A 56,262-nucleotide genomic window follows, 5' to 3' on the forward strand; every position below is an offset into this window, starting at 1 on the left:
AGGTGCCTCTGAGTGGAGTTCAGACTGTTCCGCGGGCGCTGGCGCTACGGGGCCTGCTGCCAGTCCGGTGCGGCCGGGCGCTCCGGGGCCTGCTGCCAGTCCGGTGCGGCCGGGCGCTCCGGGGCCTGCTGCCAGTCGGGCATGGCCGGGCGGCCAGCGTCCTGCTGCCAGTCGGGCGGGCCCTGGCGGCCGGCGTCCTGCTGCCAGTCGGGCATGCCCGGACGCTCGGGAGCCGGGTCGGCCTGGAACGCCTCCGGGGCTGCCTGCTCCGGCTCGTTGTCCGACTCGGGTCGGGCCGGGCGGCCGTACACCCGGGGTTGTGGCGTGGCGGCGCTGGTCGGCCGCATGGCCTGGTCGGCCGGGGGCATCACCCGGCTGGCCAGCGGCACCGAGGCGCTCGCCGACGCGCGGCTCGCCGCGCTGGCGGCCGACTCGGCGTCCGAGACCGGTACGACGGCGCGGCCCGCCCCCGACTCCGGGGAGGTTCGCGGAGCAGGCACCGCGGCGGCGCTCGCCGAGGCATCCTCGGCCCGGCCCCAGCCGGCCGGCTCGGCCTCGTACTGTGCGGCGGCTTCCGGGGCGTCCCGCTCGGCATACGCCGGCTGCTCGGGGATCGGGGGGTACTGCGTCGACGGCGCGTAGTCGGCCGGCGGGGCGGCGGCGAGGCTGGCGCCCGGCACGCGCTGCTCCTGCGGCGGTAGCGGCACCGCGTTGGCGGGTGAGATGCCGGGCGCGGGCGCCGGCTGGTAGGCCGGCGGCTCGTCGGCCCGGTCGGCGTCCCAGCCGCCTCGCGACTGGGCTTCCGCCTCGGCGCGGCCCCACACCTCGCCCGGCGCCCACGGCTGAACCTCCGCGACGCCGGGGTTGGCCTGCACCGGGTTGTCCGGGCCGGCGGCGGCCCAGCCGGGCGTCGCGTCGCTGCCGGGGACGCTGACGCTGGCCCGGGCGGCCGCAGGGCCGGCCTGCTCGGCCTGGGGCCAGGCGGTCGGTTCCGGACGTTCGGCCGGCTGGTCCTGGGGTGCGAGCACCCAGTCCGGCTGCTGCGGGCGGCCCTCGGCGGCACCCCAGGCGGCGGGCTGCGGGGCCTCTTCCTGCGCGGGCCAGTTCGCCGCCGGGACCTGGGCCGCGCCACGGGAGCCGGCCGACTCGGCCTGCCCCCAGCCGGGGGACGGCTGCTCGGCCTGCCCGGCGGGCTGGCCCCAGGTCTGCGGGGCCTGCTCGGCTGGCGTCCAGACGGGCTGGTCATCGCGCGCGGCGGCGGCGCCGACGGCCCAGCCACCGGACCCGGACGGGTCGTCCTGCGGGCCGGCTGCGCCGGCTCGGCCGGCGGGCTGCGCCGGATCGGCGTGCCACTCACCGGCGGGCGGGTTGGTCTGCCCCGCGCCAGCCCATCCGCCGGAGCGGGACGGGTCGTCCTGGGCGGCGGGCCACGCGGCGGTCGCCGGGGGCACCTGCGCGGCGCCCCGGGCGGCCGGCTGGGCCGGTGCCCAGTCGGGCTGCTCGGCGGAACCGGCGGCCCAGGCGGGCGCGGCCGGCTCGGGCGGCGTCCAGCCCTGCTGCGGGGGAGTCCATGCGGCGGGCTGCCCCTGCTCCGGCGCGGCACCGCCGGAGGCCCACGCGGGCTGCGCCGGGTCGCCGGACTGCGGTGCGGCGGCGGCACCCCAGGCGGGGTTCGGCTGCTGCTCGGACTGGGTCGCCCAGGCCGGGGCGGACTGGTTCGGCCGCGCGGGTGGCGGGGGCGCCCAGCCCATTTCGGGGCCGGTGGCGTTGTAGCCGTTGTCCGGCTGCGCCGGGCGGTCGCCGTACGGCGCCGGTCCGCCGGCGCCCGGTGACACCTCGTCCGGCTCCTGGCCGGGGCGGTGCGGGCCCTCGGACGTCATGGGTGCGCCTCCTCCATCACATGTCGGCCGCCGGTGCCGATCGGTCTCCTCGGCATGGCTGCCGGCGTCACCGGCGTACCGCCGTGCCGGCTCCCCGCACCGTATCCGGTGGCCGCACGAGGCGTCCAAGGAGCACCGGTCGTCACTCCCCGTCGCCGGGTGGTGTCGAGCAGCTTCTATCGGCTCGGCGTCGGCCGGGCCGGCGGGCGGCGACCGAAGCCCACCGTACCGGGCGCTGCGGCAGCACGGAATCCCGGTGTCAGGTGCTGGCGCAACGCCGATGGCCCATCCGGTGAGCCGGATGGGCCATCGATCTGGAGGAGGTGAGGAATGTCGTGGAGCGTCAGCTCATGTGACGCTGGGCGATGACGAGGAGTTCCTCGCGAACGGCCGGCGAGTTGGCCGAGCGCAGCGCGTGCTCGATGGCACGGGCGCGGCGGTTGGCGTCGCGGTGGTTGCGGATTCGCTCGATCATGCTCATTTGGTGGGTCCTCCTGGCTATTCGGTTGTCGGCCCCTGATGCATCTATTCAACCGCAGAACTCGGCCAACTTCCATCGATTATTAGGTGAGCTGGGACACCTGCCTAACAATCAAAGGTCAAGGGGGCTTGTGGCCGACGGTTTCGTCGCTCAACGGACACGGCCGGTGTGCCGGGCGTTAACCCGTGGCACACCGGCCGTGGCTGGCGTTTCGGACCGGTCAGGTCCAGGCGAGCAACGCCGCCTCGGGGTCGGCGAGGAAGTCGCCGATGTCGCGCAGGAACTTCGAGCCCAGCTCACCGTCGATGATCCGGTGGTCGAAACTCAGACCAAGCGTGGTGACCTGCCGCGCCTTGACCTTGCCCTTGTGCACCCACGGCATCTCCCGCACCGCGCCGAAGGCGAGGATCGCCGACTCGCCCGGCGGCAGGATCGGCGTGCCGGTGTCCACCCCGAACACCCCGACGTTGGTGATGGTCAGGGTGCCGCCGGACATGTCCGCGGGCGAGGTGCGGCCGGACTTCGCCGTCTGCACCAGGCCGTTCAGCGCGTCGGCCAACTCCCGCAGCGAGAGCCGGCCGGCGTCCTTCACGTTCGGCACGATCAGGCCGCGCTCGGTGGCCGCCGCGATGCCGAGGTTGACGTACTCCTTGACCACGATCTCGTCGCCGGCCCAGGTCGAGTTGACCATCGGGTGCCGCTTGACCGCCAGCAGCACGGCCTTCGCCACCAGCAGCAGCGGCGAGACCCGGACGTCGCGCCACTCCCGCCGGCCCCGCAGGCGCTCCAGCGCCTTCATCGCCCGGGTCACGTCGACGGTCAGGAACTCCGTCACGTGCGGAGCGGTGAACGCCGAGCGGGACATGTTCTCGGCGGTGAGCTTGCGGACGCCCTTGACCGGGATGCGCTGCTCACGGTCGGCGCCGAAGCTCGCGGCGCTCGTCGCGGCCCGGGTGACCGCGACCGGCTCGGCCGCCGCCACGGAACCGCTCACCGCCTGCTGTACGTCCTCCCGGGTGATCGAGCCCAGCGGCCCCGACCCGGTCAGCGTGCTCAGGTCGACGCCGAGGTCCTTGGCGAGCTTGCGTACCGGCGGCTTGGCCAACACGAGCCCGCCCGGCACCGGACCGCCGTTCCCGTTGCGGACCGGCTCCGGCGTGACCGGCTGCGGTGCGACCGGTGCCGGCGCGACCGGCGCCTCGGCCTGCGCCGGTACGGCACCCTTGCGGGGCCGGCGCTTCGCGGCGGTGGTACGCGGGCCGTAGCCGACGAGCACCGCCGTCCGCCCGCCCGGAGCGGCACCGCCGATCAGGCCCGGCTCGATCATGCCCTCGGCCGGGGCCAGCTCCACGGCCGCCAGCGAGGCCGCCGACGGGGTGGGCAGGTCGCCGGTGGGCGTGGCCGTGGTCGACGCGGTGGTGTCCAGCGGGCCCGCGCCCGGGTCGGTGTCGATCGCGATGATCGGCGTACCGACCTCGACAGTGGTGCCCTCCGGGTGGTGGATCGCCTGCACCTGCCCGGCCCACTTCGCCGGGATCTCCACCGCCGCCTTGGCCGTCTCGACCTCGACGATCGGTTGGTTCAGCTCGATGGTGTCGCCGACCTTGACCAGCCAGGCCAGGATCTCGCCCTCGGTCAGCCCCTCGCCCAGGTCGGGCAGGTTGAACGTCTTGATCCGGGACATGCCGCTCACCAGCCGAAGGTGCGGTCGACGGCGTCGAGCACCCGGTCGAGGTCGGGCAGGTACTCCTCCTCCACCCGGGCGGCCGGGTAGGGGGTGTCGAAGCCCGTGACCCGCAGCACCGGCGACTCCAGGGAGTAGAAGCACTCCTCGGTGATCCGGGCGGCCAGTTCGGCGCCGAGGCCGATGTTGGACGGCGCCTCGTGCACCACGACCGCGCGGCCGGTGCGCTTCACCGACTCGTAGGCGGCGGCGAGGTCCAGCGGGGACAGCGAGCGCAGGTCGATGACCTCCAGCTCCCGGCCGTCCTCGGCGGCGGCCGTCGCGGCCTCCAGGCAGGTCCGCACCATCGGCCCGTACGCCAGCAGGGTCACGTCGGTGCCGGGCCGCACCACCCGCGCCGAGTGCAGGGGGTACGCGCCGGACAGCGGCGCGTCCAGGTCGACCTGGCCCTTCTCCCAGTACCGCCGCTTGGGCTCCAGGAAGACGATCGGGTCGTCCGAGGCGATGGCCTGCTGGATCATCACGTAGGCGTCCTGCGGGTTGGCGCAGGTCACCACCTTCAGGCCGGCGGTGTGGGCGAAGTACGCCTCCGGCGATTCGGAGTGGTGCTCGACCGCGCCGATGCCACCGCCGTACGGGATCCGGATGACCATGGGGATGCTGAGTCGGCCGCCCGAGCGGTAGTGCATCTTCGCCACCTGCGACACGATCTGGTCGTACGCGGGGTAGACGAAGCCGTCGAACTGGATCTCGCAGACCGGCCGGTAGCCACGGATGGCCAGGCCGACGGCGGTGCCGATGATGCCGGACTCGGCCAGCGGGGTGTCGATCACCCGCTGGTCGCCGAAGTCTTTCTGGAGCCCGTCGGTGATCCGGAAGACGCCGCCGAGCTTGCCGACGTCCTCGCCCATGATGATGACCTTGGGGTCGGTCTCCAGGGCGCGGCGCAGGCCGGTGTTGAGGGCCTTGCCGAGGGTGAGCGTCTCCGTGGCCATCAGTGGGCGCTCCCCTCGAACGACTCCATGTAGCGGTTGAACTGCGCACGCTGCTCGTCGAGCAGCGGCGACCCGTTGGGGTAGACGTGGTCGAACATCGTCACCGGCTCCGGGTCGGGCATGGTGAGCACCCGCTCGCGCAGGTGCACCGCCTCGCGGCGGGCCTGCTCGTCGACCTCGGCGAAGAAGGCCGCGTCGGCGATCTGCTGCTTCTCCAGGAAGGCCTTGACCCGGATGATCGGGTCCTTGGCCTGCCACGACTCCACCTCGCTGGCGATCCGGTAACGGGTCGGATCGTCGGAGGTGGTGTGCGCGCCCATCCGGTAGGTGTACGCCTCGATCAGGCTCGGGCCCTGCCCGTGCCGGGCGTTGTCCAGCGCCGTGCGGGTGACCGCGTACGACGCCAGCACGTCGTTGCCGTCCACCCGTACGCCGGGGAAACCGAAGCCGGCGGCCCGCTGGTAGAGCGGGACGCGGGTCTGCCGCTCCAGCGGCTCGGAGATCGCGTACTGGTTGTTCTGGCAGAAGAAGACCAGCGGCGCGTTGAACACGCTGGCCCAGACGAACGCCTCGTTCACGTCGCCCTGGCTGGTCGCCCCGTCGCCGAAGTAGGCGATCGCGGCCTCGCCGTCATCGGTGCCGACCTTGCCGTCCATGGTGATGCCCATGGCGTACCCGGTCGCGTGCAGGGTCTGCGCGCCGATGACGATCGTGTACATGTTGAACTTGAACTCGTTCGGGTCCCAGCCGCCCTGGTCGACGCCGCGGAACAGACCGAGCGGCATGATCGGGTCGATGCCCCGGCAGTAGAGGACGCCGTGCTCCCGGTAGGTCGGGAAGGCCATGTCCTGCGTCCGCAGCGCGCGCCCGGAGCCGACCTGGGCGGCCTCCTGGCCGAGCAGGCTGGCCCAGAGGCCCAGCTCGCCCTGCCGCTGGAGCGCGGTCGCCTCGGCGTCCAGCTTGCGGACCAGCACCAGGTCGCGGTAGAGCCCGCGGTACTCCTCGTCGGTGAAGTCGACACGGTACTCGGTGCCGTCCGGCCCGGTGGCGCTGTCGATCCGCTCGCCTTCGGGGGTGAGCAGCTGCACCAGCTCGGGGTCGCCGGTCGCGCCCTTCTTGGAGCGGGGAGCTGCCCGCCTGCTGCGGGTGGTGCCCCCGGGGTCGCCCTTTGCCATCGGTCTCTCCCTGTCGTGTCTGCGTCGGCACCGGGGGATCACCCGGCCACGCAACTCGTGCGCCTGCCCGGCTGCTGCCGGACCGGTTCCTGGCGGCCGCGCCTAGCCCCGGTGGGGGTTGCCGCGCGGCGTGAGCCGGGTTCTGGCCGAACCCGGTTCGGGAGCGCCGGCGCCGGGCCGCGCCTGCCGCGAGGGTGCGCGGAGGTCACGGCTGCGTTGCCGTCGTGCTCCATATTCGCAGAGCAGGTGAGCGCGCCCACAGTACGCCCGCCTTGCATTCCGACCGCCTACGGTTTGATGTTCTTTGTCGCCATCGTGCCGCCCTGCGTCTACCAGGCAATCCGGTGATGATTCGTCACCGTTCGGGCAGTGCCGCGTGTCGACACGCGGTGGATGTTGGCTGACGGAGGGTGACTGGGTGAGGCTGATTACCGCAAGAACATGCCGATCGGGTGATTAGCCGGATTCCCACCGGTGAACGCCCCCGGCGTGCCTCGGACGGCGACGACAAGGGGTGTGCGGTGGACGAGCCAGGTGACGGTCCCGGCACACCCATGCTCGGACGCCACCGGTCGCCAGGCGGCTACCGCCGGGTGATCGGGTCACACCGGGCACCCGGCGCGGGCGGCCCCTCCCGGGGTTACCTGCTCACCGTCGCACTGTTGGCCGGCACCGCGTCGATGCCCGTCCTCGCCGCGGTCAGCGCGGGCTCGGCCACCCCGGGCAGCAGCGCGCTACCGGACACCAGCACCCCGTTCATCCCGACCCCGTCGGTCGGGCCGGTGGTCATCCCGATGCCGGTGACCAGTCAACCGCCGCCGGTCGCGCTGCCGGCACCGGGCACACCCAGCGCCGGCCCGACCGCGACCGCCGACTGGGTGCCCGCCGCTCCCTGGCGTCTCCCGGACGAGTCGTGGTCCGGCCCGACGGCCGACGACCGGCTGCCCGCCCGTCGGATGGTGCCCGCGCCACCGGCGCCGCGACCCACCCGGAGCGCCCCGCCGGCCGCGCCCCCGCCCCCGCACCCGACCAGCCCGTCGCCGTCGCCGGCGCCGACCGGGTCACCGGACCCGGACCCGACCGAAACGCCCACGCCGAGCCCGACACCGACCGACGCGGCGACACCCAGCGCGACCGATCCGTCGACGGCCACGGCCGTCCCCACCAGCACCCTCCCCGCACCCGCCAGCACATCCCCGCCGTCGGCCACGCCCGGCCCGTCGGCCACGCCCGGCCCGTCGGCCACGCCCGGCCCGTCGGCCACGCCCGACCCGTCGGCCACCCCTGGCCCGTCGACCATGCCCGGCCCGCCGACCACCCGGCCCGAGCCGACCACCCCGCCGTCGCCGCACGCGCCGACCTCCCGGATGCCGTCGTCGGTCACCGCGCGACCACCGGTCACGCCGCCCACGTCGGCCGACCCGGCGACGCCAACCGGGCGTCCGTCGCCGGCCGGACCCACGCGTCCCACCCAGTCCCCGGCGGTACGGTGACGAGCAGGCGTCGCCGAGACGGCGGTGGTCAGCGGTAGGCGCGTACCGGAGGGGGTGGCGTGGGCGGCGGTGTGGAACCCCGCCCGGTCGCCGCCCGGCCCGGTCCAGGGCTGCGGGTCGCCCGACTGGTCACCGAGCTGACCGCCCCGGCCGTGCTGGTGTCGCTGCTGATGGTCGCCGTGAGCTGGCACAGCACCCGGGGCAGTGCCCGCGGCCTGCTCTGGGGTCTGCTCGCGACGCTCTTCGTCACCGGCATCCCGTTCGCCTTCATCGTCGGCGGGGTCCGCCGCGGTCGGCTCACCGACCACCACATCGGCCGTCGGGAGCAGCGCCGGGTGCCGCTGCTGGTCGGCCTCGGCTCGGTCGCCGCCGGGCTCGCCCTGCTCGTCGTCCTCGGCGCGCCCCGGCCGTTGCTGGCGCTGGCGGTGGCCGGGCTGGTCGGACTGGTGGTCGCCGTGTCGGTGAGCCACTGGTGGAAGATGTCGATCCACTCGGCGGTCTCCGCCGGCACCCTGGTCATCCTGGCGCTGACCTTCGGGCGCGGGTTCCTCGTCGCCGCGCCGCTGTTGGCCGTGGTCGGCTGGTCCCGCGTACGCCTGCGGGATCACACCGTCTCGCAGGTGCTCGCCGGCGGTGTGCTCGGCGCGCTCATCGCCGCGGTCGTCTTCGGTCTGCTGCGCTGAGCGACCGTCGCCGGGCGGGCGGCGTGGTGCCGCCCGCCCGGCGGCCGTCAGGCGCCGTCGTCGGCGAGGCGGTGCCGGTTCGCCTCGATCCAGGCGTCCAGCGCGGCCGGGTCGTCCGGGTCCACGCCGTCGGCCATCAGTTGCGCGACCGCGGCCGTGGCCGGGCTGCGCCGCTCGCCGGTGGAGTAGAGCCGGGCGAACTCCGGCACCATCTCCTCGATCGCCTCGTCGGTGCGTGTCGCGGCCGCCTCGGGCAGCCCGCGCTGGCGCGACGCGTACCGGGCCCAGGCGCGCAGCACCCGGGGCAGCATCGCCGCGTCGTCCATGTCCAGCACGGCGCGGCGGTGCACCCAGTCGAGCAGGAAGAGCCCGGCCACGGCCGGGCTCCACCGCATCGGGTCAGCGTCCGGGAAGCTCGCCGAGTGGTCCAGCAGCAGGCTCAGGCAGAAGTGCAGCGAGGCGAGTTCCGGGCCGTCGACGCTGTCGAGCCCGAACCGGGCGGCCTCCGGCGCCGCCAGGAACCGCCGGACCAGGTCGGTGCGCTCGGCGGCGGACAGCGGCTCGACCTCCGCCGGGCCGGTCGGGTCGGCTGCCGTGGGGAGTAGCGCCAGCCGGGCGCCGACCAGCGCGCGGTCGGTGGAGAGCGAACCCTCGCCGGGCAGCTCGGTCAGGTCGTCGGTGACCGAGAGGTGCCGGGCCACCTCGCCCCGCAGCCGGGACGGGTCCTCGGTGCGGAACCAGGTCAGCTCGTCGTCGGCGCACATCTGCCGGACCTGGTCCAGGATCCGCTCCGCCGGCCCGCCGACGAAGATGTCCTTGGTGATCCCGATGTTGTGGTCGACCAGGGCCACCAGGGCGTGCTCCGGGCCACCGGCCGCGTCGTCGTACGCGAAGGTGGCGAGGTAGGAGGTCTGGTCGCCGTACACGTCGCCGTACGCCCAGCTGCCGGTCAGGTGCACCCGGCCGAGCTGCCCGGACCAGGCGGGCGCCTGGCTGCCCGGACGCACCCGCTCGGTGCCCTCGGCGGTCGGGACGAGCGTGGCGAAGACCTGCCGGATGGTGGTCGCCGCCGCGATCCGGCGGCGGGCGGTGGCGGCGAGGAACCCGGTGACGAACTCCCGCACGGCGGTGTCGCGGTCGGTCTCCGCGATCGCGTAGACACTGCCCAGCAGCGCGCTGCCGAGCATCTCGGCGTCGAGGGCGGACTCCAGCTTGGTCACGTCGCGTGCGGCGTGCAGCACCGCGTCGTAAGGGGTCTGAGGCGTGGCCATGCTCCGACCCTACGCCGGTCGGGGCGTACCAAGCGGCGTCAGCGGCGGGCGGCGTCCCGCAGCGCGTCGCGTGCCTGCGCGTAGGAGGCCAGCACGATCCGCACCGGGGCGAGCACGTACTCCGCGCCGACGTCGGCGACCTTGGCCGTCAGGCGCTGCTCGGCGCGGGCGCGGGCCCGCCGGGCGGCCCAGCGCACCACCGGGCGGGTCACCGCCGCCACCAGCAGCCCGGCCAGCAGGCCGCCGAGCAGCAGCAGGGTGGGCAGCGGCACCTGGCCGACCATCGGGTTGTCCAGCGCGGGCAGGCCGAGCGCCCGCAGCGCGTAGCCGAGCACCAGCCAGCCCAACCCGACCACGGCGGCCAGGGTGACCAGCCACTGCACACCGCCGACGACCCGCCACCAGAGCGGTCGCCGGCCCAGGCCGAGGTCGGTGCCGGCGATCGTCCGGTCCAGCGCGTCCGGCAGGTCGCCCAGGCGGGACCGGGCGGCGGAGGTGACCGCCGCCGGCCAGGCGGCGGGCAGGTCGGCGGCGGCCCGGTCGGCCACCGCGCGGATCGCCAGGCCGAGCGCCGAGCGTTGGGTGGCGGTCGGATCGGGCACCGAGGTCGCCGCGACCAGGCTCTCCGCCGGGTCGGCCGCGCCGCCGGTCGGGCCGGGCAGGTGCAGCCGGCGCAGCGGGTCGGGTCGGAGCCGGCGCCAGCCCCGCACCACCGGCCAGCCGGTGGCCGCGCCGGCCCGATGCCGGTACGCCTGCTCCACCGCCTCGGTCACCGCCGGCACACCGGCCGTGCCGGCCAGCGCCCGGTTCAGCGCGGCGACGGCCGTTCCGTCCGGGCCACCGGCCGGTCGGGCCGAGCCGACCAGCTCGTCCAGGCCGGCGACGACCGAGTCGACGTCGCCGGCCAGCCGACGCAGGGCGGCCTGCCGCTCGGCGACCGTACGCTCCAGCGCGGTGCGCAGCCCGACCATCCCGGCCGGGTCGATGGCGGTGGTGGCGAGCAGTGGCACGCCGGTCAGCCCGTCGGAGTCGAGCAGCCGGCGCAGGTCGTCCAGGACGCGGGGTAGCTCGGTCGGTGGCAGCCGGTCGGCCTGGTTGAGCACGACCAGGGTGACGTCGCGGTGCCGGTGGAACTCGCGCAGGTAGCTGTCGTGGATGACCCGGTCGGCGTACTTCTGCGGATCGACCACCCAGACCACCTGGTCGACCAGGCCGAGCAGCCGGTCCACCTCCAGCCGGTGGGACCGCTGCACCGAGTCGAAGTCGGGCAGGTCGAGCAGGATCAGCCCGTGCAGCGCCGTCTCGTCGTCCGCGTCGAGCGCGCTCTCCCGGACGAAGCGGTGCCGGGGCAGCACCCCGGTCCAGTCGAGCAGCCGGTTGGCGCCCTCCAGCGGCCCCCACACGCACGCGTGCGTCACGCCGGTGGTCGGCCGGCGGACCCCGACCGGGGAGAGTTCCAGCTGGGCCAGCGCGTTGAACAGGCTGGACTTGCCGCTGCCGGTGGCGCCGGCGAGGGCCACCACGGTGTGATCGCGGGACAGGGCGAGCCGGGTGCCGGCCCGTTCGACCAGGGTGTGCGCGGGCACCAACTCGGAGTCCGGCAGCAGGCCGTCGACGGCGGTCAGGAATCGGCGTACGGCCTCCAGGCGGGCGATCAGCGCGTCCGGGTCGACCCGCTGGTCGCCGCGGAACGCCTCGCGTACCCGGCCGGCGATGTTGGTCACCGCGAACCCTCCTCGTCGCCGACCGGCAGGGTGCCGTCGCCGGTGGCCAGGCCGCTGCGGTGCCGGGCCAGCTCGACCCGTCCGGCGGCCCGCCGCAGCGCGTCACCGGCCGCCTCGGCGGGTCGGGCTTCGGCGGTGCGGGTCAGGAAGCGGTCCGCCTCCGCGTCCAGCAGCGTCCGGACCCGCGCCACCAGGTCGACCCGGGCCTTCGCGGCGAGGGTACGCACCGCCTGGTCGCCGAAGATCGCCTGGAGGACAGCCTGCGCGGCGACCGTCGTACCGGCCCCGGTGGCCAACTCCAGCCCGGTGGGGATGAACGCGGTCGAGGCGAACACGGCGATCATCACGGCCAACCCGGTGGCGTTCACCGCGTACGCGGCGGTGCGGGCCACGAACCGCTTGTCGCCGCCCTCGACCCGGACCAGCTCCAGCACGCCGCGTTGCCAGTCCCGGACCATCCGTTCGGCGCGTTCGGGCAGGTCGTCGCTCGGGTGGGCGAGCCCCGGCTCGAGCAGGTCCGCTCCCGCCGGGTGTGCCTTCCACCCGGTGTACGCGGATTCGGCGGCCTCGGACGCGACGCCCCGCAGCAGGGTGACGAGCTGCGACTCGATGGCGTTGCGCAGCTCGGCGGCCGGCGCGGGCCGGCCGGTGACGGCGGCCACCACCCGGTCGCGGAGTCGCCCGATGCGGGCCTCCAGCGTGCGGAAGAACTCGCCGGTGCCGACGAACTCCTGCCAGCGGGCCAGCACCTCACCGCGGAGCAGTCGGCCGTCCTGCAGGCCCTGCTCGACGGTCCGCTCGGCACCCCGGTACGCGGCCCGGACCCGTTCGTCCAGCCCGTCGGCGGCGGTGACCTGCTCGTCGGCCGCGTCGGCCAGCTCCTCGACGGCGGGGTGCAGGGCGGCCAGCGCGCCGTCCAGGGTCTGCCGGACCACCGCCGCGCGGGCGTCCGCGTCGGCGGCCAGCCGGGCGAACCAGTCGGCCAGCGGCGCCGTGACCCCCTCGGGCAGCAGCCCTTGACCGTCGACCCAGGTCTCCGGGAGGACGAACAGCGGCGCCCGGCCCAGATCCTGCGCGGCGAGCATCTCGGCCAGGTGCGCGGCGATCTCGTCGCTGGCCTCGGCGGGCACCCGGTCGAGCACCATGGCGATCACGGCGCCCCGGGCCCGCGCGCTGCGCAGCAGCTCCCACGGCACCGCGTCGGCGTACCGGGCGGCAGTGGTGACGAAGAGCCAGAGGTCGGCGGCGGCGAGCAGTTGGCTCGCGAGCGCCCGGTTGGCGTCGACGACGGAGTCGATGTCCGGTGCGTCGAGGAAGGCCAGACCCGGCGGCAGAGCGGGGGCGGTGACCAGGTGCAGGGAGCGTGGATCGTCGCTCGGCTCGGTGGTGCGGGTCAGCCCGGGCAGCAGGTCGCCCTGCCGGAACCAGGACGCGTCGGCCGGGTTGCAGACAAGCACCGGGGAGCGGGTGGTGGGCCGCAGCACACCGGCGGCGCTGACCCGGGCCTTGACCAGGCTGTTGACCAGGGTCGACTTGCCCGCGCCGGTGGAACCGCCGACCACCACGAGCAGCGGGGCGTCCAGTCGGGCGAGCCGGGGCAGCAGGTAGTCGTCGAGCTGGTCGGTGAGGGCGCTCGCGGTCTGCCGGGCGGCCTTGGCGGAGGGCAGGGCGAGCGGATAGCGGGTCGCGCCGATCGCGGCCTTCAGGCCCGACAGCGCGCCGGGGAGGCTGTCGTCCCCGGTGGTGGCGGGCGGCTCCTCCGCGGCGTCCGGCGGGCCGGTGCGGGCTGCGACGGCGGGCGCGCCGGAACGGGTGGCGGAATCGCCGTGCGTCGTCACCGCTAAAGCGTGCCCGACCGATGCAAGGGAAGACAACCGGACGGTAATAACGGCTGGGTTGCGTCGGGTCGGCTCAACTCAACTTGACGATTCGCCAGCGCGTGGCACTATTGAGTCCAGTTCACTCAACTTGTGGTGGGGTCCGCTGCGGGCGGTGCCCGCCGAGCAGTCGCGGGCGATGCCCGCCACCTGCACAACCTTACGAAGTGAGGAAGCGAAGATGGCACGTGCGGTCGGTATCGACCTCGGCACGACGAACTCCTGCGTCAGCGTTCTCGAGGGCGGTGAGCCCGCCGTCATCGCCAACGCTGAGGGCTCGCGGACGACCCCGTCGATCGTCGCGTTCGCCCGCAACGGCGAGGTGCTCGTCGGTGAGGTCGCCAAGCGCCAGGCGGTGACCAACCCGGACCGGACGATCCGCTCGGTCAAGCGCGAGGTCGGCACGAACTGGTCCGTCGACATCGACGGCAAGAAGTACACCCCGCAGGAGATCTCGGCCCGGACGCTGATGAAGCTCAAGCGGGACGCCGAGGCGTACCTGGGCGAGCAGATCACCGACGCGGTGATCACCGTCCCGGCCTACTTCAACGACAGCCAGCGCCAGGCCACCAAGGAGGCCGGTGAGATCGCCGGCTTCAACGTGCTGCGGATCGTCAACGAGCCGACCGCGGCCGCCCTGGCGTACGGGCTGGACAAGGGCTCCAAGGAGCAGACCGTCCTGGTCTTCGACCTCGGCGGCGGCACCTTCGACGTGTCGCTGCTGGAGCTCGCCGAGGGCGTCATCGAGGTCAAGTCGACCAGCGGTGACAACCACCTCGGTGGCGACGACTGGGACCAGCGGATCATCGACCACCTGGTCAAGACGTTCCGCGGCGAGCACGGCATCGACCTCAGCCAGGACAAGATGGCCCTCCAGCGCCTCCGTGAGGCCGCCGAGAAGGCCAAGATCGAGCTGTCCGCCGCCACCACGACCAACATCAACCTGCCGTACATCACCGCCGGCGCGGCCGGCCCGCTGCACCTCGACGTGACGCTCAGCCGCGCCGAGTTCCAGCGGATGACGCAGGACCTGCTGGACCGCTGCAAGGGCCCGTTCGAGCAGGCCGTGAAGGACGCCGGGATCAAGATCTCCGACGTCGAGCACGTCATCCTCGTCGGTGGTTCGACCCGGATGCCCGCCGTGACCGACCTGGTCAAGCAGCTCACCGGCCGCGACCCCAACAAGGGCGTCAACCCGGACGAGGTCGTCGCCGTCGGCGCCGCCCTGCAGGCCGGTGTGCTCAAGGGTGAGGTCAAGGACGTCCTGCTGCTCGACGTGACCCCGCTGAGCCTGGGCATCGAGACCAAGGGCGGCATCTTCACCAAGCTCATCGAGCGCAACACCACCATCCCGACCAAGCGCTCCGAGGTCTTCACCACGGCGGACGACAACCAGCCGTCGGTGCTGATCCAGGTGTTCCAGGGTGAGCGGGAGATCGCGGCGTACAACAAGAAGCTCGGCACCTTCGAGCTGACCGGCCTCCCGCCGGCGCCGCGCGGCGTGCCGCAGATCGAGGTCGCCTTCGACATCGACGCCAACGGCATCGTCAACGTGCACGCCAAGGACCTGGGCACCGGCAAGGAACAGAAGATGACGATCACCGGCGGCTCGTCGCTGCCGAAGGACGACATCGAGCGGATGCGCCGGGACGCCGAGGAGCACGCGGAGGAGGACAAGCGCCGCCGCGACGACGCCGAGACCCGCAACGTGGCCGAGGCGCTCCAGTGGCAGACCGAGAAGTTCCTCGCCGAGAGCGGCGACAAGCTGCCCAGCGAGAACCGGGAGCAGCTCAACGAGGCGCTCGGTGAGCTCCGGGGTGCCCTGGGCGGTCAGGACATCGAGAAGATCAAGTCCGCCCACGAGAAGCTGGCGCAGGTCTCCCAGCAGGCTGGTTCGCTGCTCTACTCCCAGCAGGCCGAGCAGGGCCAGCAGCCGGGCGGCGAGGCCGGCCCGGGTGCGACCGGTGCGACCGGTCCGCAGGCCGGCGCCGCCGGTGGCGCCGACGACGTGGTCGACGCCGAGATCGTGGACGAGGACGGCAAGAAGTGACCATCGGCCTCCGACACGTATCCACGGCGAAGGGGATGAGGTAGCCGCATGACGCAGAAGCCACGAGCCGCCGACCCGGGCGACACCGGGTCGACGCCGGGTGGCTCCGCGCCCACGGAGCCGGCCACCGGCGACGGGGAGCGGGTCGTCATCCGCAACAACCGCAAGCTGACCGACACGTCGGAGCCGGCGGGCACCGCCACGGACGCGGGCAGCGACGTACCCGCCGAGGGCCTGGTCGAGGACGCCGAGATCGTGGTCGACGAGATCGAGGCCGAGGTCAACTCCACCGACGGGCCGGAGCCGTCCGGCCCGCCGGTGGTGGACGCCCCGGCGCAGCCGGTGGACGGCGGTGGCACGTCGCTCGGCGCCGAGCTGGAGGCGCTCCGGGCCGAGCTGGACGAACGGACCAGGGACCTGCAGCGGGTGTCGGCGGAGTACGCCAACTACCGCAAGCGGGTCGACCGGGACCGCAGCCTGGTCCAGGAGCAGGCGACCGGCTCGGTGCTGGCCGCGCTGCTGCCGATCCTCGACGACCTGGACCGGGCCCGGGAACACGGCGACCTGGTCGGGCCGTTCGGAACGGTGGCGGAACAGCTCACCACCGCGCTGGGCAAGTTCGGCCTGAACGCCTTCGGCGAGCAGGGCGAACCGTTCGACCCGACCCGGCACGAGGCGGTCGCGCACCAGACCTCGGCCGAGGTCAGCGAGCCGACCTGCGTGCAGGTCATGCGACGCGGCTACCAGCTCGGTGAGCGGCTGCTGCGCCCCGCGCTGGTCGCGGTCGCGGATCCGGAATAGTGCGAGACAGTGACCGGGTCGTCCCGTCCCCCGCACAGCGGTGGACGGGACGGCCGGGCCACAACGGTCGGAAGGAGGTGGTGGACCCGTGAGTTCGAAGGACTGGCTCGAGAAGGACTTCTACGCCGTGCTCGGCGTGGACAAGGCCGCCTCCGCGGATGACATCAAAAAGGCGTACCGCAAGCTGGCCCGGGAATCGCACCCGGACCACAATCCGGGCGACCCGAAGGCCGAGGAGCGGTTCAAGGCCGTGTCCGAGGCGTACAACGTGTTGTCGGACGCCGGCCGTCGCCGGGAGTACGACGAGATGCGTTCGCTGTTCAGTTCGGGCGCGTTCCGGCGCAACGCCCGGGCGGGCGGCCAGCCGGGCGGGATGCCGTTCGACGTCTCCGACCTGTTCGGCGGTGGCGCCGCCGGTGGCGGTGACCGCCGCTTCGGCGGGGCCGGCTTCCAGGACCTGTTCAGCTCGATCTTCTCGGGTGGGCAGGCCGGTGGGCAGGCGGCTCCACGTGGGCCCGCGCGCGGCCGGGACGTGGAGACCGAGGTAGCTCTGGACTTCGGCGACGCGGTGCGCGGGGTGACCCTGCCGCTGACGTTGCGCGCCCCCGGCGTCTGCGACACCTGCCACGGCAACGGCGCCAAGCCCGGCACCCAACCGCGTACCTGCCCGGTCTGTCACGGCGCCGGGGTCACGACCCGCAACCAGGGGTCGTTCAGCTTCTCCGAGCCCTGCGGCAACTGCCAGGGCGTCGGCACCGTCGTGGAGGAGAAGTGCCCGGAGTGCCACGGCAGCGGCGGAGTCACCAAGACCCGCACGATGAACGTGCGCTTCCCGGCCGGTGTGGCCGACGGCCAGCGCATCAGGCTGGCCGGGCGCGGTGAGCCCGGTGAGCGTGGTGGCCCGGCCGGCGACCTGTTCGTGCACGTCAAGGTCCGGCCGGACGAGCTGTTCGGGCGTACCGGAGACGACCTGACGTTGACCGTGCCGGTGACCTACGCGGAGGCCGTGCTCGGCACGGACCTGCGGGTGCCCACGCTCGACGGCGCGGTGACGCTGCGGGTACCGCCCGGCACGCCCAGCGGGCGGGTGCTGCGGGCCCGGGGCAAGGGTGTGGTCCGTCGCGACGGGCAGGCCGGTGACCTGCTGGTCACCCTGGATGTGGTGGTGCCGGCCCGTCTGTCGGACGAGGCGCGGGCGGCGCTGGAGGCGTTCGCCGAGCAGAGTCCGCCGGCGGCGCGGGAACACCTCGACGCCCGGGTGCGTCGGGTCGGATAGTCCGGTGGGATGGACGCGGAGGTGAGCGGGATGTCGGGCGAGTTCCTCGGTTCGGGTGACCCTGCCTACGAGGCCAAGGTACTCATGATCTCGGTGGCGGCACGGATGGCGGGGATGCACCCGCAGACCCTGCGCCAGTACGACCGGCTGGGGCTGGTGCAGCCCGGCCGGGCTGCCGGCGGTGGCCGTCGATACAGCGTCCGGGACGTGGTGCTGCTGCGCGAGGTGCAGCGGCTCAGCCAGGACGACGGGATCAACCTGGCCGGCGTCAAGCGGATCATCGGGCTGGAGCGGTTGCTGGAGCAGGCGCAGCAGCGGGTCGCACGGCTGGAGGCGGAGCTGGACGCCGCGTACCGCCGGGTGGCCGAGCTGGAGTCGCTGGCCCGTTTCCCGGGCCGGGATCTGGTGCCGACCAACCGCACGTCCACCGCGTTGGTGGTCTGGCGTCCCCGCCGTACACCCGACCGCTGACCCTGCTCCTCGGCCTGGCCCGCGCCGGATTTTCCGGCGCGGACCAGGCCGTTTCCGTTAGCCTGTCGATACGGGTCCTATCGCCTTAATTCGGGCCTATCGGCGCGGTTGGGGGAGCGATGACGGAGCAGGCGAAGAGCCTCGCTCAGCAGACGGAGGAGCGGTTGGAAAGTCTGGCCGACACCGTCCGCGAGAAGTTCGACAAGGTCACCGAGGCAACCTTTCGCGACCGGATCAAGGAGGGACGGTTCGCCGACCAGGACGACCACGGCGTCGACCCGGCCCGAGCCGAGACCGAGCGCAAGCAGGACTGATCCGGTGACCGACGTGCGGGCCGGGACCCACGGGGGGTCCCGGCCCGTTCGCCTTGCTTGCTTGCTTGCTTGCTTGCGCGGGCCGGGACGCGGTGACGCTGCGTCCCTGCGCTACCCGGTCATCGGCGGGCCCGATGTCCCGCCGTCGTGACCCGGCGGACGTGATCGTTGGCGGCTGAGCGACTCGACACGCCGGGCAGCCGACTGCTGAGCTGCCAACGATCATCGTGAAGACGGCCTGGTGGCGATTCTGCTCAGCCGAGGCGGCGGTTTTCGCGGACCAGGCCGCCCTCGCACCAGTCCCGGTAGACGAAGAGGTCCGGCCGGGCCAGCAGGACGCGGCCGTTGTGCGCCCAGATCCTCATCAGCTCGTCGCCGTCGCGCTCGGCCTGCTCGACCAGCTTGCGGAAGCGGCGCTTGGGATGGGCACGAAAGTTCGTCCGGATGCCGTCCGCGGCGTAGATGTAGAGGCAGTGCAGCGCGAAGCGCCGCGCGGGGCAGGTCGCGTCCATCGCCAGCTCGAAGAGCGTCAGCACCAGGCGGTCGCCGGAGACCAGGAGGTCCCAGTCGGGTGGCATGGAGGACAACGGCACCGAATCGGGCTGGAACGCCCAAGCTCGCAACTCCGCCGGCGTCGGATCGACGGGGTTGGCAAAACCGTGGAACGTCGACTCCTGCACGCTCACCGGCCAACCTTCCGCTCTCGCCCGCGTCTGGCAACGCTGCCTGCGGACCGTGGCTGCTGGGGCGAAACGGTAACCCGCCGTCGAGTGCTGCGGTAGTACCCGCAGGGAGCAATTCGGCATCCGTCGGCCGGCCTGGCCCGAACGGCCGTTCGGGTGTCCTGGCCAGCGCCGCTGCCGCGCCGACAAGGGCACGGCAGCGGGCTGAACGTCAGTCGTGGATCGGCACCGGCTCCCGCCGCTGGGCCGCCGCGCGGTTGCGCAACCACCGCTTGAACCACGGGAAGTCGGGCAGCCGGGCCAGGATCGGCCCGGTCACCACGGTGATCAGGACGTACGTCGCGGCGAGCGCGGCCAACCGCGGCTCGACGCTGCCGGCCGCGACCGCGAGCCCGGCGATGACGATCGAGAACTCACCTCGGGGTACGAGGGCCAGGCCGGCCCGCCAGCGACCGGGTTCGGCGATGCCGACCCGGCGGGCCGCCAGGTAGCCGGTGAGCGTCTTCGTGCCCATGGTGACCACGGCCAGGGCGAGCGCCGGCAGCAGCACCGGCGGGATGTCCTGCGGGCTGGTGGTCAGGCCGAAGAACACGAAGAACACCGCGGCGAACAGGTCCCGCAGCGGCGAGAGCAGCTCGGTGGCGTGGTGTGCCACCGGGCCGGAGAGGGCGATGCCGACCAGGAATGCGCCGACCGCCGCCGACACCTGCAGCTTCGCCGCGATGCCCGCGATCAGCAACGTCAGGCCGAGTACGCCGAGCAGCAGCGCCTCCGGGTCCTTCGCCGACAGGGCGGACGAGATCAGGTGGCCGTACCGGATGGCGACCACCAGAACGATCAGCACCGTACCCACCGCGACGGTGAGCGCGATCCCGCCGCCGACCAGGCCGCTGCCTAGCAGCACGGCGGTGACCAGGGGCAGGTAGAGCGCCATCGCCAGGTCCTCGATGACCAGCACCGAGAGGATCACCGGGGTCTCCCGGTTACCGAGCCGACCCAGGTCGGCGAGGACCTTGGCGATCACGCCCGACGAGGAGACCCAGGTGATGCCGCCGAGCACCAGGGCGGCCACCCAGTCCCAGCCGAGCAGCAGGGCGAAGATGGCGCCGGGCAGGGCGTTGAGCAGCCCGTCGATCAGGCCGGCCGGTGCTGCCGAGCGCAGGTTGCCGACGAGCTCGTTGGCCGAGTACTCGAGGCCGAGCATCACCAGCAGCAGGATCACGCCGATCTCGGCGCCGACCGCGAAGAATTCCTCACTGGCGTCCAGCGGCAGCAGCCCGCCGTGCCCGAACGCGAGCCCGGCGAGCAGGTAGAGGGGGATGGGAGAGAGGCCGATGCGTCGGCTGAGCCGGCCGAGGAGCCCGAGCAGCAGCAGGAGCGCGCCGACTTCGATGAGCAGCGTGGTGAGATCGTGCATCCGCCTCAGCCGTCCGGGTCACTGTCGGCGAGGATGGCGGACACGCCGTCGAGACCCTGACGGGTCCCGACGACGACCACCACGTCACCGGCCGCGAAGCGGAAGGAGGGCTCGGGCGACACGTTCACCGTGCCATCGCGCAGCACCGCCACGATCGAGGCGCTGGTGCGGGTACGCGCCTTGGTGTCGCCGAGCATCCGGTTGACGTACCGCGAACCGGCCGGGATGGCGATCTGCTCGGTGAGCAGACCGGCAGCCTGCTCGCGCAGCCCGGAGAGCTGACCGAGCATCAGCGACGCGCCGAGGATGTCGGCCAGCGCCTCCGCCTCGTCGTCGGTCAGCGGAATGTCCGCCTGGCAGGAGTCGGGATCGTCCGGGTCGTAGAGGACAAGATCACGGCGGCCATTGCGGTGGGAGACCACGCCCAGGCGGCGTCCGGACTCCGTCACCAGATCGTGGCGTACCCCGATCCCCGGTAAGGCGGTCTGCTCGACACGTACTCGCACCCGCCCAGGCTACCGCTAGGTGAACAGACGGCAGATCTTGGAAGCCACGTCCCCCGCCCAGCCATGATCAACACGAGATCGCCGATATCGCGGTATCCCAGGCGGCGGGACACCCCCAGATCAGCGATCTCGTGTCGATCTAGAGCGCGCGGCCGCGAGTCGGGGGGTCTACGGCTTCCCCGCCACGAACACGCCGACGCCTTCCAGCGTCTCGGTCAAGCCGGTCGCACGGAGGATCATCATGGCCTTGCCGACCACGGTGTCCGACACGCCGTACTCCTTGCCGACCACGGTGTCCGACACGCCGTACTCCTTGCAGAGCTGCGACCGGCTCGGCAGCTTCGTGCCGGGCGGCCACGCGCCTGATTCGACAGCGGGTTGATCGACTCGGTTTCGGTGATGTCGGGGTGTCCCGTTAGCCCGGATACCCCGATTTCCAGGACGTCGAGTCGATCTACCGGCGCGGTCAGCGGAGGGTGGCGAAGAACTCGCGGATGTCGCCGACCAGGGCATCGGTGGCCTGGTGAGCGGCGTAGTGGCCGCCGACGTCGCCGCGTCCCGCGACGTCCGTCTCGTACGCCGTCCAGCGGACGATGTTCGCGTGGTCCCGTTCGGCGAAGCGGCGGATGGACTGGAAGTCGCCGGGGAACATGGCCAGCGCCGTCGGTGCCGTCGTCGGCTCGGACGGCTGCTGACCGGCGTGCGCGTCCTCCCAGTAGAAGCGGATCGCCGAGGCGGCCGTGCCGGTGAACCAGTAGAGCGCCACGTTGGCCAGGACGAAGTCGTCGTCCAGGCTCTCGTCGAAGAGTTGGGCGTTCCAGGCCAGCAGGCCGACGGGCGAGTCGGCCAGCCCGTACGCCAGGGTCTGCGGCTGCTGGCTGTGCACCTGGTTGAAGGAGAACTTGTTCTCGTAGAACCACTGGAGGTGCCCGAGCGCCGCCTGGTCCGCCTCGGACAGCCCGGCGAACTCGGCCGGGTCGCCGGACGGGAACGAGAAGAGTTGCGTGACGTGCACGCCGAGGACGTGCTCGGCGTCGATCCGGCCCAGCTCCGGCGCGACCATCGAGCCGGCGTCGTTGCCGACCGCGCCGTAGCTGTCGTACCCCAGTCGGTTCATCAGCTCGGCCCAGGCGCGGGCGGTGCGGAAGCGGTTCCAGCCGGCGCTGCGGGTGGGGCCGGAGAACCCGAAGCCGGGCAGCGACGGGATGACCAGGTGGAAGGCCGGCGCCGCGGGGTCGCTCGGCTCGGTGAGCGGGCCGATCACGTCCAGGTATTCCAGCACCGAGCCCGGCCAGCCGTGGGTGAGCACCAGGGCGGTGGCGTCCGGCCGGGACGACCGGACGTGCAGGAAGTGGATCTGCTCGCCGTCGATCTCCGTGACGAAGTGCGGGTGGGCGTTCAGCCGGGCCTCGACGGCCCGCCAGTCGAACCCGTCCCGCCACCGGTCGGCGAGCGCGCGGACCCGGTCGCCGCTCATCCCGTACGCGTCGCCGACGCCGGGCAGCTCGGCGGGCCAGATCGTGCGGCCCAGGCGGGCGGCCAGGTCGTCGATGGCGCTCTGCGGGATCTCGACGCGGAACGGGCGGATCGCGGTCATTTCGAACTCCTCCGGAACGGAATGTTTCGTTCTGCAATCACGCTATCAGACCGGAACGATCCGTTCCAGTGCTAGTCTCTGGTCATGTCGACGACGTCCCCCAAGGCCCTGGCCGGCCGCCGCGCCCAGGCCGCCCGCAACGACGAGGTGATCCTCGAAGCCGCCCGCGCCGTCTTCCTCGACGACCCGAAGGCGCCGATCGCCGCCGTCGCGGACCGCGCGGGCGTCGGCATCAGCGCGCTCTATCGGCGGTACGCGGGCAAGGAGGCCCTGCTGCGTCAGCTCTGCCACGACGGGCTGCGCCGCTACATCGCCGTGGCCGAGGAGGCGCTCGCCGAGCCGGACGACTGGACCGCGTTCGCCGGGTTCCTGGCCGCGGTGGTCGACGCCGACGTGCACTCGCTCACCGTCCACCTGGCCGGCACCTTCACGCCGACCGAGGAGATGGGCCGGGACGCGCTGCGCGCCAGCGAGCTGGCCACCGCGCTCGTCGAACGGGCGCACGCCAGTGGGCGACTGCGCCCCGACGTGGTCGTACAGGACCTGGGGCTGGTGCTGGAGGCGTGTGCGGCGGTGCGCGTACCCGATGCGGAGCGGACCCGCCAGCTGCGCCGCCGGCAGCTCGCGGTGCTGCTCGGCGGCCTGTCGACGGCGCCGGACTCCGACCCGCTGCCCGGCCCGCCCCCGGCGACCGGCGAGTTCGACTGGCGGTGGCGGCACCGGGAGTGATGACCGTCACAGCGGTAAGGTTGAGCGGAATACGCTCAACTCTGGTTGTGTCCAACCCAGTGGACAACGCCGATCCGGGGGAGCCCATGAACACCGAGAAACTCACCACCAAGAGCCGCGAGGCCATCACCGGCGCCGTCGCGCTGGCCAACCAGCGTGGCCACGCCACCGTCGAGCCCTGGCACCTCCTGCTGTCCCTGCTGGACACCGACGGCTCGACCGCCGCCGGCCTGCTGCGCGCCGTCGGGGCCGACCCCGCCGAGCTGCGCCGGGCCGCCCAGCGGGCGGTCGACGCCCTGCCGGCCGCGCGGGGCTCCAGCATCGCCGAGCCCACGCTGGCCCGGGAGTTCGTCAACGCCATCGGCGCCGCCGAGCAGATCGCGCGGCCGCTGGGCGACGAGTACACCTCCACCGAACACCTGCTCGCCGGCCTGGCCCGGGTGGGCGGCGCGGTGTCCGCCGCGCTGAAGTCGGCCGGCGCCACCGAGGAGGCCCTGGTCGCCGCCTTCCCGACCGTTCGGGGCGGAGACCGGCGGGTCACCACCGCCGACCCGGAGCAGACCTACCAGGCCCTCAGCAAGTACGGCGTCGACCTGACCGCCAGCGCTCGCGACGGCAAGATCGACCCGGTGATCGGCCGGGACTCGGAGATCCGCCGGGTCATCCAGGTGCTCTCCCGTCGTACGAAGAACAACCCGGTGCTGATCGGCGAGCCCGGCGTCGGCAAGACCGCGATCGTCGAGGGCCTCGCCCAGCGGATCGTGGCCGGCGACGTCCCGGAGTCGCTGCGCGACAAGAAGCTGGTCTCGCTGGACCTCGGCGCGATGGTCGCCGGCGCCCAGTACCGGGGCCAGTTCGAGGAGCGGCTGAAGTCCGTCCTGGAGGAGATCAAGAACTCCAACGGGCAGGTCATCACGTTCCTCGACGAGCTGCACACCGTCGTCGGCGCCGGCAAGGGCGAGGGCTCGATGGACGCCGGCAACATGCTCAAGCCGATGCTGGCCCGCGGTGAGCTGCGGATGGTCGGTGCCACCACGCTGGACGAGTACCGCGAACACATCGAGAAGGACCCGGCGCTGGAGCGGCGCTTCCAGCCGGTGCTTGTCGGCGAGCCGACCATCGAAGACACCATCGGCATCCTGCGCGGGCTCAAGGAGCGCTACGAGGTGCACCACGGCGTCCGGATCACCGACGCCGCGCTGGTCGCCGCCGCGACGCTCTCCGACCGGTACATCACCGACCGGTTCCTGCCGGACAAGGCGATCGACCTGGTCGACGAGTCCGCGTCCCGGCTGCGGATGGAGATCGACTCCCGCCCGGTCGAGGTGGACGAGATCGAGCGGGCGGTCCGCCGGCTGGAGATCGAGGAGATGGCGCTGGCCAAGGAGCCGGACGCCGCGTCCGCCGAGCGGTTGGCGCGGCTGCGCCAGGAGTTGGCCGACAAGCGCGAGCAGCTCACCGTGCTCTCCGAGCGCTGGCAGACCGAGAAGAGCCACATCACCAAGCTCTCCACCGCCAAGGAGGAGTTGGAGCGCCTGGGCGGCGAGGCCGAGCGGGCCGAGCGGGACGGCGAGCTGGAGCGTGCCGCCGAGCTGCGTTACGGCCGCATCCCCGCCCTCAAGGTCGAGCTGAAGCAGGCCGAGGAGGAGCTGGCCCAGCTCCAGGCCGACGGCGCGATGCTCAAAGAGGAGGTCGGCGCGGACGACATCGCCGCGGTGGTCGCCTCGTGGACCGGCATCCCGGCCGGCCGCCTGCTCGAAGGCGAGACGGCAAAGCTGCTGCGGATGGAGGAGTCGCTGGGCGGCCGGGTGGTCGGCCAGGCCGAGGCCGTGAGCGCGGTGTCCGACGCCGTACGCCGGGCACGGGCCGGTGTCGCCGACCCGGACCGCCCGACGGGCAGCTTCCTCTTCCTCGGCCCGACCGGTGTCGGCAAGACGGAGCTGGCCAAGGCGCTCGCCGAGTTCCTCTTCGACGACGAGCGGGCGATGGTCCGCATCGACATGAGCGAGTACGGCGAGAAGCACTCGGTGGCTCGCCTGGTCGGCGCCCCGCCCGGGTACGTCGGCTACGAGGAGGGCGGGCAGCTCACCGAGGCGGTGCGCCGTCGGCCGTACTCGGTGATCCTGCTGGACGAGGTGGAGAAGGCCCACCCGGACGTCTTCGACGTGCTGCTCCAGGTGCTCGACGACGGTCGACTCACCGATGGCCAGGGCCGCACGGTGGACTTCCGCAACGCGATCCTGATCCTCACCTCCAACCTCGGGTCGTCGGTGATCAGCGACCTGACGCTGGCCGAGGAGCAGCGCCGGGAGGGCGTCCTGGCCGTGGTCCGGTCGCACTTCAAGCCGGAGTTCCTCAACCGGCTGGACGACATCGTGGTCTTCGCCGCGCTGCGCGGGGATGATCTGCGCTCCATCGTCGACATCCAGCTGGACCGGATGCGGCGGCGGTTGGCCGACCGGCGGCTCGGCCTGGAGATCACCGAGTCCGCGCGTCAGTGGCTGGCCGAGCACGGCTACGACCCGATCTACGGTGCCCGCCCGCTGCGCCGCCTGGTCCAGACCGCCATCGGCGACCAGTTGGCCAAGGCCCTGCTGAGCGGATCAATCCGAGACGGCAACACAGTAAAGGTAGACCTGACCCCCGCCACCAACTCCCTCACGGTAACCCCGGCCTGACCGCGGTGATCAAGAGGTTTGCGTCATGGGGACGTCTTCTCATGACGCAAACCTCTTGATCAACAGGGTGAGAGGTGGGCGGGGAGGGAAAGGGTTGGGGCATGTTCGGGATGCGTAAGGCTTGGGAGCGGGACCTTGGTGCGGCCGTGGACGAGTTGGTCACCGCCGACACGCTTGCTTTCGGTGGGGTGGGGATCGCCGGTGCGACCTTGCCGGTGACCGAGGCGTACCAGCGCGTCGAGGCTGCGCTCGACGACCACCCCGAGGAGGTACGCCGGCAGCTCGACCGGCTGCTCGCCGAGGGTTCACCCGCCGGCCGGGCGTACGCGGCGACGCTGCTGGAGCGTGCCGACCCGGCGGCGGCCCGAGCGGCGTGGACGTCGCTGCGGGACGACCCCACCGAGTTCACCACCTTCGTCGGCTGCGTCATGGGGCGCTCCACCCTCGGCGACTACGCCACCCAGCGACTCGCGGCGGCGTGACCCGGCCGCCGCACCGGCCGGTCGCGCACCCGACACCGACCGCTGGCCGCCCCGGCACGGGAGAGCGGCCCGCATCCGGGTATCCACAATGACCACGGCCGGCGACACCCCGGCTGCCGTCGGTAGCTGAGCTTTCGGTCACGACGCGACTCAATTCGGTGCGCGAGGTTGTTACCGTCTGCGCCGACGTACCTGGGGAGGTGGTCGGGTGGACGGGTCGCTGGCGTACCTGATGGCGGCGGTGGTCGTACTCATCGTGCTCGTGTTCGTCGTGCGGGCCCGGCGGCGGGCCGCCGCCCGGCCCACCGGCGTGCCGCCGGCCGCCCGGCCCACCCTTGACGGCGCCCACCGACTGGCGCCGGGTGATCGCGTGCGGATCGGCCAGCGGGAGTACGTCGTGAGCGGCACCATCCGCCTGGTCGAGGGGGACTGGAGCTGGGTGCAGCACCTCCTCGACGACGCCTCCGGCACGCCACACCGGCTCTCCGTCGAGGGCGACGGCGACCCCGAGTTGGAGTTGGTGCTCTGGACCGCCGAGCCCGGCGCGACCGTCACCCCCGGCGCCCCGACCATCGACCTCGGCGGGCTGCGCTACACCTGGGCCGAGACCGGGCAGGCCCGCTACACCGCCACCGGCGAGACCGGCCTGCCGCCGGCCGGGACGATGCGCTACCACGACTACCAGTCGGGCCCGAACGCCCGGCTCTCCTTCGAGGCGTACGGCGAAGAGGGCTGGCGGGTCGCCCGCGGCGACCTGCTCGATCCCGCCGACCTGGCGATCCGCCCCACCGACGACGGGCGCTGAGCGACCCGACGCGCCGCCGCATTCGGCACGGCATGCCGGAGTGGCCGGTTGCCGATACGGTGTGGGCCCGATCTAGGGAAGGAGAATCGTGGTCGATTCCCAGAGCACGCCGGCCCGCCAGCGGCCATCCACCGTGACGATTTCCAGCTACCTGCTCTTCCTGTTCCTGGCGTGCCAGGTGATCAGTCTCATCCTCACCCTCTCCACCATCGGCAAGACCCGCGACGTGCTCCGCGACGCCTACTCGAGCAGTACCGCCGAGGGCGCGGACCAGGTGGCCAACTTCGTCTTCGCGTTCGCCCTCGGCGCCGGCATCCTCGTGCTCCTGCTCGCGGTCGTGCTGGCCGTGCTGGCCATCTTCAACAACCGGGGTAGCAACGGTTCGCGCATCACCACCTGGATCGTCGGCGGCATCATGGTCTGCTGCACGGGTGGCACCGTGCTCAACGGCGTGGGCGGCGGCTTCACCACCGGTGGGAACAGCGGCGGCGACATGCCGAGCAGCGAGGAGGTCCAGCGCCGTCTCGAGGAGGCGCTGCCGTCCTGGATCGCCCCGGTCACCATCACGCTCGGCGTGATCAGCCTGCTCGCGCTGCTGGCGGCGCTCATCCTGCTGGCACTGCCCAAGTCGAACGAGTTCTTCCGCAAGCCCGCCGCGGCCTGGGAGCCCCCGACCCCCGGCACCAGCTACCCGGGCTACCCGCAGGCGTCCGGCCAGCCCGGTTACCCGCAGGCTCCCGGCCAGCCGGGCTACCCGTCCAGCGGCGAGCCGAGTTACCCGTCGAGTGGTGAGCCGGGCTATCCGTCGACGCCGGGCCAGGCACCCGGGTCGGAGCAGCCGGGCACTCCGCCGTCCGCGCCGCCGTCGGGCCCGTCCGGCACCGACCGGCCGGACGACACGCCGCCTGCGGACCGCCCCGGACCGACCCCGCCGTCGACCAGTTGACCGCTGGATAAGCACGACGCCGACGATCCCTCCGAGTAGGTTGCAACCCGACGCCTACCGGAGGGATCCGTCGTGTCGTACCCCGAATCGGCACCGCCCCGCCGGCCCGCCGTGGTCCTGGCGGCCTCGGCCGTGCTGCTGGTGATGGCGGTGGGCGCGCTCGCGTACGCCGTCGTCGACCTGGCGGTGCTGGGCCGGACCGTGGACGCGTTCCGGGCTGCCGCTCGGGACACCTCGGCGAGCCCGCAGCAGATCGACGACGTGGTGACCCTGCTGCGGGCGTCGGCGGTGCTGACCGCGGTGGTGGCGGCCCTCTCCGTGCCCGTGCTCGCCGGCCTGGCCCTCGGGCTGCTGACGGGTCGGCGTGGCGTGCGGGTGGCCACCTGGGTGGTCTGCGGGCTCGGCCTGCTCGCGGGCTGCTGCAGCGTGGCGGTGCTCGTCGGCGAGCGGGCCGCGCCGCTGCGGCTGGGCGCCGACGAGCGGGCCACCGCCGAGCTGCTCGGCCTCATCTCGGACGCGTACCCGTCCTGGTGGATCCCGCTCAACGCCGGGCTTTCGGTCGGGCAGGCCCTCGGTTACCTTGTGGTAGCAACGCTGCTGACCCTGCCGGCGGCGAACGCCTGGTTCGGTCGACACCGCCCCACGTCACCCACCGCGCCGTCCGCCCCACCCGCGTTTCCGCCCGCACCGCACCAGCCCCCGCCGGCGTCCGCCGCGCCCCCGTACCCGCCCAGGTGAGGACCCGCCCGTGACGCTCGATCCCACGACCACCGAGCGACGGGCCCTGATCACCGGTGCCACCGCCGGCATCGGCGCGGCGTTCGCCCGACGCCTGGCGGCCGACGGCTGGCATCTGGTGCTGGTCGCCCGGGATGCTGACCGACTGGGCGAGATGGCCGCCGAGCTGGGCTCCCGGCACGGCCGTGCCGTGGAGACGTTGTCGGCGGACCTGTCCACCGACGACGGCTGCGCGACCGTCGAGCAGCGGCTGACGTCCGACAGCCCTGTCCACCTGCTCGTCAACAACGCCGGCATCAGCCTGAACAAGCCGTTCCTGCGCTCCACAGCGGAGGACGAGGCACGGCTGCTCCGGCTCAACGTGCACGCCGTTATGCGACTGACCCTGGCGGCGCTTCGGCCGATGACCGAACGGCGCGACGGGGCAGTGATAAATGTCTCTTCGGTTGCAGGGTTTGGCGCGGTGATGCCCGGATCGACCTACTCGGCCAGCAAGGCGTGGGTCACCAATTTCAGCGAGTCCGTCGGCCAGTCGGCACGCCCATTCGGTGTCCGGGTGATGGCTCTCTGCCCCGGCTACACCCGCACCGAATTCCACGAACGGGCCGGCATCAACATGTCGAAGACGCCGGAGTGGCTGTGGCTGCGAGCCGAGGATGTCGTCGACGAAGCCCTACGTGACCTGCGAAAAGGCAAGTTGGTAAGCATCCCGGCCTGGAAGTACAAGGTGGCGGTCGCCGGTCTGCGACACGCGCCGATCCGGCTGCTCCAGGCGGTCGCCCGCGACACCCGCAGCCGGATCGGTCGCGACGAGAACTGAGCCGTCGGTGCCCGCTCGCGCCGAAAGCTCCGTCGTCGGGCGTTGGCGCACCGCCTCCGGGTCGGTCGCTGAGCGTAGTCGAACATCGCCAACCGTCGGTTCCTCGCGGGGCTGATCAGGGAGGGCCGTGCACACGCCGTTCAGACTTGCGCAGTAACCTCTATCGCCATGGGGGACCACGACGACCTGCGTAAATTCATTACCGACCTGGCTGTGGTCCACGGACGGGTCGTGCTCTCCTCGGGGCGCGAGGCAGACTGGTACGTCGATCTCCGGCGTGTCACGCTCCATCACCAGGCCGCTCCGTTGGTCGGTCGGGCGCTGCTCGATCTCACCGCCGACTGGGAGTATGAGGCCGTCGGTGGGCTCACCCTGGGCGCGGACCCTGTCGCGCTCTCGATGCTGCACGCCGCCGCTCCGACCGGCCGCGCCCTCGACGCCTTTGTGGTGCGGAAGGCGGGCAAGGCGCACGGTCTGCAGCGACGGATCGAGGGACCGGAGGTGGCCGGCCGCCGTGTGTTGGCGGTGGAGGACACGTCCACAACGGGCGGAAGTGTGTTGACCGCTGTCGAGGCGCTTCGTGAGGCCGGAGCCGAAGTCGTGGGCGTGGCGGTTATTGTTGATCGAGGCGCCGGCGACGCGGTGCGAGCCGCCGGATTGCCGTACAGGGCGGCCTATACGTTGGCTGACCTCGGCCTTGTGGCGTAAAAGTTTGCCGATTCGGATCTGCTGATATGCAGGCGGATCGATGCTGCTGGTGGAAGGATGGAATACGTGGGAACTGCGTTGGCCGAAATGACAATGCCTCAGATCTCGCCGCTTGCCGGTGAGCCGATCGAACGTGCCGATGCCGAGCGTCTCGCGGGGGTCCTCAAGGCCCTTGCGGATCCCGCCCGGTTGCGGCTGCTCAGCCTGATCCAGTCGGCCCCCGAGGGCGAGGCGTGCGTCTGTGACTTGACCGCGCCGCTCGGCCTCTCTCAGCCGACGGTCAGTCACCACCTGCGTATCCTCACCGAGGCCGGCTTGCTGGAGCGGGAGAAGCGCGGTGTCTGGGCGTACTACCGGCTGGTCCCGAGTGCGATCGCGACGATCGCCGACCTGCTGACCCCGCCGCGTAAGCGGGCCACCAAGAAGGCCCGCTGACATAGGCGCTGCGCACCGTCCCATGCCGGGGCGGTGTCCGGTGGCGAACCAGGGGTGGCGCCACCGGTAGGTGATACCTGCTCGTCCTCGGCCGCACCGCCGGAGGGCGGGCCTGACATGCCGACGGCCGACCCCCTCACCAGGGGGCCGGCCGTCGTCGTATCTCGGATCAGCGCTCCTGGCCGTGCCCCGGGTGCCGACGGTCGTGTGGGTGCTCGTCGTGGTCGAACTTCTCGCGTACCGCGTCGACCGCGCCCGCGGCGCTGGCCGCCGCGACCACCGCGACCGCCTCGCCGCGCTTGCGCGCCCGCCGGTCACGCAGGAACTCGAAGAAGATCGGCAGCACCGAGATCAGGATGATCAGGGCGACCACCGGCAGGATGTAGTGGTCGATCTTGTCGCCGATGGCCTTGTAGATCCGGTCGGCCAGCAGATAGCCGATCAGCAGGATGCCGTCCACCCAGAGCACCGCGCCGACGATGTTCCACATCAGGAACTGCCGAGCCGGCATGCCCAGCGCCCCGGCAACCGGGTTGAGGAACGTCCGCACGATCGGGATGAAGCGCGCCAGCACCACGGCCTTCGCCGGGCCGAACTTCTGGAAGTAGTACTCGGCCTTCTCGACGTACTCCTTCTTGAAGAGCCGCGAGTTGGGCCGCTCGAACATCCGCCGGCCGTACCGCGCGCCGAGCCAGTGCCCCAGCTGGGCGCCGAGGATCGCGCAGATCGGCCCGCCGATCAGCAGACCGGCCAGCGAGAGCCGGGTGCCGTCACCGAAGATGGCGTCCGCCACCGGCGAGGCTGCCACGCCGGCGAGGAACAGCAGCGAGTCGCCGGGGAAGAAGAAGCCCACCAGCAGGCCGGTCTCGGCGAAGAGGATCACCCAGACGCCGACCAGCCCGAAGGTCTGCAACAGGTCCTTGGGATCGAGCGGGTTCAGGGCGACGCTCTCCGTGAGAGCACGGGTCTTCTCAGCTGTGTCCACGGCCACAAAGGGTACCGAAGCCCGGTGCCCGCACCGCGCCGGACCGGGCCCTACCACCCGCTGGCCGTAAACGACGGTGCCCCGCCGACCTGTGTGGTCGGCGGGGCACCGGTGGTGCGGGGTTGATCAGGCGACGAAGCGGGTCCGGCGGCGCTTGGCCACCAGGTAGCCGCCGACGCCCGCGGCGAGCAGCAGAGCGCCGATGCCGGCGATCAGGCCGGTCGACTGGCCGGTGATCGGCAGCGCGCCACCGTCATCCTCGCCGCCGCCCTGACCGCTGGCGGCGTTCACCAGGATCTTGGCGGTGTCGTTGGCCGGCTTCAAGTCCTCGTAGAAGCCGCCCTCGCACTCGCACGGCACGTTGACCTTGACCGTGCCGGTGGCGTTGGCGATGACCTTGTCGATCCGGAACTTGAACTCGCCGGTCAGCTCCTCGCCGGCCGGGGCGAACGGACCGGGGTAGCAGCGGTAGGCGGCGGCACCCGGGGTGCCCGCCTCCTCCCACTCGGCGTCGTTGCCGGTCCGCGGTGCGCACTCGAACGGCACCTCGACGGCGGTGGTGCCCTTCGGGACCGTCACGTCGACGTAGGTCACGTCGGACCCACTGCGGAAGTGGTCCAGCGTCGCCGGACCGTTGTTGCGGAAGCCGAGCGGGGCGGTCACCACCGCGCCCTTCTTGCCGGTGAGCGTGGCGCCGATGGCCTCCAGGTCAGCCCCGTTCTTGCCGGTGACCTGCACATTTACTGCGCCCCAGTTGTTGGACGGGTCGACGTCCGTCTGGAGGGCGCGGGCATTGCGCTTGCCGGGCATCGGGGCCAGTTCCAGGGTCTTGCCGGTGCCTTGGCGCGCTGCCGCGACGCCGGCCTCCCTGCGCGCACTGTTGAGTGCGTCAAGGTCTCCCGGGACCACCCACCGGACGTTGCTTTCCTGGCTCCCCGGTGCGTAGGTGTCCTTGGCGAGCTCGTAGTTGAAGGTCGCGGTCCTACCCTCGCCTGCCGGAATCTTCTCGTCGAATTCGCAGGCGAGCAGGTAGTCCTCTACATAGAAGCAGTTGTCGAACCGCTCCTTACTGCGGATGCCGTAGTCGGGGTCGAAGATCGCCACGACACCGTCGACAGTCGTCGTGCCGACGTTCTGGACCGAGAAGGGGGCCTTGAACGAGCCGCCCGGCGCCGCCTTCACCTCGACGTTGGGGCCAGCCGCGAGGTCCACGCCTTCGGCGATCCGGATCTGGGAGGTGGAGTCCGCAACCTCCTTGCCGCCAGCCCGGAGGCTGATCTTCAGCTCGCCGGTGTCCCCCGCGGCTGCCTTGTCGGTAGGGGCGATGACGACCCTCGACGGGAACCCGCCGAATTCCTCATCGACGACGAGCGGGGAATGTTCGATGCAGACCAACACCGCGTCGCCGTCGGCGGAACAGTCGTTGCCGGTGTCACCGGCCAAGGTGACCTTGCCGGCCAGCGAGCGGTAGTCGTAGCGGACGGTGACCTCGTTGAGCACGGCCGGCTCGGAGCCGAGCACGGTCGCTCCACGAACGACCCCGGCGGAGCCGGGGGCGACGGTGACGTTCTCGAAGAACATGTAGAACTCGGCCGCGGGCTCGGCGAGGGCCGGACTGGCGGAGGCGGCGACGAACGCGCCTGCGACGCCCAGGCCGGCGAGCCAGCGCCGGGTGGAGTGGGTGAGCATGAGGGGGATTCCTCCAAGTGGGGGATTCAGGTGCAGCCTGCGGATCTTAAGGAATCGCTAAGGTTCAGCGCCGCCCCTGATCACCGCCTGGTCGGCAAGACGAACCGAAAGGTTGATCGTCGTCACCGCAACGTTCCACCGGCCCGCTCCCGTCATCTGAGGCAGGACCCCGGGAGGTGCAGTGACGTACGAGGAGTTCGCGGACACGCGACTTGCCCCGCTGCTGCGGTACGCGGTGATGCTCACCGGCGATCCGCACCAGGCGCAGGATCTGGTGCAGGAGACGATGGTCCGGGTCCAGCTGAACTGGCGGCGGGTCGTCCGCGCGGACTCACCCGAGCGGTACGTGCGCCGGATGCTCACCAACCAGTACGTCGACTGGAAGCGCGGCTCGTGGATGCGCCGGGTGCTGCTGCGCGGGGAGCCCGACGAGTCCCTGCCGGCGTCGGCCGACCACGCCCAGTCCGCCGTGGACCGGGACCAGATCTGGACCTGGCTGTCCCGGCTGCCACGCCGGCAGCGCGCCACCCTCGTGCTGCGCTACTACGAAGACCTACCCGACGCCGAGATCGCCGACATTCTCGGCTGCGCCGTCGGGACCGTACGTTCGTCCATCTCCCGGGCCCTGGCCACGCTCCGGGCCGAGTATGTGGAGGTTCGCTCATGATCGAGGATGACCTGCGGGCCGCCTTCGCCCGGCACGAGCCGCTGACCCCGCCGACCGGCCCGCTGCGGGCCGCCATCGACCGGCTGGCGATCGGCCGACGTCGGCGCCGACGCCGCTGGCAAGCCGGTGGCATCGCGCTGGCCCTGCTCGGGGTGCTGGGGCTCGGGGTGCCCCTGCTGACCCCGGAGCGCGCGGGGCCGCCGCCGACCGCCGAGCTGCTCGGTGAGTCGGGTCGGCCGACACCGACCGGCGCGCTGAACATTCTGCTGCTCGGCATCGACGGCGACGGCCGGACGGCGGCACGCGCGGACGCGGTCCTGTTGGTGCACATCCCGGCCGACCGCAGTCGCCCCTACCTGGTGTCGCTGCCACGTGACCTGGGGATGCCGATTCCGGGCCAGGGGACCGACAAGCTGAACGCCGCGTTCCCGTTCGGCGCCGGGTTCACCCGCCCCGAGCTGACCAAGGGGTACGAGCTGACTCGGCGTACGGTGGCCGAGCTGACCGGGGTCCGGGTGGACGCTGGCGTGGTGCTGACGTACCGCGCGGTGCGCTCGCTGACCGACGCCCTTGGCGGGGTGCCGGCCTGCCTGCCCGAGCGGGTGCGCTCCGTCCACACGAAGCGGGTCTTCCCGGCCGGCTGCCAACGTCTCGACGGCGCCGCGTCGGTCGACCTGCTCCGCCAGCGCTACGGTCTGCCCGAGGGGAGCCAGGACCGGGACCGCAACGCCCGGCTCTTCGCCGCCGGGCTGGTCCGCCAGACCACCGAGCAGGGCGTGCTCACCGATCCGGTACGCCTCGCCAAGCTGCTGACCACCGTCGGCCCGGACCTCGTCGTGTCACCCGACCGGGCCGCCATGCTGGACCTGCTGCGGCTCGCCTCCACGCTGCGATCGGTGGAGCCGGTCGGGATCGGCCTGCCGGTCGTCTGGCCGACCGGGAAGGACCGCTACCTGCGTACCGACCCGAGGCTCGCGCCGGAGTTCCTGACCGCGCTGCGGGAGGACCGGCTCGGCGACTGGGCGGCCCGTCACCCGAAGCTGGTCGACGAAGCTCGCTGAGCCGTCAGCGGTAGTCGTCCTCGTCCGCAGTGACCACCCGGGCCTGCTCCATGGCGTCCCAGTCGTCGACCTCCATGCCGCGCTGCGGCTCGACGTCGACGTGCGCCGGGTCGACCACGGTGGCCTGCTCGACCGCGTCGGCCGGCTCCGCCTCGGGGTCGCGTTCGTCCGCGGCGAGGTGGTCGCCGGGGGTGAAGTCCTCATCGGGCTGACCCATGGTCCCTCCCGGGTTCTCGGGGCACGATTCTCACCACCGTACGGGCTGCGTCGGCGGCGCGCGCGGAAGCCGAGTCGGCGGAATCAACCCATGATGGCGCGAGCCGATGCCAGGATGGTGCCGTGGGCTTCCTCATCCGACTGGCGATCACCGCGGTCGCGTTGTGGGTGACCACGCTGATCGTGCCCGGCGTCGACGTGCACGGCCGCTCGGGTGGCAACACCGTGCTCACGCTGATCGTGGTGGCGCTCATCTTCGGCGTGATCAACGCGGTGCTCAAGCCGATCATCCGGGTGGTCGGCTGCGTGTTCTACCTGCTGACCCTGGGCCTGTTCGCGCTAGTGGTCAACGCGCTGCTCTTCCTGCTCACCGACCGGATCGCCCGCGGGCTCGACCTGCCGTTCCAGGTGGACGGCTTCTGGGCGGCGTTCTGGGGAGCGATCGTGATGACAGTGGTCACCTGGCTGATCAGCGTCATCGTGCCGGACCGTCTGGACACCCGGTGAGCGGCTGACACCCCCCTCGGTTGGTCCTGCGCACCACACCTGCGGGATACTGCCGGGCGGAGGACAGCGCGGTCCGGCGCACAAGTGAACAACAGCGGCCAGCACGGCCGAGAGTGGTAAGTAAGGAGCGCATCACATGCCCATCGCTTCCCCCGAGGCCTACGCGGAGATGCTGGACCGCGCCAAGGCTGGCCGGTACGCGTACCCCGCGATCAACGTGACCTCCTCCCAGACGCTTAACGCGGCGCTCAAGGGCTTCGCCGACGCGGAGAGCGACGGCATCGTCCAGGTCTCCACCGGTGGTGCCGAGTACCTGTCCGGTCCCTCGATCAAGGACATGGTCACCGGCGCGGTGGCGTTCGCCGCGTACGCGCACGAGGTGGCCAAGAAGTACCCGGTCAACATCGCGCTGCACACCGACCACTGCCCGAAGGACAAGCTGGACAAGTTCGTCCGTCCGCTGCTGGGCATCTCGCAGGAGCGCGTGAAGCGCGGCGAGCAGCCGCTGTACCAGTCGCACATGTGGGACGGCTCGGCCGTGCCGGTCGCCGAGAACCTGCAGATCGCCTCCCAGCTGCTCGACGAGGCCGCCAAGGCCAAGGTCGTCCTTGAGATCGAGGTCGGCGTCGTCGGTGGCGAGGAGGACGGCGTCGAGAACGCCATCAACGACAAGCTCTACACCACCACCGAGGACGGCCTGGCCATGGTCGAGGCGCTCGGCCTCGGCGAGAAGGGCCGCTACATGGCGGCGCTGACCTTCGGCAACGTGCACGGCGTCTACAAGCCGGGCAACGTCAAGCTCCGCCCGGAGATCCTGAACCAGATCCAGGAGGCGGTCGGCGCCAAGTACGGCAAGGACAAGCCGCTCAGCCTGGTCTTCCACGGCGGCTCGGGCTCCCTGCTGAGCGAAATCCGCGAGGCTCTCGACTACGGCGTCGTGAAGATGAACATCGACACCGACACCCAGTACGCCTTCACCCGGCCCGTCGCGGACCACATGCTCCGCAACTACGACGGCGTGCTGAAGGTCGACGGCGAGGTCGGCAACAAGAAGCTGTACGACCCGCGTGCCTGGGGCAAGGCCGCCGAGGCCGGCCTGGCCGCCCGTGTCGTCGAGGCGTGCGAGCATTTGCGCTCCACCGGCACCACGATGGCCAAGTAACGACGTTCCACCGACGGCCGGCTCTCCCTCGGGGAGCCGGCCGTCGCCGTCAGGTCGTCAACAGGCGGACGGCCTCGCGGACGTCGTCGGTGAGGTGGATCGTCGACGACAGGTCACCGAACGGGGAGGCGGCCAGCAGCGGGCGCAGCAGCGCCTCGACCGGCAGCTCACGAGTCCAGTAGTCGCGGTCCAGGAAGATGTACGCGCCGCTGGCCCCGTCGGTGCCGTAGTAGGTCTTGGTGGCCGCCTGGAACACCTCCTGCACCGTGCCCGCCCGCCCCGGCGCGAAGACGATGCCGCCCCGGGCGAGCCGCAGGATGGTGTCCTCCCGGATGGCGTTCGAGAAGTACTTGGCGATCCGGCCGGCGAACAGGTTCGCCGGCTCGTGCCCGTACAGCCAGGTTGGGATGGCCAGCCCTCCGGCCCGCGCCCACCCGGCGTCCCCGGCGCGCTGGCGGGGCACGCCCGCGTACCGCTGCCGGACCGTCAACGCCACGGCCGTGTACCGGTGGTGGTCGGTGAAGTCGGGCGCGGTGGCCAGCAGGTCGATCGCCGCGGTCAGGTCCGCCGCCGGCCGGTCCGCCAGGTACGCGCCGAGGTTCGCCGCCTCCATCACCCCGGGACCACCGCCGGTCACCACCAACCGGTCGGCCCGCGCCAGCTCCCACCCCAGCACGGCCGCCATCCGGTACGCCGCACTGCCGCGCCGCACCGCGTGACCGCCCATGATGCCCACCACCGACTGCGGCCCGTACCCGCCCAGCCAGGCGCGGGTGGCGTCGGCGAGCGCGTTGTCCACGCCATGGTCGTGCAGCCGCTGACCGAGCGCCTCCTTCACGTCCGGCAGCGCGCCCCCGTGCGCCCGGTAGTGCTCGTACACCCGGGTGTCGTACATCCCGGCGAACCCGCCCTCGGCGAACCCGGCGGCCAGGTCGTCCGGGGTGTAGAGGTGCGCCGGCTGGGTCGGGTACGGCAGCCCGGAGAACGGCGGCACCACGTTCGCGCCCCGCCGGACCAGGTCGGCGCCGACCTCCCGGGAGGCGAACCGGCAGCCGACGAAGAGGGTGCCGGTGACCTCGATGTCGGTCAGGTCGGGCGCCGGGGCGAGGTCGAGGCGCAGTCCCTGCACGGTCAGCCCGGTCAGGCGGCCGGTGACCAGCTGCCGGTCGAACTCGTCCCGGGTCTGGATCTCGTCGGCGTGCAGGTGCGGCTCGATGACGTCCGTGGGAGGTGGGGTCGGCACCCGGCCATCCTGCCCCTTCGGTGGGGCCTGCCAAACCCCGGGCGGGGTGGAAGCGACAGGAGCCCGGTGGTCGTGGCCACCGGGCTCCTGCGTAACCGGGTCCTGGGGAGGCTCCGGACCATTAGTTGTAATGGAAAACACCTGGCGGCGGCATAGGCCGCAGGCGTGATGAACTCCTCAGCCGTTCAGCGGAACGTGTCGGCCGACCCGCTCGCGTGTCGCCCTGTCCAGCGGGTTGAATGGGGCGATGCAGAACCTTTTGCCGGAGCCACCGGCCACCCTCCTGCCCGCGAACGACGAGGCCGACGCCGCCCTGGCCGCCGCCCAGGAGGCCGGCACCGATGAGGCGTTCGCCGAGGTGGCGGCCCGCTTCCCGACCTACAGCGCCGCCTGGGCGGAGCTCGCGGCCCGGGCGTTCGCGGCCGGTGCGGTGGTGACGGCGTACGCGTACGCCCGCACCGGCTACCACCGTGGCCTGGACCAGCTCCGCCGCAACGGCTGGAAGGGCCACGGGCCCGTGCCGTGGTCGCACGAGCCCAACCGGGGCTTCCTCCGCTGCCTGTACCTGCTCTCCCGGGCCGCCGACGAGATCGGCGAGGCCGACGAGGCGGCCCGCTGCGCCCAGTTCCTGCGCGACTGCGACCCGGCCGCGGCGGACGCGCTGGCCAGCAACTGACACCGCCGTCGAAGGCCGGCCCGGAGTCGGGCCGGCCTTCGACGGGCTACAACCCTTCCGCGACCGCGGCGGCGATCTTCAACCAGGCGTCGCGGGTGGCCGAGGAGAGCGCGCCGTACCGGATCGGCTCGCCGCTGTCGATGAGTCGCTCGTACGGCGCCAGCAGCACCGCCCTGGTCCGGGCCGCGAAGTGCTCCTGGATGGCCGGAAGGTCGATCTCCTTGCGCGACGGCGGCATCGACACCACAGTCACCGCCTGCCGGACCAGCCGCTGCCGGCCGCTCTGCTCCAGGTGGTCGAGCATCCGGGCGGCCGTCTCCGCCGAGTCGTTACGGGCCGACATGGTGACCACGAGCTGGTCGGTGGCGTCCATCGACGCCTGCCAGTTCTGCGCCCGCACGTTGTTCCCGGTGTCCACGAAGATCAGCTTGTAGAACCGGCTGACCACCTCGCGGATCTCGGCGAACGCGGCAGCGGTCAGCATCTCGCCACCGGTCGCCGACTCGTCCGAGGCCAGGACGTCGAACATTCCCTCGCCCTGCGAGCGGACGTACTGCGACAGGTCACCGACCCGACCGTGCGCGCCCTGGAACTGCCCGAGGTCGCGCAGCATGTCCCGCACCGTGCGGGAGTGGAAGTCCTGCTGGGCCCGCATGCCGAGCGTGCCCTGGGTCTCGTTGTTGTCCCAGGCCAGCACATAGCCGCCACGCTTCTGCCCGAACGTCATGGCCAGCAGCAGGATGGCCACCGTCTTGCCGGCGCCGCCCTTCGGGTTGACCACGGTCACCTGCCGCAGTCCGCCGAAGTTGCGGCGCACCATCTCGATGTCCCGCTTGAGCTCCTGCTCGTGCCGCCCGGGCGAGAGCCGGAGCAGACCCATCTTGTTGACCACCGCGCGTACGCCCATGGTGGCCACCGGGTCGGCGGGCCGTACCTGCCGGCGGCGGGCGAAGTCCTCGGCCGTCGGCGCGGCCGTGGTCTCCGGAGTCCAGGTGGCGTCCGGGTAACCGGTGGCCGGCACCCGCGCCACCGGGTCGGTCTCCTGGTACTGCTGAGGCGGCGCCGGTGGAACCGCGGCCGCGCCCTGCTGCCAGGGCGGCGGATACCAACCCGGCGACGGCGGGAACGGCCCCGGCGGCGGGGTCGCCACCGCGCCCTGCTGCGGCGGCTCGACCGGTGCCGGGCCGGCCTGGCCGGGAATCGTCGGCGAGTACGTCTGACCGGCGTAGGTCTGGCCGGCGTACATCTGCCCCGCTCCGGTGCCCTGGTCGACGGCGGGCGGTGGCGGTGGGACGGGCGGCGCGGGAATCGGCGGCGGCGCGACGGTGGCCTGGTCCTCGGCCGACGGGGGCGGGCTGGCCGGCCGCTGCGGCGGATACGCCCAGGGCGACTCGGTTGCCGGCCGTGCCGCCCCGACGGCAGGGCCGTCCTCCCCGGCACCGGCTGCTCCGCCCGGCACCGGCACCGCCGCTGCCGGGCCTGCGGTGCTCGGGCCTGCGGTGCTCGGACCTGCGGTGCTCGGGCCTGCGGTGGTCGGCCCTGCGGTGGTCGGGCCTGCCGTGCTGGGATCTGCCGTCACCGGACCTGCGGCGGGCGGGCCTGCCGGGGTCGGTCGGTCGGTGGGCGTGGCTGCTGCCGCCGGGCGGTCCAGGGAGAACGGCAAATCCAGGTCGACGCCGCCCGACGCGACCGGCGGGTCGGTGACCGGACCTGGGACAGGCTCGTCGGCCGGCGCCGCTCCGGCTGGGAAGCCCGTCGCCCCGGTTGCGGTGCCCGTCGCTAAGGCGGGGGTGCCCGTCGCTCCGGCTGGGGTGGCCCCCGACAGCGTGCCGGTGGCCGGAGTGCCGGAGGTCGGCGGCGACGTGTCACTTCCTGGCCCGACGAGAGCACCCACGGCCGGCGGAACCGGTGCTGTCGACGGAACGGGTGGTGCGGGCGGAGTGGCTGGCGTGGGTGGAGTGGCCGGCGCGTCGGCCGGCGGCCAGCTCGGCTGCGCCGGTGCCCAACCCGTACCCGCCCCGCTCGGGCCGGTGGCCCCCCAGCCGCTCGGCGGCGGCACCGCCCCGGTCAGGGACGGGTAGTCCGACGGAGACGGCGGCGGCAGGGCTGCGGCCCCCGGCTGCCCGGGAACCGGCGGACGGCCGGTCGGCGGCGCGGTCACCGGCGGCGAGACGGCCGACGACGGCGCGGACGGCGGCGGCCCGTCCCGCCGCTCGGCGACCGCCGCCCACGGCGGCACCACGTCACCCGCGCCCCGCTCGGCCGGATCCGGCGGCCAGAGTGGTTCGATGTCCCGCTCCGGCACCGGCTGCTGGCCGGGCACCTGCGCCCGGTCGGCGTTCTTGTCCATTACGGTTCCTCCCCAGTCCTCCTGCGAGGATAGGCCCACCGGCCGATCGGGGCCGATCGGCGCAGTCGGGGTCAGACCACCCAGACCGCCCAGGCACCCGGTTCGATCCACCAGGAGCGCTTGCGGGTCAGCTCACCCTCGACGCCATCGTCGAGGTAGGGCACCTTTCCCTCCCGGGGCAGCACCGACACGGCCCGTCCCCGGGCCCGCCGCACCTCCAGGCGTACCCGCTTGCGTCCGAACGCCGAGCGGACGACCACCGGGACGGCCACCGCGACCTCGACCTGGCCGTCGGCCGGGTCCGGCGCGGCCAGCAGCGTCACGTCGTCGAGCGACGCGTACCCGCCGGCATTTCCGATCGCGCAGGCCAGCAGCGGTTCGTCGCCGTCGGTGAGGATGGCGTCGTCCACCTCCACCCGGGCCCGCCAGTGCAGCGGGCGGCCCGCGTCATCGGCGGCGCCGAGCAGAGCGCCGTCCAGGGTCACCGAGCCGCCGTCGTTGCGCAGCAGGTCCAGCCGGCGTGGCGTGCCGTCCAACACGGCGGCGGCCACGGCCGCCGGGTCGCGGGGCAGCCCGAGCTGCGCGGCCAGGTCCCGGTGGGTGCCGCCGCGCGCCGGGTCGAGAGGGAGTACGGCGACCGGAGGCAGGTCGGGCAGGGTCCGGTCACCGCGCAGGTCAGCCGGACGGCGGCTCGGCGGTGGGGCGTACCGCCGGACGAGCCGGCGCAGCACGGCGCGCAACTGCGCGTCGCTCGCCGTGGCGACGACCAGCCGGGTCTTGCCGTCCGAATCCGGCCAGGTGAGACCGTCCGGGCGGGCCGGACCGTCGAGCTGGGCCAACACCGCGTCGATCTCCGCGTCCGAGCGGGCGGTGACCGTCTGCACCCGGGCGCCCCGGGCGGTCAGGGCGTCGGCGCAGGCCAGCACCGGCACCCGGGGCCGGTCGGTGGCGCACCGGTCGGCGTCACCCGGCGTCCCGCCAGGGTCGGTGCCGGCGTCGGTCGCCGTGCCAGCGTCAGCCCCCTTGACGGCGGTGTCGGTTCCGGTCGCGCCGCCGCAGCAGGCCCCGCCGCTGCCGCAGCCCCCGGGAGCGTCGCGCTCCGATGAGAGGGTGAGCAGCACCACGTCGTACACGGAAGGAGCCTCCTGCCTCTCGACGCGACCCCTGCCGGTCGCGCCGTCACTACTTGTTAACCTGACACCCCGGGCTCGCCAACCGGTCGCCACCTGGCACCCGAGCCTTCTGGAGGCGGAAAAGATGCCAGCGATCGTGCTCATCGGCGCTCAGTGGGGCGACGAGGGCAAGGGCAAGGTTACCGACCTGCTGGGTGAGCGGGTCGACTACGTCGTGCGCTACTCCGGCGGCAACAACGCCGGGCACACGGTCATCACCCCGGACGGCCAGAAGTACGCGCTGCACCTGATGCCCTCCGGGGCGCTCTCGCCGAGCGCGATGATCATCATCGGCAACGGCGTGGTGGTCGACCCGAAGGTGCTGCTCGCCGAGATCGACGGTCTCGCCGAGCGTGGCGTGGACGTGTCCCGGCTGCGGATCTCGGGTGACGCGCACCTCATCATGCCGCACCACCGGGCGCTGGACCGGGTGGTCGAGCGGTACCTCGGCTCGTCCCGGATCGGCACCACCGGCCGGGGCATCGGCCCGGCGTACGGCGACAAGGTCGCCCGGATGGGCATTCGGCTCCAGGACCTGCTCGACCCGGGCATCCTGCGCAAGAAGCTGGAACTCGCGCTGCGCGAGAAGAACCAGATGCTGTTCAAGGTCTACAACCGCAAGGCGATCGACCTTGAGGCCACCGTCGAGGAGTACCTGGAGTACGCGGAGCGGCTCAAGCCGTACATCGCCGAGACCCGGGCCATGCTCTGGGACGCGCTGGACCGCGGCGAGAGGGTGCTCCTGGAGGGCGCCCAGGCCACCATGCTGGACATGGACCACGGGACGTACCCCTTCGTGACGTCGTCCAACCCGACCGCCGGTGGCGCCTGCGTGGGCGCCGGCATCCCGCCGACCGCGATCAACCAGGTGATCGCGGTGAGCAAGGCGTACACCACCCGGGTCGGTTCGGGGCCGTTCCCGACCGAACTGTTCGACGCCAACGGCGCGCACCTGCGCAAGATCGGTGCGGAGTACGGCACCACCACCGGCCGGGAACGCCGGTGCGGGTGGTTCGACGCGGTCGTGGCCCGGTACGCCTGCCGCCTCAACGGCGTCACCGACCTGGTCATCACCAAGCTGGATGTGCTCACCGGGCTGCCCAAGGTGCCGATCTGCGTCGGCTACGAGATCAACGGCAAGCGCGTCGACGACATGCCGATGAGCCAGACGGACTTCCACCACGCCACGCCGGTGTACGAGGAGCTCGACGGGTGGTGGGAGGACATCACCAAGGCCCGCACCGTTGACGAGCTGCCGGAGAACGCCCGCCGCTACATCGCCCGCGTCGAGGAACTCTGCAACACCAGGGTCAGCGTCATCGGCGTAGGCCCAGGCCGAGAAGAAAACGTAGTCCAACACCCCCTCCTCCCCTAACCCCCCGCCCACCCACCCCGGCCCCCACCCCGCCTGGCGTCCCCGCCCCCTTCGCCCTGTTGATCAAGAGCTTTGCGTCAGATTCGCGCGAGATTTTGACGCAAATCTCTTGATCACCGGCGCGATGCGGGGCGGTGGGTGGGGTGGACAGTAGGATGCTCGGTTGTGCGGGTTCTTTTGGTGGGTGGTGGTGGGCGGGAGCATGCGCTCGCGCTCGGGTTGGCACGCGATCCGGCTGTTTCGGCGCTGATTGCCGCGCCTGGTAATCCGGGGATCGCCTCGGTTGCCGAGGTGCGGGCCGTGAACGCCTCCGATCCGGCCGCTGTCGCCGCGCTCGCCGTGGAGACTGCCGCTGACCTGGTGGTGATCGGGCCGGAGGCGCCGCTCGTGGCCGGTGTCGCCGACGCGGTACGCGCCAAGGGCATCGCCGTGTTCGGCCCGTCGGCCGAGGCCGCCCAGCTGGAGGGCTCCAAGGCGTTCGCCAAGGACGTGATGACCGCCGCCGGTGTGCCGACCGCTCGGGCGTACGTCTGCACCGACGAGGAGACCACCGCGCGGGCGCTGGACGAGTTCGGCGCCCCGTACGTGGTAAAGGACGACGGTCTGGCCGCCGGCAAGGGCGTGGTGGTGACCGACGACCGGTCCGCCGCGTTGGCGCACGCCGCGGAGTGCGGCCGGGTGGTGGTCGAGGAGTTCCTCGACGGTCCGGAGGTCAGCCTGTTCGTGGTAACCGACGGCGAGGCGGCGCTGCCGCTGCTGCCCGCGCAGGACTTCAAGCGGATCGGCGACGGCGACACGGGCCCGAACACGGGCGGCATGGGCGCGTACGCGCCGCTGCCCTGGGCCCCGCCCGGTCTGGTCGACGACGTCATGCGCGACGTGGTCCACCCCACCCTGGCGGAGTTGCGCCGTCGGGGCACGCCGTTCGCGGGCCTGCTCTACGTGGGCCTCGCGATGACGACCACCGGCCCTCGGGTGATCGAGTTCAACGCGCGCTTCGGCGACCCGGAGACCCAGGTCGTGCTCGCCCTGCTGGAGACCCCGCTGGGTGGGCTGTTGCACGCGGCGGCCACCGGAACGCTGGCCGAGCACCCGCCGCTGCGCTGGCGCGACGGCGCGGCGGTGACCGTGGTGCTCGCCGCGCAGGGCTACCCTGCCGCGCCGCGCACCGGCGACGTGATCACCGGCGCGGACCGGCCGGGCATCATCCACGCGGGCACCGCCCGCCGGGCGAGCGACGGCGCGTTGCTCTCCGCCGGCGGCCGGGTCCTCTGCGGTACGGCCACCGGCCCCGACCTGGCGGCCGCCCGGGATGCGGCGTACGCGCTGGTGGACGGGGTGGAGCTGGCCGGCTCGCAGCACCGCACCGACATCGCCACCGCCGCGGTCGAGGGCCGGATCACGATCCCGACCTGAGGGTCCCGCCTCAGCCGTAGTAGCGGCGTAGTTCCCGGGTGAGCACCTTGCCGGTGGCGTTGCGGGGCAGGTACTTCACGAAGACCACGTCCCGGGGTACGGAGAACCGGGCCAGGTAGTGCCGGACGTACTCACGGACCGCCTCGGGGTCGAGGGTCTCGCCGGGGTGCAGGGCGAGGAATGCGGCCAGTCGCTGGCCGTACTCGGGGTCGGGTACGCCGATCACGGCGGCCTCGCGTACCTGCGGTAGTTGGGCGAGCAGGTCCTCCACCTCGGACGGGAACACGTTCTCGCCGCCGGAGACGATCATGTCGTCGGCCCGGCCGTCGACGAAGAGCAGCCCGTCGGCGTTGAGCCGGCCGAGGTCGCCGGTGTCGAGCAGGCCGTCGCGGGTCTCCCGGCTGGCACCGGAGGTGTAGCCCTCGAAGAGCATCTCGTTGCCGACGAAGATGCGGCCGACCCGACCCTCCGGTGTCGGCTGACCGTCGTCGTCGAGAATTTCCAGGCGGGTGCCGTGCGGCGGCCGGCCGGCCGCGGTGGGTGCCTGGCGCAGGTCCGGGGGACCGGCGATGGACGCCCAGGAGACCTCGGTGGACCCGTAGAGGTTGTAGAGGACGTCTCCGTAGACGTCCATGAACTTCGGGGCGAGCCCGCCCGGCAGAGCCGATCCGCTGACCGCGACGACCTTGAGCGGGGGGCGCGGGTCCGGTGGGGGCACCTCCAGCAGCCGTTGGAGCATCACGGGTACGGCGAAGAGGGCGTCGCAGCGGTGTGCCACCAGGGCGGCGATCGTGGCGGCCGGGTCGAAGCGGCGGTGCAGCACGATGGTGGCCCGCAACGCGAAACAGACCTGCAGGGCGGCGAATCCCCAGGTGTGGAAGATCGGGGCGGCGATCAGCACCCGGTCCTTGGCGTGCAGCGGGATGCGGTCGATGATGGACACGAGCGGCCCGAAACCGCTGGGTGTGGGCCGGCGGGCGCCCTTGGGCGCGCCGGTGGTGCCCGAGGTGAGCACGATGATCCGGCCGTCGCGCTCCGGTGGGTGCAGCTCGCCGGGCAGCGCTCCGGCCACCAGCTCCTCGCGGGCGCGTTCGTCGAGGCGGGGCAGCTCGGCGGGGAGGCCGAGGACCCGTTCGGCGAACTCGTCGTCGTGCACCAGCAGCCGCAGCCGCTGCTCCTCGGCGACGGTGGACAGTTGGGCGGCGGAGAGCCCGGTGTTGACCAGGACCGCGTCGACGCCGAGCAGGGTCGCCGCGACGATGGTCTCGATCAGCCCGTGGTGGTTGCGGCACAGCACGCCGATCCGGTCGCCGGCCTGTACGCCGAGCCCGGACCGCATCGACCGGGCCATGCGTTCGGCCCGGTCGAGGAGCGCCTGGTAGGTCAGCTCGACGCCGTCCTCGTCGATGATCGCCGGCCGACCAGGGTCGCGGGCGGCTGCCTGGCGCAGTTCGCCGGCGAGACTCCACCCCCAGGTGCGCAACGCGTTGAGCTGTGAGGCGATCCGGATCGGGCGGCCCGGGGTGAGCAGGCCGCGCCGGGTCAGCGTGGCGACGACGAACGGCAGGTCCATGCCGCAGACCTCCTTGGGGTGGTACGCGGACGGGCAGTGGGACTCCCATCCGGCAGGGCGTCTTCCTTGATCATGCACCCGACGCGGCATCAGGCCCAGCCGGCGTCGGCATGGGGTGACGAAGACGGCACGGATAGGTAGGACGCCGCCCCTGGCCCGACCGGCAGTCGGGCCAGGGGGTGGCTGACCGGAGGCTCAGCGGATCTGCATGCCGGAGATCGCCCGGGAGATCACCAGTCGCTGGATCTCGGACGTACCCTCGAAAATGGTGTAGATCTTGGCGTCGCGGTACCAGCGTTCGACGGGGTGGTCGCGCAGGAAGCCGGCCCCGCCGAGCAGCTGCACCGCCTTCTCGGTGACCGACACCGCCACCTCGCCGGCCTTGAGCTTGGACATCGAGCCCTCGCCCGCGGTGAACGGGCGGTTGTTGCGGCCCATCCAGGAGGCCCGCCAGACCAGCAGCCGAGCCGCGTCGATCTCCATCCGCATGTCGGCCAGCGCGAACGCGACCGCCTGGTTCTCGATGATCGGCCGTCCGAACTGGACCCGGTCCTTCGCGTAGTCCAGGGCGTACTCGTAGGCGGCCCGGGCCACGCCGAGCGCCTGCGCGCCGACCGTGGGTCGGGACAGCTCGAAGGTGCGCATCGCGGCCTGCCCGCTGGCCCGTTGCCCGGTGCGGGCGCGGTCCAGGCGTTCCAGCAGGGCGTCCCGTCCGCCGAGCAGGCAGCGGCCGGGCACGCGTACCCCGTCGAGGAAGACGTCGGCGGTGTGTGACGCGCGCAGGCCGAGCTTGCGCAGCTTGCGGGTCGCGGCCAGGCCGGGGGTGCCGGGCGGTACGACGAACGCCGCCTGGCCTCGGGAGCCGAGTGTGGGGTCGACCGAGGCGGTGACCACGTGCACGCCGGCGATGCCGCCGTTGGTGGCGTACGCCTTCTGGCCGTTCAGGACCCACTCGTCGGTGGCCTCGTCGTAGACGGCCCGGGTGCGCATCGCGCCGACGTCGGAGCCGGCCTCGGGTTCGCTGGTGCAGAACGCGGCGACGGCTGGGGAGTCGACGTCGCCGAAGCACTGCGGCACCCACTCGATCATCTGTTCGGGGGTGCCGGCGCCGTAGATGGCGGCGACGGCGAGCGAGGTGCCGAAGATGCTCAGGCCGATGCCGGCGTCACCCCAGAAGAGTTCCTCGCTGGCGATGGGCAGGGAGAGTCCGGTCGGGTCTGCCCAGCAGGTGGCGAGGAACTCGAAGCCGTAGAGGCCGACCTTGGCGGCCTCCTGGATCACCGGCCACGGGGTGTCCTCGCGCTCGTCCCACTCGGCGGCGGCCGGGCGCACGACCTCGGCGGCGAAGCCGTGCACCCAGTCGCGTAGATCCCGCTGTTCCTCGTTCAGGTCAAGCGAGAACTCAGCCATGTCAGGCCTTGGGGATGTCGAACAGGTTGGCGATGTTGGCGGCGAGGCCGAGGTCGCCCTTCGCCTTCAGCTTGCCGGTCATGAACATCATCACCGGGTTGGCGCCGCCGGAGACGATCTTCAGGAACTCCACCGGGCCCATGGTCAGGCTCAGCTTCGGGTCGTGCTGCGGAGTCTCGTTCACCTCGCACTTGCCGTCGGCGATGACCACCTCGTAGGTGTCGCTGCCGCCGTCGGGACGACCGGTGATGATCCAGTGGATGACCGCGTTGGTGGAGCCGGCCCGGTCCGCGCGGAACAGCGACGGCATCCGGCCGAAGACCTCACCGAGGACCTTGCCGCGCAGGTCACCGGACATCACCTGGGCGATCTTGTCGTCCGGGGTGGACTTGACCAGCTGGGCGAACTCCTTGGGGCCGACGTTGGCGAAGGTGGCCGGGTCGAAGTCAGTCATGAGATGCGCCTTCCGGGAAGATTTGGCTACTCGTGCGTAACCCTACGCACGAGTAGGTATGCTCGCAAGGTGTCCAGTGTCCCCGCCTTCAAGCGCCTGCCCCGCGCCGTCCGCGAGCAGCAGATGCTCGACGCGGCCGTGAAGGTCTTCTCCCGGCGTGGCTTCCACGCCGCCAGCATGGACGAGATCGCGGAGGACGCCGGCATCTCCAAGCCCATGGTGTACGCCTACCTCGGGACGAAGGAGGAGCTGTTCGTCGCCTGCCTGCACCGGGAGGGCACCCGGATGATGCAGGCCATCGCCGGTGCCGCCGCCCCCGACCTGCCGGCCGACGAGCGGCTCTGGCATGGGCTGCGGGCGTTCTTCGGCTTCGTCGGCGCGCACCGGGACGGCTGGGCGGTGCTCTACCGGCAGGCCCGGGGCGAGCAGCCGTTCGCCGGCGAGCTGGCCACCATGCGGGCCCGCCTGGTCGAGGTGGTCGCCGGGATGCTCGACCACGCGCTGCGCGCCGAGGGCCGCGAGATCGCCGCCCTCGACCTGGAGGTCGTCGCGTACGCCCTGGTCGGCGCGACCGAGTCACTGGCCGACTGGCTCGCGGACCACCCGGACGCCGACCCGGAGAAGACGGCCACCCGGATGATGAACGTGGCCTGGCTCGGCGCCGCCCAACTGCTGCACGGCGTCACCTGGCGTCCGCCGGCCGACCTGCTGTGACGGGTGTCAGGTCGATCCGCCCGGCCAGTTGCGGGCGGCGGCGCGGCGGTGCGCCCGGTGGCGCAGCCAGCGGACGGCCTCGATACCCAGCGTGACGAGCACCGAGAGGCCGATTCCGGCGAGGACGCCCTTGACGGGGTGGCGCGCGAAGGCCAGCCCACCGAAGTAGCCGAGCAGTCCGCAGTACACGGCCCAGGTGACCGTCGCGATCACGTCGTAGAGCAGGAACGACCGGCGGGGATACCGCACCGCGCCCATGGTGAGGGTGACCGCGGTCCGGCCGCCCGGCAGGTAGCGGGAGGTGGTCAGGATCAGCCCGCCGCGCCGGTTCAGCGCACGGCGGGCCCACTCGGAGCTGGCCCGCCGTCGGCTCCCGTCGGGAAACCCGGCGAGCCGGTTCGCGCCGCCACCGCGTCCGATGGCGTACGAGATGTGGTCGCCGACGCAGGCGCCCACCGCGGCGACGGCGATCACCGCCGCCAGGTTGGGGCTCCCGCCGGTGGAGAGCACGGCGGCGGTGATGACGGCCGCCTCGCCGGGTACGGCTGGAAAGAACGCGTCGACCGCCGTGAGCCCGAAGATCAGCAGGTACACCCACGGCGAGGTGATCAGCTGTCGGAGCAGGTCGAGGGCGGCGTCCATGCCCTCATGCTCGCCGGGTGCGAGCCGCCCGGTGGGCCGAGTCGGCGGATCACCCCCTTCGGTCCCGGGCGTCAGGCCGAGCGCACCAGGGCGGGTGGGGCGAGCAGTGGGCCGTGCGGGGTCTTGTCGTCGGCGGTGGGGCCGTGCGAGGCAAGCACCACAGGTGCGCCCAGCTCCGCGCCCACCGCCTCCTTCCAGTCCGTCGGCGGGTCGTCGTACAAGGGTCGGGAGCGCAGCAGGCGGTCGGTGAGCGCGGCCTGTCGGTCCAGGTCGCCGGGTGGGCCGGGGTCGAGCCGGTCGGTGGTGTCGTAGCGGCGGCAGATCCGCAGCTCGGGGCCGGCGAGGTCGAGGTGGGTCAGCGCCAGGCCGTCCACTCCGCCGGCCGCGGCGAGGGCGTACCGGTGGGCGACCGCGTCGAAGTGGCCGAACCGGAACCGGCCCTGCCAGGGGTTGGTCGGGTTGTGCGGGTCGGCCAGCGGCAGGGCCGGGTCCTCGGTCACCAGCGGGCCGGCCCCGTGCCGGGTGGTGACGATCCGCAGCACCCCGAGCCGGATCAGGTCGCCGGACCGACCGGCCTCGGCGAGCAGGCTGTCGGCGTTGGCGAACGTGGTGGTGCTCCACGTCGTGTACGGGTGGAAGCCGTGCCACTCGTCGAGCAGCACCCCCTGCGCGCCCTCGAAGACGCAGGTGCCGGCACGCAGCGCCCGGGCGAGCCAGCTCCGGTCGACGACCGCGACCCGTGCGGCGAACCCGGTGAACGCGGGCAGGCAGTCGTCGACCGGTGGCGCGTCCAACGGGCCGAGTTCGGCGGTCAGCCGGTCCCGCAGGGCGGTCAGCCGGCGGCGCAGCAGCGCGGGGCGGTGGCAGTCGGCGACGCGGGGCGCGTCGTCGGGGTGGGCGAGGCCGTACGCGACGGCCTCACCCACCCCCAGCCCGCAGGAGCCGTGCCGGTCGGCTCCCCGGGCGATCTCCCGGGCGCGGTTGGCGGCCCGGTGGTACGGGGTGGCGAGCAGCGCGTCGGCGTCGACGGTCAGCCGGTCGAGCGCGTCGGGCACCCCGATCGTGGCGAGATGGTCGGCCTCGGCGGCCAGTGCCAGCGGGTCCACCACCACGTGCCGGGACAGGTGCGTACCGACGCCGGGATGGAACGTGCCCGCGCCGAACTGCGCGAACGTGTGGTGCCGCCCGTCGCGCAGCACGACGGTGTGCGCCGCCTGCGCGCCCCCGTTGAAGCGGATCACCGTGTGCACCGGGCGGGTGGCGCAGAGCCAGTCCACGACCGTGCCCTTGCCGGCGTCGCCGAAGCCGAGGTCGACCACCGCCACGTGCCTCACAGCCGGGTCACCCCGCCGGTGGTGTCGCGGAACGCCGGCAGCGTCGACACCTCGGCCCGCCGCCCCCGGCCGAGGCGGGCCAGGGCCTTCGAGACGGTGCCGGTGGCGCTGGAACCGGCGTGGTCCAGGTGGCGCAGGCCCTCGTCCAGGTCGATGGCCTGCTCGCCGAGGCCGATGGTGAGCGCGATGGTCTCGCAGACGGCGTCGAGGTCATCGAGCACGACAGCGTTCTGCCCGAGCAGCTCCCGCCAGAAGTCGAGCACCTTCGCGTTCCCGGCGTAGTGGCTGCCGGCGGGGAGCAGATAGTAGGTGTCCCAGCGGCGGGTCACCTCGTCGACGACCTGCCGCAGCGGCACGTCCTGCGCCAGGTCGTCGCCGATCAGGCCGGCCACCTCACGAGCCTTCACCTGCGGGTACGCCAGCTCGTCGCCGATGATGAACAGGTAGCCGCGCCGGCCGCGCTTCTCCCAGTTGTCGGTGACGGTGTGCCGGGCCATGAAGTACAGCGCCAGCTCGTACGACTCGCTCATCTGCCCGCCGCCACCGCCTTCGAGGACGATCCGGCCGAGGTCGTCGTCCATCCGGTTGTCCGACTCGAACTGGCCCACCTGCAACGGCACCCGGTCGCAGGTGGCGTCGCCGATCGCGCCGAACATGATCTGCGGATCGCTGGCGTACCCCTGCCGTTGCAGCAGGCCGAGCAGCTGCGGCAGCTTGGTCTGCAGGGCGCGTGGCACCCTGCGCATGGAGCCGGTCACGTCGAAGAGCACCGCGATGGGCGTCGACTGCGGGTGCTCGTCGGAGTCCCGGCTCTCCCGGCTCGCGTCGCGGGGGTCGAGCGCGGGGTGCACGGTGCGCGCCCCGCTGTCGCTGTAGGAGAAGGCGCTCCGGCCGGTGGACCGGCGGTAGCGGTCGGCGGCGTCGTACACGTCCGTGGACCAGATTCCACTGCCCATGACAGCTCCCTAGGGGGTGCGGGTGAACGGTCGGAAGGTGCGTGGCCCGTAGAGCCGGTCCAGCACCTGGTCGAGTTCGCGCAGCAGACGCCAGGCGTCGTCGGGGCGGGCGTCCAGGGGCCGCTGCCGGCAACCCTGCGCGAAGGCGTGCAGCTCGCGGGGTGCGCGCGGCCCCATCAGCCAGCTCATGCAGCGGCTGGCCATCGCGATGTCGGTGCCCGGGCCGCAGGGCCGTTTGCCGGGGACCTCCTCCGGATACCAGTCCTCCTGGCCCGGCACCAGCGCCGGGATCGTGCTGCCGACGGCTGCGGAGAAGCACCAGTCGACAAGCACCACGCCGTGGGCGTCCGGCTCGATCAGCACGTGTCGCGGCAGGACCGCGCCGTGCACCACGCCCGCCCGGTGGGCCAGGCCGAGCACCACCAGCAGCCGCCGCCACATCCAGGCCACGTCCCGGGCGTCCAACCCGTCGGGGTACGCGCGCCGCACCTCGTCGAGGTCGTGCAGGCCGGGTGCGGTGGCGAGCACGGTGATCCGCCGTTCGGCACCGGAGGTGGCGTCGCGGTGCGGGAATTCGTCGACGAGCCGAGGCACGTACGGCAGGTAGCGCGGGTCGCCGCGCTCGGCGATGGTGCGCAGGGCGTGCGCCTCGCGGGCCATCAGGTCGTTGTCGGTGGGCCGTCGGGGGAGTTTGAGCAGCCGGTCGTCGCCCACGTCGTAGAGGTCGGCCAGGTCGCCCGAGTGGGCCGGCGTGCCGAGGCGGTAGTCGCCGAGGACGGTGACCCGCCGGGCCCGCCACCGGGTGGTGACGTGGATGAACGCGTCGAGGGCTTCGGCGCGTACCGCCGGGTCGGTCGGCAGGCGGTCGGGGTGCAGGGCCGCGACCAGCTCGCGGTAGCGGCGGGCCGGCTGGTCGGCGCCGAACAGATCGGCGTCGGTGCGGGCGGCCGCGACCAGGCCGATGGCCTCCGCGGCCCTCACCGCACCGTCTCCTCGCGGGCGGGGCGCAGCAGCGCCGGGTGCAGCAGGCGGGCGTCGCCGGCCCGGTAGAGCCGTGCGCGCGGGCCACCTCGGGCCCCGCCGCGCTCGGTGCTGGTGCCGGTGCTCTCCACGAAGCCCGGCACGGAGAGCACCTTGCGGTGGAAGTTGCCGGCGTGCAGCGGGTGCCCCCAGACCGTCTCGTAGACGGCGCGCAGCTCGCTGATCGTGAACTCGGCGGCGAGGAAGCGGGTGGCGAGCGGGGTGTACTCCAGCTTGGACCGGGCCCGCTCCAGCGCGTCGTCGATGATGCGGCCGTGGTCGAAGGCGAGCTGCCGGCTGGTCAGCGCGGTCACCGGCAGCCAGATCGCCTCGTCGGCGTCGGTGCCGGCGGCCGGGTCGGGCAGGTCGGGGGCGAACGCGAGGTGGGCGATCGAGACGACGCGCATCCGCGGGTCACGGTCGGGGTCGCCATAGCTGCCCAACTGCTCCAGGTGTACGCGCCGGAGCCCCTCCCCGCCGAGCCCGGTCTCCTCGGCCAGCTCCCGTCGAGCGCCGGCGGTCAGGTCCTCGTCGGGGCGGACGAAGCCGCCGGGCAGTGCCCAGTGCCCCGCGAAGGGCGCCTCGCCGCGCCGGATCAGCAGCAGGTGCAGGGCACCGTCGCGGATGGTCAGCGCCACCACGTCGACGGTCACGGCGACCGACGGGTAGGCCCGCGGGTCGTACGCGGCCAGGAAGTCCTGCTCGTTCATCTGGTCTCTCTCATCCTGAGAACATCTCGTTATGAGAACAACGTAGCGCAGACGTACGCCCCTGCCAAGCCCGAATCAGGATCGGCAGGGACGCGTCAGCGCACGAGACCCGCCAGGTGCGGTCGGCCGCGCGAGTCGTGCAGGGCGAATGCCCCGTCCGGCAGGAGGGTGAAGTCCACAGTGCTCGGCAGCGGTACGGGCAGCTTGAACGCCACCTCGACGGTGCAGGCGCCCGGCAGCCGGGTCTCCAGCGCCGCGAGGCAGCGCGCCTTGCTCCACATGCCGTGCGCGATCGGCCGGCGGAAGCCGAACAGCCGCGCCCCGAGCCGGGAGGTGTGGATCGGGTTGTGGTCCCCGGAGACCCGCGCGTACTCCGTGCCGACGCGGGGTTCCACCCGCCAGCGGGCCGTGGCCGTGGGCGCGGTCGGACGCTCGCCCCGATCCCGTCCGCCGGGTGTGCGCTCCCGGCCCAGGTACGTCGAGACGCCGCGCCAGACCTCCTCGCCGTCGACCGATCCGACCAGCACCACGTCCACCTGCCGCCCCCGGTCGTGCGGACGCAGGTTCTCGGCGAACGTCGTGAAGTCGAGGGCCTCGTCGGCGGTGATCGGGCGGTGCACGGTGATCCGGTTGCCGACGTGCACCACGCCGGTCAGCGGGATGGGAAAGCCCGGCGCGGTCATCAGTCGCAGGGTCAGCGGAAAGCCCAGGATGTGCGGGAACGTCGCGGGCAGCCGATCGGTGAGCCGGAACCCGCAGACCCGGTCGTAGTCGGCCAGGTGCGCCCGGTCGGTCCGTACCCCGGCCACGGTGAACTCGACCGCCGGCAGGTCGGCGCCGCGCCGCCCACCGAGTCCGGGCAGCGCGCCGAGCGCGGCCCGCCGGTACAGCGCGCCGGGCGCGGGCATCCGGGGCAGCTCGACGCGCGTCCGGCCGCCCGCGCCGGCCGCACCGGCACCGCTGAGGTCACTGGTCACCTCGGCCGCCGACGCGCTCAAGTCGTGCGTCTGCTCGATGCTCAGGTCGGCGCCGACGGCCTCCGGCCGGCGGATCGCGTCCAGCGTCTCGCGCGACAGGATCTCGGTCGGGCCCTCGATCAGCTCGTGGACCGACAGGTCGTCCGGCTCTCTCCGTTTGCCCATCACGCCCCCAGCAGGCTCTGGCCGCAGACCCGGACGACGTTGCCGCTGACCGCGCCGCTGGCCGGCCAGGCCAGCCAGCCGATCGTCTCGGCCACGTCCACCGGCAGCCCGCCCTGAGCCAGGCTGTTCATCCGCCGGCCCGCCTCGCGGACGACCAACGGGATGCGGGCGGTCATCCGGGTCTCGATGAAGCCGGGGGCCACCGCGTTCACGCTGATTCCCCGGTCGCGCAGGGCCGGGGCGAGCGAGTCGACCACGCCGATCACGCCGGCCTTGCTGGTGGCGTAGTTGGTCTGCCCCCGGTTACCGGCGATCCCGGCGATCGAGGAGACGCCGATGATCCGCCCGCCGGCCGGGATCAGCTCCCGCTCCAGCAGCACGTCGTTGATCCGCTCCTGACTGGACAGGTTGACGTCGATGACCTGGTCCCACCGGTCGGCGTCCATCCGGCCGAGCGTCTTGTCCCGGGTGATGCCGGCGTTGTGCACCACCGCGTCGACCCGACCGTGCCGGCTGGCCAGGTGGTCGGCGAGGCGGGTCGGCGCGTCCGGCGCGGTCAGGTCGAGCTGGACTGCCGTACCGCCGATCTCGTTCGCCACCGCGGCGAGGGCGTCCCCGGCCGCCGGGACGTCCAGGGCGACCACCTGCGCGCCGTCGCGGGCGAGGACCCGGGCGAGGGCCGCGCCGATACCCCGGGCAGCCCCGGTGACCAGCACGACCTGCCCGTCCAGCGGCCGGTCCCAGTCGGCCGGGGCGCTCGCCGCGCCGGCGCCGACCCGGATGACCTGCCCGGAGACGTACGCCGACCGGCCGGACAGGAGGAAGCGGAGGGTCGATTCGAGGCTTGTGCGGGTGCCGGCGGCGCTCGTGTCGCCTGTCACATAGACGAGCTGGGCGGTGGTGCCCCGACCGAACTCCTTGCCGATGCTGCGGACCAGCCCTTCCAGGGCGCGCTGCGCGGTCGCCGCACGCGGTGTCGGGCACTCGTCGGGCGGGGTGCCGAGCACGATCACCCGGCCACTGGGCAGCAGGGCCCGGGCCTGCGGGTGGAAGAAGTCGTAGAGCTGAC

General features: G+C 72.7%; 54 protein-coding genes (1 of these 54 only partly in view). 23 read left to right on the forward strand and 31 right to left on the reverse strand.

Translation table 11 applies throughout. From position 1 onward, the window contains the following. Positions 1-44: 44 nt before the first annotated feature. The 7 genes from ABZU53_RS07810 to ABZU53_RS07840 all read right to left on the reverse strand — a co-directional run bounded on the left by ABZU53_RS07810 (position 45) and on the right by ABZU53_RS07840 (position 7,617). Entirely contained in the window at positions 45-1,880 is a 1,836-nt protein-coding gene (locus ABZU53_RS07810; RefSeq protein WP_355064590.1) for a hypothetical protein, read from the reverse strand. Positions 1,881-2,223: 343 nt separating this feature from the next. Continuing rightward, complete coding sequence (locus ABZU53_RS07815; protein WP_007454215.1) at positions 2,224-2,361, reverse strand: hypothetical protein; 138 nt, start codon at positions 2,359-2,361, stop codon at positions 2,224-2,226. Positions 2,362-2,581: 220 nt separating this feature from the next. Next, positions 2,582-4,045, reverse strand: coding sequence for a dihydrolipoamide acetyltransferase family protein (locus ABZU53_RS07820; protein WP_355064785.1), 1,464 nt, complete (start codon positions 4,043-4,045; stop codon positions 2,582-2,584). Between the two features lie 5 nt (positions 4,046-4,050). Further along, positions 4,051-5,040, reverse strand: a complete 990-nt coding sequence (locus ABZU53_RS07825; RefSeq protein WP_354863001.1) for an alpha-ketoacid dehydrogenase subunit beta — start codon at positions 5,038-5,040, stop codon at positions 4,051-4,053. After that, positions 5,040-6,215: a pyruvate dehydrogenase (acetyl-transferring) E1 component subunit alpha gene (pdhA, locus tag ABZU53_RS07830; protein WP_355064592.1), complete on the reverse strand. Its 1,176-nt coding sequence runs from the start codon at positions 6,213-6,215 to the stop codon at positions 5,040-5,042. The genes ABZU53_RS07825 and pdhA overlap by 1 nt, the downstream gene beginning before the upstream one ends. 640 nt (positions 6,216-6,855) lie before the next feature. Then, entirely contained in the window at positions 6,856-7,005 is a 150-nt protein-coding gene (locus tag ABZU53_RS07835) for a hypothetical protein (protein WP_354863004.1), read from the reverse strand. Positions 7,006-7,023: 18 nt separating this feature from the next. Beyond that, positions 7,024-7,617, reverse strand: coding sequence for a hypothetical protein (locus tag ABZU53_RS07840; protein WP_355064594.1), 594 nt, complete (start codon positions 7,615-7,617; stop codon positions 7,024-7,026). A gap of 150 nt (positions 7,618-7,767) precedes the next feature. On the opposite strand from ABZU53_RS07840, the gene ABZU53_RS07845 reads away from it, so the two are divergent. Beyond that, positions 7,768-8,391 carry a phosphatase PAP2 family protein gene (locus ABZU53_RS07845; protein ID WP_355064595.1) on the forward strand — a complete coding sequence of 208 codons (624 nt, stop codon included), beginning with the start codon at positions 7,768-7,770 and terminating at the stop codon, positions 8,389-8,391. Between the two features lie 47 nt (positions 8,392-8,438). Here the strand turns inward: ABZU53_RS07845 and ABZU53_RS07850 are convergent, their stop codons facing one another. The 3 genes from ABZU53_RS07850 to ABZU53_RS07860 are packed head-to-tail and all read right to left on the reverse strand — an operon-like array spanning position 8,439 to position 13,224. After that, entirely contained in the window at positions 8,439-9,662 is a 1,224-nt protein-coding gene (locus ABZU53_RS07850) for a hypothetical protein (RefSeq protein ID WP_354860191.1), read from the reverse strand. 38 nt (positions 9,663-9,700) lie between these two features. Next, on the reverse strand, positions 9,701-11,386 hold the full coding sequence (locus tag ABZU53_RS07855; protein ID WP_355064596.1) for a GTPase: 1,686 nt from the start codon (positions 11,384-11,386) through the stop codon (positions 9,701-9,703). Then, a complete protein-coding gene (locus ABZU53_RS07860; protein WP_355064598.1) occupies positions 11,383-13,224 on the reverse strand; it encodes an ABC transporter in 1,842 nt (613 codons plus the stop codon). The genes ABZU53_RS07855 and ABZU53_RS07860 overlap by 4 nt, the downstream gene beginning before the upstream one ends. 220 nt (positions 13,225-13,444) lie before the next feature. On the opposite strand from ABZU53_RS07860, the gene dnaK reads away from it, so the two are divergent. The 5 genes from dnaK to ABZU53_RS07885 all read left to right on the forward strand — a co-directional run bounded on the left by dnaK (position 13,445) and on the right by ABZU53_RS07885 (position 18,175). After that, entirely contained in the window at positions 13,445-15,313 is a 1,869-nt protein-coding gene (gene dnaK / locus ABZU53_RS07865) for a molecular chaperone DnaK (RefSeq protein WP_355064600.1), read from the forward strand. Positions 15,314-15,361: 48 nt separating this feature from the next. Beyond that, complete coding sequence (gene grpE / locus ABZU53_RS07870) at positions 15,362-16,114, forward strand: nucleotide exchange factor GrpE (protein WP_354860203.1); 753 nt, start codon at positions 15,362-15,364, stop codon at positions 16,112-16,114. 88 nt (positions 16,115-16,202) lie between these two features. Further along, complete coding sequence (gene dnaJ, locus ABZU53_RS07875; protein ID WP_354860205.1) at positions 16,203-17,390, forward strand: molecular chaperone DnaJ; 1,188 nt, start codon at positions 16,203-16,205, stop codon at positions 17,388-17,390. 30 nt (positions 17,391-17,420) lie between these two features. Then, positions 17,421-17,861 (forward strand): helix-turn-helix transcriptional regulator, encoded by a 441-nt coding sequence (locus ABZU53_RS07880; RefSeq protein WP_030332087.1) that lies wholly within the window; start codon positions 17,421-17,423, stop codon positions 17,859-17,861. Positions 17,862-17,980: 119 nt separating this feature from the next. Then, complete coding sequence (locus ABZU53_RS07885) at positions 17,981-18,175, forward strand: hypothetical protein (RefSeq protein WP_354860207.1); 195 nt, start codon at positions 17,981-17,983, stop codon at positions 18,173-18,175. 254 nt (positions 18,176-18,429) lie between these two features. On the opposite strand, the gene ABZU53_RS07890 is transcribed toward ABZU53_RS07885, so the two are convergent. From ABZU53_RS07890 to ABZU53_RS07910, 5 genes are all read right to left on the reverse strand, one after another. Beyond that, complete coding sequence (locus ABZU53_RS07890) at positions 18,430-18,861, reverse strand: hypothetical protein (RefSeq protein ID WP_354860209.1); 432 nt, start codon at positions 18,859-18,861, stop codon at positions 18,430-18,432. A 208-nt stretch (positions 18,862-19,069) separates the two neighbouring features. Beyond that, on the reverse strand, positions 19,070-20,275 hold the full coding sequence (locus ABZU53_RS07895; protein ID WP_354860212.1) for a cation:proton antiporter: 1,206 nt from the start codon (positions 20,273-20,275) through the stop codon (positions 19,070-19,072). Between the two features lie 5 nt (positions 20,276-20,280). Beyond that, complete coding sequence (locus ABZU53_RS07900) at positions 20,281-20,781, reverse strand: TrkA C-terminal domain-containing protein (protein WP_007454242.1); 501 nt, start codon at positions 20,779-20,781, stop codon at positions 20,281-20,283. Positions 20,782-20,949: 168 nt separating this feature from the next. Continuing rightward, a complete protein-coding gene (locus tag ABZU53_RS07905) occupies positions 20,950-21,207 on the reverse strand; it encodes a GntR family transcriptional regulator (RefSeq protein ID WP_355064787.1) in 258 nt (85 codons plus the stop codon). A 40-nt stretch (positions 21,208-21,247) separates the two neighbouring features. Next, positions 21,248-22,378 (reverse strand): epoxide hydrolase, encoded by a 1,131-nt coding sequence (locus ABZU53_RS07910; protein ID WP_355064602.1) that lies wholly within the window; start codon positions 22,376-22,378, stop codon positions 21,248-21,250. Positions 22,379-22,462: 84 nt separating this feature from the next. Between ABZU53_RS07910 and ABZU53_RS07915 the strand changes: the two genes are divergently transcribed. The 9 genes from ABZU53_RS07915 (at position 22,463) to ABZU53_RS07955 (ending at position 30,719) form a co-directional block, all read left to right on the forward strand. Continuing rightward, the gene (locus ABZU53_RS07915) at positions 22,463-23,107 is read left to right on the forward strand and encodes a helix-turn-helix domain-containing protein (protein WP_355064604.1); all 645 of its coding nucleotides are present in this window, start codon (positions 22,463-22,465) and stop codon (positions 23,105-23,107) included. Between the two features lie 86 nt (positions 23,108-23,193). Beyond that, on the forward strand, positions 23,194-25,785 hold the full coding sequence (gene clpB / locus ABZU53_RS07920; protein WP_355064605.1) for an ATP-dependent chaperone ClpB: 2,592 nt from the start codon (positions 23,194-23,196) through the stop codon (positions 25,783-25,785). 101 nt (positions 25,786-25,886) lie between these two features. Continuing rightward, positions 25,887-26,267 carry a hypothetical protein gene (locus ABZU53_RS07925; RefSeq protein WP_354860222.1) on the forward strand — a complete coding sequence of 127 codons (381 nt, stop codon included), beginning with the start codon at positions 25,887-25,889 and terminating at the stop codon, positions 26,265-26,267. Between the two features lie 208 nt (positions 26,268-26,475). Beyond that, positions 26,476-27,072: a DUF4178 domain-containing protein gene (locus tag ABZU53_RS07930; protein ID WP_355064607.1), complete on the forward strand. Its 597-nt coding sequence runs from the start codon at positions 26,476-26,478 to the stop codon at positions 27,070-27,072. A gap of 88 nt (positions 27,073-27,160) precedes the next feature. Then, positions 27,161-28,018, forward strand: coding sequence for a hypothetical protein (locus ABZU53_RS07935; protein ID WP_354860227.1), 858 nt, complete (start codon positions 27,161-27,163; stop codon positions 28,016-28,018). 72 nt (positions 28,019-28,090) lie between these two features. Next, positions 28,091-28,756 (forward strand): hypothetical protein, encoded by a 666-nt coding sequence (locus ABZU53_RS07940; RefSeq protein ID WP_355064609.1) that lies wholly within the window; start codon positions 28,091-28,093, stop codon positions 28,754-28,756. A gap of 10 nt (positions 28,757-28,766) precedes the next feature. Beyond that, a complete protein-coding gene (locus tag ABZU53_RS07945) occupies positions 28,767-29,576 on the forward strand; it encodes an SDR family oxidoreductase (protein WP_354860233.1) in 810 nt (269 codons plus the stop codon). A 168-nt stretch (positions 29,577-29,744) separates the two neighbouring features. Next, positions 29,745-30,284, forward strand: coding sequence for an orotate phosphoribosyltransferase (gene pyrE, locus ABZU53_RS07950; RefSeq protein ID WP_007454251.1), 540 nt, complete (start codon positions 29,745-29,747; stop codon positions 30,282-30,284). Between the two features lie 57 nt (positions 30,285-30,341). Then, complete coding sequence (locus tag ABZU53_RS07955; RefSeq protein ID WP_007454255.1) at positions 30,342-30,719, forward strand: metalloregulator ArsR/SmtB family transcription factor; 378 nt, start codon at positions 30,342-30,344, stop codon at positions 30,717-30,719. A 169-nt stretch (positions 30,720-30,888) separates the two neighbouring features. Here ABZU53_RS07955 and ABZU53_RS07960 read toward each other — a convergent pair whose 3' ends face one another. Beyond that, positions 30,889-31,710 (reverse strand): DedA family protein, encoded by an 822-nt coding sequence (locus tag ABZU53_RS07960; protein ID WP_354860239.1) that lies wholly within the window; start codon positions 31,708-31,710, stop codon positions 30,889-30,891. Positions 31,711-31,830: 120 nt separating this feature from the next. Beyond that, complete coding sequence (locus ABZU53_RS07965; RefSeq protein ID WP_355064612.1) at positions 31,831-33,393, reverse strand: LPXTG cell wall anchor domain-containing protein; 1,563 nt, start codon at positions 33,391-33,393, stop codon at positions 31,831-31,833. Positions 33,394-33,574: 181 nt separating this feature from the next. Between ABZU53_RS07965 and ABZU53_RS07970 the strand changes: the two genes are divergently transcribed. Both ABZU53_RS07970 and ABZU53_RS07975 read left to right on the forward strand, forming a co-directional pair. Next, positions 33,575-34,060, forward strand: a complete 486-nt coding sequence (locus tag ABZU53_RS07970) for a SigE family RNA polymerase sigma factor (RefSeq protein ID WP_354860244.1) — start codon at positions 33,575-33,577, stop codon at positions 34,058-34,060. Then, entirely contained in the window at positions 34,057-35,121 is a 1,065-nt protein-coding gene (locus tag ABZU53_RS07975; RefSeq protein ID WP_355064614.1) for an LCP family protein, read from the forward strand. The genes ABZU53_RS07970 and ABZU53_RS07975 overlap by 4 nt, the downstream gene beginning before the upstream one ends. A 4-nt stretch (positions 35,122-35,125) precedes the next feature. Here ABZU53_RS07975 and ABZU53_RS07980 read toward each other — a convergent pair whose 3' ends face one another. Continuing rightward, positions 35,126-35,338, reverse strand: a complete 213-nt coding sequence (locus ABZU53_RS07980) for a hypothetical protein (protein WP_354860249.1) — start codon at positions 35,336-35,338, stop codon at positions 35,126-35,128. A gap of 122 nt (positions 35,339-35,460) precedes the next feature. Between ABZU53_RS07980 and ABZU53_RS07985 the strand changes: the two genes are divergently transcribed. Together ABZU53_RS07985 and fbaA are read left to right on the forward strand one after the other, a co-directional pair. Further along, complete coding sequence (locus ABZU53_RS07985) at positions 35,461-35,844, forward strand: phage holin family protein (protein ID WP_354860252.1); 384 nt, start codon at positions 35,461-35,463, stop codon at positions 35,842-35,844. A gap of 136 nt (positions 35,845-35,980) precedes the next feature. After that, a complete protein-coding gene (gene fbaA, locus ABZU53_RS07990) occupies positions 35,981-37,006 on the forward strand; it encodes a class II fructose-bisphosphate aldolase (protein ID WP_355064616.1) in 1,026 nt (341 codons plus the stop codon). 49 nt (positions 37,007-37,055) lie between these two features. Here fbaA and ABZU53_RS07995 read toward each other — a convergent pair whose 3' ends face one another. Beyond that, positions 37,056-38,249, reverse strand: a complete 1,194-nt coding sequence (locus tag ABZU53_RS07995; RefSeq protein ID WP_354860256.1) for a hypothetical protein — start codon at positions 38,247-38,249, stop codon at positions 37,056-37,058. 247 nt (positions 38,250-38,496) lie between these two features. On the opposite strand from ABZU53_RS07995, the gene ABZU53_RS08000 reads away from it, so the two are divergent. Next, positions 38,497-38,925: a DUF3151 domain-containing protein gene (locus ABZU53_RS08000; protein WP_354860259.1), complete on the forward strand. Its 429-nt coding sequence runs from the start codon at positions 38,497-38,499 to the stop codon at positions 38,923-38,925. 46 nt (positions 38,926-38,971) lie between these two features. Here the strand turns inward: ABZU53_RS08000 and ABZU53_RS08005 are convergent, their stop codons facing one another. Beyond that, on the reverse strand, positions 38,972-41,275 hold the full coding sequence (locus tag ABZU53_RS08005) for a chromosome partitioning protein (protein ID WP_355064618.1): 2,304 nt from the start codon (positions 41,273-41,275) through the stop codon (positions 38,972-38,974). Between the two features lie 71 nt (positions 41,276-41,346). Then, positions 41,347-42,408 carry a hypothetical protein gene (locus ABZU53_RS08010; protein ID WP_355064620.1) on the reverse strand — a complete coding sequence of 354 codons (1,062 nt, stop codon included), beginning with the start codon at positions 42,406-42,408 and terminating at the stop codon, positions 41,347-41,349. A gap of 124 nt (positions 42,409-42,532) precedes the next feature. Between ABZU53_RS08010 and ABZU53_RS08015 the strand changes: the two genes are divergently transcribed. Both ABZU53_RS08015 and purD read left to right on the forward strand, forming a co-directional pair. After that, positions 42,533-43,822, forward strand: a complete 1,290-nt coding sequence (locus ABZU53_RS08015; RefSeq protein ID WP_355064622.1) for an adenylosuccinate synthase — start codon at positions 42,533-42,535, stop codon at positions 43,820-43,822. 165 nt (positions 43,823-43,987) lie between these two features. Continuing rightward, positions 43,988-45,238: a phosphoribosylamine--glycine ligase gene (gene purD / locus ABZU53_RS08020; protein WP_355064624.1), complete on the forward strand. Its 1,251-nt coding sequence runs from the start codon at positions 43,988-43,990 to the stop codon at positions 45,236-45,238. Between the two features lie 10 nt (positions 45,239-45,248). On the opposite strand, the gene ABZU53_RS08025 is transcribed toward purD, so the two are convergent. The 3 genes from ABZU53_RS08025 to ABZU53_RS08035 all read right to left on the reverse strand — a co-directional run bounded on the left by ABZU53_RS08025 (position 45,249) and on the right by ABZU53_RS08035 (position 48,675). Then, positions 45,249-46,811: an AMP-binding protein gene (locus tag ABZU53_RS08025; RefSeq protein ID WP_355064626.1), complete on the reverse strand. Its 1,563-nt coding sequence runs from the start codon at positions 46,809-46,811 to the stop codon at positions 45,249-45,251. 195 nt (positions 46,812-47,006) lie between these two features. Next, on the reverse strand, positions 47,007-48,221 hold the full coding sequence (locus ABZU53_RS08030; RefSeq protein WP_355064628.1) for an acyl-CoA dehydrogenase family protein: 1,215 nt from the start codon (positions 48,219-48,221) through the stop codon (positions 47,007-47,009). 1 nt (position 48,222) lies between these two features. Then, positions 48,223-48,675: an SCP2 sterol-binding domain-containing protein gene (locus ABZU53_RS08035; RefSeq protein ID WP_354853428.1), complete on the reverse strand. Its 453-nt coding sequence runs from the start codon at positions 48,673-48,675 to the stop codon at positions 48,223-48,225. A gap of 69 nt (positions 48,676-48,744) precedes the next feature. On the opposite strand from ABZU53_RS08035, the gene ABZU53_RS08040 reads away from it, so the two are divergent. Further along, positions 48,745-49,389, forward strand: coding sequence for a TetR/AcrR family transcriptional regulator (locus ABZU53_RS08040; RefSeq protein ID WP_355064630.1), 645 nt, complete (start codon positions 48,745-48,747; stop codon positions 49,387-49,389). A 6-nt stretch (positions 49,390-49,395) separates the two neighbouring features. On the opposite strand, the gene ABZU53_RS08045 is transcribed toward ABZU53_RS08040, so the two are convergent. The 7 genes from ABZU53_RS08045 to ABZU53_RS08075 form a co-directional block, all read right to left on the reverse strand. Continuing rightward, positions 49,396-50,031, reverse strand: a complete 636-nt coding sequence (locus tag ABZU53_RS08045; RefSeq protein ID WP_354853434.1) for a DedA family protein — start codon at positions 50,029-50,031, stop codon at positions 49,396-49,398. 71 nt (positions 50,032-50,102) lie between these two features. Further along, positions 50,103-51,365, reverse strand: coding sequence for an adenylosuccinate synthetase (locus ABZU53_RS08050; RefSeq protein ID WP_355064632.1), 1,263 nt, complete (start codon positions 51,363-51,365; stop codon positions 50,103-50,105). Further along, on the reverse strand, positions 51,362-52,321 hold the full coding sequence (locus ABZU53_RS08055; protein WP_355064634.1) for a hypothetical protein: 960 nt from the start codon (positions 52,319-52,321) through the stop codon (positions 51,362-51,364). Before ABZU53_RS08055 ends, ABZU53_RS08050 begins: the two co-directional genes overlap by 4 nt. A 9-nt stretch (positions 52,322-52,330) precedes the next feature. Further along, a complete protein-coding gene (locus ABZU53_RS08060; protein WP_354853443.1) occupies positions 52,331-53,302 on the reverse strand; it encodes a serine/threonine protein kinase in 972 nt (323 codons plus the stop codon). Next, positions 53,299-54,051 carry an NUDIX domain-containing protein gene (locus ABZU53_RS08065; RefSeq protein ID WP_354853446.1) on the reverse strand — a complete coding sequence of 251 codons (753 nt, stop codon included), beginning with the start codon at positions 54,049-54,051 and terminating at the stop codon, positions 53,299-53,301. The genes ABZU53_RS08060 and ABZU53_RS08065 overlap by 4 nt, the downstream gene beginning before the upstream one ends. A 95-nt stretch (positions 54,052-54,146) precedes the next feature. Beyond that, the gene (locus ABZU53_RS08070; RefSeq protein ID WP_355064636.1) at positions 54,147-55,193 is read right to left on the reverse strand and encodes a MaoC/PaaZ C-terminal domain-containing protein; all 1,047 of its coding nucleotides are present in this window, start codon (positions 55,191-55,193) and stop codon (positions 54,147-54,149) included. Continuing rightward, on the reverse strand, positions 55,193-56,262 hold the 3' portion of the coding sequence (locus ABZU53_RS08075) for a 3-oxoacyl-ACP reductase (protein WP_354853451.1). Its footprint extends 289 nt past the window's final position; 1,070 of the gene's 1,359 nt are visible here — the last part of the coding sequence; the start codon falls outside the window, past its right edge; its stop codon occupies positions 55,193-55,195. The genes ABZU53_RS08070 and ABZU53_RS08075 overlap by 1 nt, the downstream gene beginning before the upstream one ends.

Source organism: Micromonospora sp. NPDC005194 (assembly GCF_040608335.1).
In the GTDB taxonomy this organism is placed as follows: Bacteria; Actinomycetota; Actinomycetes; order Mycobacteriales; family Micromonosporaceae; genus Micromonospora.

What these genes read in the sequence shown, in the direction of transcription:
- ABZU53_RS07810 (WP_355064590.1), bottom strand. Translation starts at nt 1,880, where the DNA reads ATGACGTCCGAGGGCCCGCACCGCCCCGGCCAGGAGCCGGACGAGGTG.
- ABZU53_RS07815 (WP_007454215.1), bottom strand. Translation starts at nt 2,361, where the DNA reads ATGAGCATGATCGAGCGAATCCGCAACCACCGCGACGCCAACCGCCGC.
- ABZU53_RS07820 (WP_355064785.1), bottom strand. Translation starts at nt 4,045, where the DNA reads ATGTCCCGGATCAAGACGTTCAACCTGCCCGACCTGGGCGAGGGGCTG.
- ABZU53_RS07825 (WP_354863001.1), bottom strand. Translation starts at nt 5,040, where the DNA reads ATGGCCACGGAGACGCTCACCCTCGGCAAGGCCCTCAACACCGGCCTG.
- pdhA (WP_355064592.1), bottom strand. Translation starts at nt 6,215, where the DNA reads ATGGCAAAGGGCGACCCCGGGGGCACCACCCGCAGCAGGCGGGCAGCT.
- ABZU53_RS07835 (WP_354863004.1), bottom strand. Translation starts at nt 7,005, where the DNA reads ATGACCACCGGCCCGACCGACGGGGTCGGGATGAACGGGGTGCTGGTG.
- ABZU53_RS07850 (WP_354860191.1), bottom strand. Translation starts at nt 9,662, where the DNA reads ATGGCCACGCCTCAGACCCCTTACGACGCGGTGCTGCACGCCGCACGC.
- dnaK (WP_355064600.1), top strand. Translation starts at nt 13,445, where the DNA reads ATGGCACGTGCGGTCGGTATCGACCTCGGCACGACGAACTCCTGCGTC.
- grpE (WP_354860203.1), top strand. Translation starts at nt 15,362, where the DNA reads ATGACGCAGAAGCCACGAGCCGCCGACCCGGGCGACACCGGGTCGACG.
- ABZU53_RS07880 (WP_030332087.1), top strand. Translation starts at nt 17,421, where the DNA reads ATGTCGGGCGAGTTCCTCGGTTCGGGTGACCCTGCCTACGAGGCCAAG.
- ABZU53_RS07885 (WP_354860207.1), top strand. Translation starts at nt 17,981, where the DNA reads ATGACGGAGCAGGCGAAGAGCCTCGCTCAGCAGACGGAGGAGCGGTTG.
- ABZU53_RS07895 (WP_354860212.1), bottom strand. Translation starts at nt 20,275, where the DNA reads ATGCACGATCTCACCACGCTGCTCATCGAAGTCGGCGCGCTCCTGCTG.
- ABZU53_RS07910 (WP_355064602.1), bottom strand. Translation starts at nt 22,378, where the DNA reads ATGACCGCGATCCGCCCGTTCCGCGTCGAGATCCCGCAGAGCGCCATC.
- ABZU53_RS07915 (WP_355064604.1), top strand. Translation starts at nt 22,463, where the DNA reads ATGTCGACGACGTCCCCCAAGGCCCTGGCCGGCCGCCGCGCCCAGGCC.
- clpB (WP_355064605.1), top strand. Translation starts at nt 23,194, where the DNA reads ATGAACACCGAGAAACTCACCACCAAGAGCCGCGAGGCCATCACCGGC.
- ABZU53_RS07925 (WP_354860222.1), top strand. Translation starts at nt 25,887, where the DNA reads ATGTTCGGGATGCGTAAGGCTTGGGAGCGGGACCTTGGTGCGGCCGTG.
- pyrE (WP_007454251.1), top strand. Translation starts at nt 29,745, where the DNA reads ATGGGGGACCACGACGACCTGCGTAAATTCATTACCGACCTGGCTGTG.
- ABZU53_RS07955 (WP_007454255.1), top strand. Translation starts at nt 30,342, where the DNA reads ATGGAATACGTGGGAACTGCGTTGGCCGAAATGACAATGCCTCAGATC.
- ABZU53_RS07965 (WP_355064612.1), bottom strand. Translation starts at nt 33,393, where the DNA reads ATGCTCACCCACTCCACCCGGCGCTGGCTCGCCGGCCTGGGCGTCGCA.
- ABZU53_RS07975 (WP_355064614.1), top strand. Translation starts at nt 34,057, where the DNA reads ATGATCGAGGATGACCTGCGGGCCGCCTTCGCCCGGCACGAGCCGCTG.
- ABZU53_RS07980 (WP_354860249.1), bottom strand. Translation starts at nt 35,338, where the DNA reads ATGGGTCAGCCCGATGAGGACTTCACCCCCGGCGACCACCTCGCCGCG.
- fbaA (WP_355064616.1), top strand. Translation starts at nt 35,981, where the DNA reads ATGCCCATCGCTTCCCCCGAGGCCTACGCGGAGATGCTGGACCGCGCC.
- ABZU53_RS08000 (WP_354860259.1), top strand. Translation starts at nt 38,497, where the DNA reads ATGCAGAACCTTTTGCCGGAGCCACCGGCCACCCTCCTGCCCGCGAAC.
- ABZU53_RS08005 (WP_355064618.1), bottom strand. Translation starts at nt 41,275, where the DNA reads ATGGACAAGAACGCCGACCGGGCGCAGGTGCCCGGCCAGCAGCCGGTG.
- ABZU53_RS08015 (WP_355064622.1), top strand. Translation starts at nt 42,533, where the DNA reads ATGCCAGCGATCGTGCTCATCGGCGCTCAGTGGGGCGACGAGGGCAAG.
- ABZU53_RS08025 (WP_355064626.1), bottom strand. Translation starts at nt 46,811, where the DNA reads ATGGACCTGCCGTTCGTCGTCGCCACGCTGACCCGGCGCGGCCTGCTC.
- ABZU53_RS08030 (WP_355064628.1), bottom strand. Translation starts at nt 48,221, where the DNA reads ATGGCTGAGTTCTCGCTTGACCTGAACGAGGAACAGCGGGATCTACGC.
- ABZU53_RS08035 (WP_354853428.1), bottom strand. Translation starts at nt 48,675, where the DNA reads ATGACTGACTTCGACCCGGCCACCTTCGCCAACGTCGGCCCCAAGGAG.
- ABZU53_RS08045 (WP_354853434.1), bottom strand. Translation starts at nt 50,031, where the DNA reads ATGGACGCCGCCCTCGACCTGCTCCGACAGCTGATCACCTCGCCGTGG.
- ABZU53_RS08055 (WP_355064634.1), bottom strand. Translation starts at nt 52,321, where the DNA reads ATGGGCAGTGGAATCTGGTCCACGGACGTGTACGACGCCGCCGACCGC.
- ABZU53_RS08065 (WP_354853446.1), bottom strand. Translation starts at nt 54,051, where the DNA reads ATGAACGAGCAGGACTTCCTGGCCGCGTACGACCCGCGGGCCTACCCG.
- ABZU53_RS08070 (WP_355064636.1), bottom strand. Translation starts at nt 55,193, where the DNA reads ATGGGCAAACGGAGAGAGCCGGACGACCTGTCGGTCCACGAGCTGATC.